Here is a 56887-nt window from a genome sequence, read left to right as displayed (position 1 = left end):
CCGCTCCTTGTTGACCAGCGACACGCAACACCAGACGGTGAAACCGCAGATGATGACACTGCCTGCTATGCTTGCCAGTACCGTCATCATGGCAAGTTTGGTTTTCTGTGCTAATGATTCTATAAGCATATTCTTTGGAGTTTAATGTTAACGCTATTTCTTCTTTCCGCCTGCTATGCCACCGACCGCAGAACCGGCTATGCTTCCGGCTGCCGCACCCGCTGCTGTCGTCATGCCCATAGCCGTTGCGCCAGCCACGGAACCTGCACCCGAACTGACACCGCCCGGTATCAGCCATGAGGCCACTTCGGGGACAAAGCGGATGATGTAAGCTCCCACGAGCATACCCATCGCGTACATGCAGTTGGAGCCGATGCCTTGTAATCCCAGTGCGCCAATCTGTTCCCACGAATTGACAGAGCCGTGAAGCAGGTGGTTGTAGGCCACCATGTCCTGTTGGAGATTATACAGCAGGATGAAGTCAACGTAGTACATGCACATATAGGTCACGAAACCCCATAACGAGAGGGAAAGGTATTTCGACATCCACTGGCTCCAAGCCGAGTTCCAAGGCGGTGCTAATGAAAGTGCGAACATGATGGGGCAGAATATCATCATGATGGCCATGAATATCCGCTGTGCCACAAGGATGCCGTAGTAGGACATCTGGAACACCAGTTCGCCGACAAAGCGGATGACATCGTTGATCCATTCGCTGATTTTGGTTTCCGTGGCCACCGCCGCCCGTTGCGCATAGTTGTTGATGGTGTTGCCCAAGTTCTCCACGTTGTAGATGAGCTTGTCCCACCAGTTGGCATCCTCGCCGATTTCTGCTATCTGCTTGGCCGTCGAGATGGAATCCTGAACGGCTCTCAATCGGTCGAGGTATTCGCTCTGCTTCTGCGCCACTTTCAACTCGAAAGCCGCGACTTCCTTGTTCTTGGCGTGTGCCATCGCTTTGGTGGCGGATTCCAGCCCTTTGCCGGGCACCTGCAGGGCGGAACAAATCCACGAGGACGAGGAGATGCACATGGAGATGCCGATGATGCGGAGCAGTTTCATCACGTCCATGCCCCGCCGTCCGAGCATCATCATCCAGCACTCGTATGAGCCGACACAAAGGGCAAGGCACAGTCCGATGACACGCGCCAGCCCGACCGCATCGCCCAGTACCGCCACATTCGGAAATGTTTCCATGGCGACCAGCAGCTTGTCCAGACTTTCGTCTATTACCGGCAGGCCGATGGTCAGGGGAACTAATAGTAAATTCATATTCTTCGTTTTTTATGTTCTTGCTTAATAATGGGTGGCCGCCACCGCACACAGATGGGCAGTCCGGTTTACCAGTTCGTTCATCTTCTCCTTGGCTTCCTCGTAAGCCTTCTGCCGTTTGGCGTTCTCCAGTCCATAGCCGACTCCGGTCTTGTGGATATAGGCTATATCCGCACAAAGGATCTCGTTCTGCCGGCTCAGCTCGTCCACTTGGTATTTGAGCCTGCCGCCGCTTTTCCGCATCGAGTATAACAGGCCGTCCGTGATACATCCCTGCATACGGTTGAACTCGTCCTTATAGGCACCGTACATCAAATCCACGGCTCTGTCCGCCTCCCGTAGCAGCTCTTCCTTGTAGAGTTCTTCCACGTACTTGCGTTCCTTTTCCACCTTTTCGACCTTCTGCCGTTGGGTCTCTTCGGAAGTCACCCGAACAGGCATGATGCGCCTGATGTTGGACTTGGGTTCTTTGAAGCGTACCCGGAAACCGGAGTTGAAGCCCGCCCACTTCCAGTACATTTCCGCTCCTGAATATCTTTTGTGCAGGAAAAAATAGTACCAGTCCGGGGCGAAGTCCCAAGGGCCGTTTTCCATTGACTGCCACTGTTTCTTCTTCTCGTTGTCACGGACTACTTTCTGTGCGTTCCCCGTTAAAGGAAAACTGAGGATGATTGCACAGAATATCTTGATAATCTTGTTTTTAAATCGCATATCCTTTGTTCCATTGGTTGATGATTCGGTCAGCTATCTCTTCCTTGACGGTGGAGTTCAGTATCTCCCAGATGTAATCGGGTTTCCATCCGCAGTCGGTGACCAGATAGCAGTAGAGGTTCGCATTGTCTATGATGCCGCGTGCCCGGTCGATGGTGGTTTTCAGTGTCAGCACCAGATTCAGTTTCTCGTCCATCGAGGCTTTCATCAGGTTGATGCCGGAAGCGGCCACCGTTGCATAGAGCTTGTAGCAATGCTTGATCTCACGGGCGATGGCTACGTTGGCATCGGCATAGTACCAGGCGACAAAAGGTTTGTCGGACACATACTTGAAGGTATGGGTTGTAAAGTTCTTGTAGTCCCTTACAAGTTGGTACAAGGAGTTGGCCGTCGATGAAATGGCGCCGGCTAATACGAGGTAGGAATTCGCATTGCTCAACCGGGTGTCCAAGGTGGTGCGCACGTCATTGAACTTGTCCGCTCCCTTGGTTATCAGCGATTGCTCCCCGAAGCTCATTGCCACCCGTTGCAACGCCTTGTCTTCATCTTTCTTGATGGCTTTGTGCAAGGCAATCAAGGCTTCTATGGTGGGAAGGTCTTTCGGGATGACATAAGCGAAGGACTTTGCCGGAAGCAAGAAAAGCAACGTCAGGCAAAGGATGTATAATCTTCTGTGTTTCATAGCCTGCCTCCTTCATCAGTTGTTTGTAGCCACTAATCTGTTCCAATCCATTACCAGACCGTCCACGCTGTTGCGCATCGTCATGATGTTGGCCCAGCCCTCCGGGTCTATCGCAAAGAACAGGTCGTTCATCGTGGCATAACGCGCCATCAGGAGCATACCTTCCACCTTGTAACGTATCTCCATCAGGTTGGTATAGATACCGTTGGCCAGCGACATCCGCTCATAGCGGTCAAGCAGGTTATAGCCGTCATTCTTCTTCTCTGCGATCGCTTCCCCTTTCAAGGGATTGGAAACCTTGCCGTTGTTGACGATGTTCACGAAGTTGCCCACCAACTGCTGCGTTTCCGAAACCAGATTGCCCAGCTCGTTCAGGCACAACAGCTTGTTGGAGAACTTCGCCTTGCTCACGGTCTTGACCAGTTCCGGCACGTTGCGGACTATATCGAAAGCGCACAGTCCGATTTCCTTGTAATAGCGGCTTTCCGCCCCGAAGCCCGACACGTTTTCCATAGAGAGTTTGTAGAGTTCCTTGATGGTGGCCATGCTCACCGAATACAGCTCCACCTTCTTCTTTTTGGAAGCGATGGAGTCCAGCCGTTGGTTATGCTTGTCTTCTATCAGCTTTTGGGAAGCGGTGTTGCTTGCCACTATTTTCAGGCAGTTCTTGTCAATCACCACTCTCCAGCCGGCAAAGGCTTGGATTGAAGCGGTAATTACAAATACCAAGATGAGTGTGTACCGTAACTTTACCATAATGACATCACTTTTTGTTTCTGGTTGACTTTCCTTGCGAACTCCAGATAAAGCGGCCCGCCGTCCCGTTGGCGGTCTGCCTCGATATGGGTTATCGCTTCCTGCAAATCCCCGTAATGGGCGAGGTATATCTTCAGGGCTTCCTTCTCGTTGCGCTCCGTGGTGTATGCCCAGTAACATTCCGGGGCTTCCTCGACACCATAGACATCCGACTGTTGCCCCCGGCATATCCACACTTCCTTGAAGTAGCTGCGCCCTTCCTTGTTGTTGAGCGCGTTGACGGTGAATATCTGCTGCTTCTGTATCGGGGTCAGGCCGAGGATGGCGGCGATGTCGTTGTACCTGTCCTTGAACTTCGACTGGTCAAGCAATACCTTCACATCGGAATTGTTGATGATAGCTTCCTTGACAATGGGAGAATCTATCACATCGTTCAATTCCTGCGTGACCACTCCGGCGATGCCGTGGAACTTGCGGACGGTCTTGTAAAGATACTTGATGTACTCCGCCATGGTCGGTGAGGCGATGGCCTTCCACGCTTCCTCGATTATCAGTGCCTTGCGTCCTTTCTTGATGCGCATCTTTTGTAAAAAAACGTCCATGATTATCAGCACCACGATAGGGAAAAGGACGGGGTCATCTTTTATTTTATCAATCTCAAAGACGATGAACCGCTCATCGAACAGGTTTACGTCCAAGTCGGAGTTCAGGGTCTTTTCCTGTTCGCCGCCCCGGTAGAACTGTTTCAGGATGGACGCGAAGTCGTTCACCTTGAAATCGATTTTGTCCTGCTTCATTATCTGCGGAATACGTTCCAGAGCGAACTCATAGTAGGAGTTGAACGAGAGTTCCTTCACTTTCAGCCTGCGCCTCTGTTCCTCCATGCGGGCTATCCGCTTGTCTATCTTGATAAGCATCGAGTTCTCGTACAGCTCTTTCTTGAACTTCTCCACGATGTGGAAAGCCCTTTCTCTTTCGGAGGGTGTCGCTCCGGGGTCGTTCTTCAGGGCGGTCAATGACTTGCACTGGCGGATGAGCTTGAAACGTCTGACTTCCGAGGGCAGCATCAGCGCGCGGCTTTCCGGCTTCACGATAACCTCCTCGCTCTCTATCAGCCGTTCGATGTCCTCCATGTCCTTGGTGTACTTTTCGATGTCATCCTCCATCCGGGCTTCCAGCAACAATTTCCGTCGCAGGTTCTTCCGTTCCTGTTCGTTGAAGTTTGTGAAAGGATGGAAATAGGTGTCGTAATACTCCACCAAGGTCTGGTTAATCAGCATGTCCTCGATCTTGTCGGGGAACTGGCTGCCCTTGAAGATGAGAAATATCAGTGATTTGAGGAAGTTCTTCTTCTCTCCGAAGTTCAGGTCGTATTCTTCCTGCGTTACCTTGAAGGGGTTCATCGAAATGGGCTTCTCCTTGGAGTAGGATATGTAGGTGCCGTTGAAATAACGACAGATGCCTTCGTAAGAGTCACCGGTATCTACCATCACCACGTCCGTATGCTGTTCAAGTAACTGACGGACAACACTGTTCATGTGGAATTGATTTTCAATGACTTTTGTCGTTGAAAATCAGCCATATAAGAAAATAACGGTACAACTATCAATTAAGGAAAAGTGAGAGCGAAAAAGTTGCTTTCAGGGAGCGAAAGGATTAGAAAAGGCTTGTGTTTTTGATGAAAGATTTAACTAAATCTTAACAGTTGATGAGATTTTTTACCTAATTAGACTCAAGTCACAAAGGTCTGTAGTTACAGCGTAGCCATCCTCTTGAAAATGGGCATTGAGATGGCTTTCGACCGAATTAAAGTAAAATGCTTCGCAATCTTGTAGGTTATGATACCATAAAATCGCGAAGCAACTATACAGTGATAAAAAATTATTTCTTGATTTGAGATTGAATTGATGTCATCGCATCATTATAATTGTTTTCGATAGCTCCAGATTTCAAGATGCCAGTCTCAAATAACCGCAAAAGAAAATCATTATATGATTCGTTGTGATTCCTACTGGTCAAATATGTATATATTATTGGAGCCAATACAAGACTGCCATCAACGTATTGAGAGAATTCATCATAAACATTTTGAGCGTCACGTATTCCTAACTGATTAGAGATATACACCTCTGCCGCTACAACAAAAGCTTCGTTTCGACCTTCCCCGTGTTTTTGAGCTATCGATTCTTTGCTGCGATAAAAAGTATCATTATCAAGCTCTCCCAATTTTGCCATTAGTTCGGGTGAAAGATAAAGATTATGCAGGTTCTCGTGAATATATATATTCATGAAATTTAATCTCAACTGCTTTTCAATTTCTGGGTCAAGAATTAGCGGAGTGCAACAAAAAGATTCATCAGAAAGATTGAAAGCATTATCAATATCCAAAATGTATATTTTGGATTGTGTATCAGGTAGAGCTTGTGGAAAGAAAAAATGCGTAAGACTGTCATTTATTGCTTTCAGCAAATCGTGATTCAAACTATAATTGTCAATATGGGACTTCAATGTGGGATAGATTGTTTTATCCCAATACTCCGAGTATCCGCTATCGACTAATTGCTGCATAACATAAGCCAGTTGAGGCTGAACAGACAGGATGCCTTTCGCCCACTCAATATCACAAGCTAAACTATCCAGATGCTGAATTGTGAAAAGGCATTTAGAAATATCATCTTTATCTCCGTCGATTTCAGAATAAAGATTACAAAGTTTAGATGCAGCGCAATTTGAATTAATCTCTGCAACATTTGCGATAAAGACAGAATCCACACATAGTTCAGCAAACCGCGAATCATCTTTGAGATGGTCGATATACTGAGGCGAACACAATAAGTCAAAACATTTAGAGGTGTTGAATACCTCGCCGAAAGAATTAACTCCCGGAAGTAAAACGAATAGTATAAGAAGTATATAAATTCTTATTGTAGTCATAGCAATATCTTTTATTCCATACGCAAAGTTACTAAAAAGCGGTAAGATTCGGGCTATTATCCCCAAAAAACAAGATAGTACGTTATAGATTGATACATTTCTCATTTTTGTTCGGGGTAGGCATCTTGAAGGTCTGGGTGCCGGAGATAGTTGTCAAGGAATTGCTTACCACTGTTGAAAATCAATGCTATATCCCATTCAAGAAACAAGCGAGGTACAAACTACGTTATTTAGCAGCCAAAACAGAAGGGAAAGGCAGGGGAATGGGGATGCAATAGCAGAATCGAGCAATAAAGGGATAAGATTTCATTATTTCCATTCAGTTCAAGCACTTTACGCATGGCAATATAATGGTGTAAGCGAAATTTATATTAACTTTGTAGCACGGACAAAAGGTAATCGAAGCATAGATGAAATCCGACAGCAAGATATACAGGTTTTTCTTTGGGAAACGGGGCGAGACACGCTTACCATTTGGTGTTATGCTCCTGATTCTTGTGCCTTTCCTCATTGTCGGCTTGTATTTACAGAATCGAAAATATAATACGCTGTCTGCAAATCCGGTTTTTACATCAACTGTGGTTTCTGATGTGTATAGTATTCGCAATAGTCCATATTTGAAGTATAAGATTTTTGTGGATGGTAAAGCTTATGACGGCGGAGCTCCACGCCGTGGTCTTTCCGTGGGCGATAGTATAGGTGTGGTGTATCAGAAGGACAATCCTGAAAACAACATGACGGTTTTTGAATATTATGATGGGCCGGAGTTTGGATCTGTCATAATATTTGTAATTGTTGCGATTGTTCTGGCTGTTTATCGTTGGCTTAGAATCAATCGAAAATATAACGACCGATGCCCGGAGTTGGATAGCTTGGGAAAGTGTATGATATATCGTACCGACAAGGAGTACATATTTGTCACGGTATATTATGTCAGCGCGAGTTATCCTATTAAATTCTTGACTCTTGACTGCTATAACGGGATGTTTGAGAATACTCTGACTGATATTTTCCATGCAAGTCAGTATGACAAATACACCGAAATAAAGGCATCCGAGCTAATCAAAGCCATGAAACAACGCTCATGGCGACAGCTTTATATGCACTCTACGAGTGTACTGGTGACCCACGATAGCCGTAAACTTAAAATATTGCCGACCCGAAAAGCCACCGACAAAGGACAAGATTGGGATTATGAGCGAGAATTGTCTTTTGAACTTGATAGTGCCTCTTGGAAAGATATTATAAACTCAATCAGAAAACTCCTTGAGCCCAATGAAACTGACCGATAAACGATTTTGGATATTTGATAAGACGATATGAAGAGTTTTAAAAGGGCAAAGAGACACAAAGATAGAATCGCCTCTAAATCTACAACGATTGAACAATCGTATTATAAATTATTTGTGCTTTATAGCATAATTTTACTTGTGGGGATTTTTCTCCCCCAGTATTTGAGAGTATATTATTTAGAGTATTCCTTTATGTATATAGTAGTAATCCCAATATGCTTTATTTGGGGATTATACTTTAAGTGCATAAAAAAATTAAAGAAAGGGCTTTTATATATATCACTTTGGGGTACATTTTGCATTACATTTTCATTGTATTCAATTGTAAATATTGGATATATGAACTCACAGGATAAACATTCGTTTATGTCCGAGATAGAGAATGTTGAATCCAGTGCCTACCGCTCGCCGCCCTTCATTTCTTTTAAATTAGATAATGAGGAAATTGCTCTAATAATTAATAATGAATATCCAATCAAAGAAAAGATTGAACGAGAAAAGACATTACTAATTTCAGGTCAGTATAAAAAAGGACTGTTTTCATCCGTTATGATTGTTGATTACACAGTTTATTAACAATAGTAGGTAATCATAGACTTATGCCTCTTTGTTCTTTCTCAATCCTCCAATCATACGCCCCCTCTGCGACATCGCCAACCTCGTTGAGTGTGTGGCGATGTTTTATTTCATCAAATGGCTGTCGGTGTTCCGCATAGTCACAGAGCCATGCGCCGACCGCTTTCTGCTGCTCGGTGGTCTCGCCGTAGCTCTGCATGACGCTCTTGATGTCGGCGGCTTCATCGTTGGAGAAGATTGACTTGTGCCGTTCCGTGGCGAAATGGATAATCGCTTCAATCGCCCGCCTGAACACCTCGCTTGCCTTGTAGAGAATATCGGCGATGATGTTCAGAATGTCCCGGCTCGATTTCAACGCACCCTGCAGCTGCCGGATTGTCCTGTCCTTCTCCTCCGTTGCCCGGCTCACCGCCATGCCGATGCGGTGCTGCTCCCCGGTCTTCTGTTCCCGGAGCTGCCGCAGTGCTGTGTCCCTCTCGGATTCAAATGTGTCAGCCATTGCCATGGCACTGTCCCGTTCCAGTTCGACCGTCCGCTTCGCCTCAGTCAGTGCCTTTGTCCGCTTCGCCACCTCTTTCCTGACTTCATCGGGGAACGATTCTTTGATGTGCTCGTTCTCGGCTTTCAGCCTTTCGTTCTCCTGCTCGATGGCTGCGTACTTGCCCTTGCCGAAAAGGTTGGCGATGCCTGACTTTATGCTGTCCGTGTTCTCACGGTCAACCTCCCTCGCGCGTTCTTCCTTTTCGGCGATCTCGCTGTCAAGTTCCGCGCTGCGCCGCTGTTTTTCCTCGTTTACGATCCGGAGTTTTTCTTGTTCGGATCTGGCATTGTCCGTTTCGCGGATGGCGGCATCCCTGTCGGCTTCGGCTGCTTCCTTTTCCGACTTTACCTGTTCGGCTTCCTGCTTCTGCTTGGTGATTATGAAGTCAGCGCGTTCAAGATGCTCCTTTCCCGTCACCTCCTTCGAGGTGCCCCTCTCCATTTCAAGACACTCAGCCAAAAGCGTCTGCATGTCGCTCATGGCTTTATCGTCCAGCTTGCAGGATTTCCCGGTGTCGTGGTTCATCCAGTCCCATACGATATGGGCGTGAAGGTTGGGCTTCCATGTGGCGGCATCTCCGGGAGTGGCGTAATGCCCCTCGTCACGATGGATGAAGATTTGCAATGCTGTGATTCCCCACCGCTGCTTGCACACCTCGCAGAAACGGCGCAACTGCTCCATCGCGGTATCATCCTTGATTACCACGACACCCTCTTTTAGCGGAGTGCTGCCGCGCACGACGGTCACCTTTCCCGTCTTCCTGTTCACGCGCAAGCGGTCTTTGGTCTGCATCGCCCGACCTGTCTTCTCCTTTACCATCGCGGCTATCTGATTGTAGCGGTCGGTCAGCGTCGAGTTTTCAAATTCAGGTGCTACCCATGCCTCGTTCCGGTGCATGAGTTCGGTGCGGATGTAGAGCTTCTCCCTTGCGACACGGGCGAGGTATTCCGCTTTCCGTCTGTTGTGTTCCTCGCTGCTTCCGATGTTGCAGGGCTTGATGTTGACTGATGTCTTCTGTGCCATAGGCATGATGATGTTTACAGATTTACAATAGGGAAAGGGTTATTAGGGCGGAGCCTTAATCGGAGGGTGCAGGGAGAGGGTCACTTCCTGCTCGGGGTTCTTAGGGGTGGAAGCCACTAAGCGGAGTTTCCAAAGAGAGGGTCACTCTTTGGTCAGGGGCGTCGGGGGCTGACAGCCTCCGACCGGGTCAAGGGCGGAGCCTTGCGGGTTCTTAGGGCAGAGCCATAAGTGGGACGGGGCAAAGCCCAGCCCCTCGGGAGAGCCCACAACTTCGGGAGCGCAGCGGAGAAGTTATAGTGGGCTATACAGGGCAAGCCCTTGTTCCCGCTTCCGACCGACTAAATCCCGGTTTAAGCCGTTTTTCCACGCTTTCGGTTCTCGCACCTATGCAGGATTACCCTCGCTGTCATTGGCGGCTTCCTGCGTCTCGCTGTGGCTTCCTACGCCGTTTTCGCCGGAGGCTTCGTTACCGCCGTCTATGATATGCCGATTTGCGGTTGTGTCCGCCATGAACATATCGGACGGAGGATTATGGCAGTCACCGTCATGCACATCGGCTGACGGATTGGAATTGTCTGACAAAAGGAGGGAAGAAGAAAGGGATGCCGCGCCTGTCGCAAGGCTGTCCGTTTCCTTCCCTCTTGTGTGGCAGTCAACCGCTGCGCCTCCCGGTTCATCCCCTGACGGCAGACTGTCGGAAACAGGTGTCCGCACATCGCCCGTCTGTCCTTTGGCGGCAGCCGAAGGTCTGACATAGTGGGGATTGGTGACAAGGACACCTCCGACATACCAGCCCGTGAGAAAATGCAGGGAATGGACGGATGTGCGGTTGTTTGTTCGGGTGGTCAGCATACCGAGGCGGTTGAAGCTGTCGATTAGTTTGCCGACCGTCTTACGGTTGCAGTCCAAAAACTCCGCTAATTCCACATCGGAAGCCGCCACCTGTCCCACCTCCAGCACAATATCAATGCCCTTGATTTTATAAGCGGTTCTTGTCCGCACGGCACCGCTCATCAGTCGCCAGAGGCACTTTTGCCTGAGAGGGGAAAACCTGCCTTCCAAAAGAAAATCCCACTGCCCGGCTGAGAGTATGGTGCAGTAGTGTATGGTCTGTAAGTCCTGTCTTTTCTTGCACATGATCTGATGATATTATGGTGCTACTGCGGACATCCGGCTGTTGCCGTCCGTCAACGCTCCCGGCTTGCGCTTCTTACTGTTGCGCAGTTCCTCAAGCCGTCTTTCAATCTCGCTCTCGCTGGCTACTCCCGATGTGCCTCCTTGTTTGATCCAAGCCATGACTTCATCCTCGAAGAAGTAAAGTTTGTTACCCCGCTTGTGGTACGGAATACGTTTGTCGGATGTCATGGCATAGATGGTTGACGCGGATTTTCCGAGTAGCTTTGCAACCTCGTTCAAAGAAAGCAAGGTGTGTGCCTCGCCATGCTGCGAGGGTGCGTCACACAGGAATTTCTCCACACGTTCAGTGAGCAGTCCCACCTTTTCAATCAGCATGGAAACCGCCTGCGGCAGTTGGTCGAATGTTATGTTGTTCATATTATATATGTGTCGGTTTTCATTTGAGTGTAATCTGTTCGGATGCCTTGCGCTTGAGGTCGTTCACCACATCGGCATAGACCTGTGTCGTGCCGACATTGCTGTGCGTGAGCATCTTTGAAATGGTATAAAGATCTGTTCCTGCGGCAAGCTGAAGGGTCGCGTAGGTGTGCCTGAACCCGTGGAACGTGATGTGCTTGGTGATTCCGGCAGACTTGATCCAGTCCTTGAGATAGAGGGGAAGGATTGTCTTCGTCAGCCCCTTGAACACCTGCCCCTCGTCGCGCTCGCCGCACAGCGCGAGTGCTTCATCCGACAGCGGCAGCACGGCTTCCGTCTTGGTTTTCTTGGTGACGATGTGCATGCACCAGCCGCCGTCAGCTCCTCTTATGATGTTCTCCCATTGCAGACGGATGATGTCGCTGATGCGAAGTCCCGTAAGGCATGAGAACAGTGCGGCACTCCGTATAACAGGTTTTTCGCAGGGAGTGGCGGCAAGCATCCTGACCTCTTCAAGTGTCAGAAACTCGCGTTTCGTGCTTGACTCCTTGGCGTGCTTGAGCCGTGGGGCGATGTTCTCCTTGATGCGTTTCTCCTCGTATGCGATGCGGAGGACGCATTTCAGCTTGTTGAGGTTGTTGTTGGCGGTGGAAGCCATCATCTTGCCCTTGGTTGGAGTTGTGAGCGACAGCAGATAGGTGAGAAATCCCTGGCAGAAGTCAAGCGTCAGATTGTCGAAGGTGCAGCTTCCGCCGCAATACTTCTCGAAGTGCTTGTAAGCGGTGTTCCAGTTACGGTAATTGTCATCGTCCGCCATCTTGGAACGGAAATACTCAAGAAAACTCTCCTTGCCGCGGTTGCGGTCGAGAAATCCGTATTCCTCGTTGATGATGGCTTCGGTTCTGCGGCATTTGACAAGCTCGGCATTGCGGAGCATGGTCTTGTTGAACTCAGCCTCGAATTTGTCTTTCGGGTCGGCATAGATGTATATTCCCAGATACTCCCGTCTTGTCGGCTTGCCTGTCTTGGGATGCCGTATAGCCGGGTAGAAGTCAAGGTAAAGCGACACCTGACCGTTCTTGATGGGTCGCTTCCTTACAGTTACTTTCGTGCAGATGTTTGTCATATCGGTTGTGATTTTTAATTGTTGTCTGATTCATTGTCCGGCTCTCGCTTGGCTTTCGTGCTTGCACTCTTGCGTTCCGACACCTTCCGTGCCTCGTCCCAGTCAGCCTTGAGATAGTACAAGCGGTTGCCGTGGATGCGCTTCGTCCTTACCCCGTGGGTGAGCGCGAACCTGCGGACTTGGGTCTTGCCCAGCCCGAACAGGCGCATGATGTCGAAACAGGAATACCAGTGCTCCGACAGGTTGCTTCCCAGCCGTTCCGCTTCCTGCGCCATAGCCTTGTCAACCTCGGCTTTAGGGAAGCACTTGGTGGCGTTGGCTTTGACACAGGGTATCGAGTAGCGCATACGGAGATTGTAAAATCGTCCGTAGGTATAATTGTATTTCCGGCATATCTCAGCCATCGTATAAAGGTCACCTCCGGCACTCTCTTTGTCCGTGAACGTGTCGCGCACGGACTGTTTGTAGTTAGCCGCCGGTATGAGCTGCCGTTTCGGGGTGCCCTTCGCTTTCTTCTTTCCCTCCTTTTGGGAAAGGTCTATTTCAGTGTTCGTTGTATCTTCGTTCATCTTCTTTTTTGTCTTTTTGCCCTGCTTTGCGAAGATTGACACGCTCCGCTTGCAGTAGGTTGTCTCCCGAATCATCAGAAAGAAATCCTCTCTGGTGATGATTGTGATGTGATATGTCAGTCTGCAAGCCCGGAGAGTGCCTTTGTAAATGAGGTTATACACAGTCCGGCTGCTCACTTGCAGGATGTCCGCCACTTCCCCGATGGTGAGGAAAGGCTTGTCGGTCATGCCTCGGTCGTAGTCGGGCTGACCTGTTAAATTGTGTTTAATTTGACGGTCCATTATCGAAGAAATTTGTTGCACGCTCTTGAAAGCTGTTGCACGTTGCTGAAAGGAAGTCGTGCCGTGTGACCCCTCTCGCGTGGTACAATCGCGGTACAAAAATACTCCGAAAAGGACGAATCGCCAACAGGCGAAAATCTCGTTTGTTAAAATCTATTAGCTGAAAATCAAGATATTATAACACCGATTTTTGCAGCCGTTTGTCGCCGTTTTGCCCTCCGAAACTCCATGTGGAAGCTCTTGCCGCTGCCGCTTGGCCCGATGCAGAAAAAGTTGGCGTTGTCGGTCATCTTGACCTTGCCTTCCTTGCCGGTGAAGTCGATACACACCGGAAGCCCCTGACGGTCGGTGTAATACGTGGTCAGCGGTGTCACCTCGGAGGCTTTCAGATGTTCCTTGAAGAAGAAGCAGAGTGCCGCATCGGAAAGGGTCAGGAACAGGTCGTAGTCAGGATTGAAGGTGTAGGCGTTGCCGGGGAAGCTGTCCGTAAACAGCTCCAGTTGGTTGTAGGCGGTACGGGAGGGCATGATGCCGCACTCGTACAGCTTGGTCTCCAGGAAGGAGGTCACGGGTGTCATCTTGTCTGCCGGGCAGCTTACCAGTATGTTGAAGTTGGAATAGACCAGCATCGTGCTGTCGATGGCCAACCGTTCCAGCACTTCCTCGATGTCCGCCTTGGCTATCTTGTTGCTTGGGTCGGGCATGGAACCGTGACGCTTCGCCTTGGCTTCCAGCTTGCGGAGCAGCTTCCGCTGTCCGGGTATCTGTATCACTTGGTTGAACACCACGCAATCGGAATATGGCACATTGGTAAGGAACGAAAACAGGTCGGTGGCGATGCCATAGCCGTTGACGTTCATCTGCGTGTATGGCTTGATGACGGACGGTAGGTTGATTTCGTCTATGTCCACCAGAGGGAAGGAACGGATGACCCGTTTCCCGGTTTTCAGGTATTCGTCCGATGCCTTGAAGTTGGTCATCGAGAAGGAGCCGTGCCGGAAGTTGAACGCCATGAAGCGGTGGCAGTACTCGTTGACTTCCTCTTTATCGAGCTTGCGGTGCTTGATGTGTTTCTCCGTGAGGATGTCATCCACCTTGGACACCTTGGCGTGGAAGTCCAGCCATTTCTTGGGGTCGTACTGCACGAACTGGTTGCGCTGTGCCTCCTGCGTGACAATCAGGTAAGTCCGTATTTCCGTAAACTCCCTTCCCTCAAAGTACTTGAAGTAGCACCGTGTCAGAAAAGGCGCGTCTTTCGGCACTTCGTGGTGGTAGGCCTGCTTGCAGAAGATGTCCTGTTTCTGCAAGGCGTAGCCCTCCCCAAGTGTCTGCACGACATTGGAAAACACGTCTTGGAAGAGTTGGTATTGTTCCGCATCGGTGCATAACTGCTGTACGGGGTTGGTCATTTCAAAAATGACGGACGCCTCGCCTTTGGCTGAAAAAAGGACGACATTGCCGCCCGTCTCTTCCAACTGCGCATATAGCCCGTCAAACGGTTTCTTCTTTGCTTGTGCCATATCCTTTTGAATTTGTTTTATGAATGATGCCTCAGGCCTTTGTAGACAAAGATGCCTTTGTGCCGTTTCTTGTTATGCAGCCCGCCACGCTGCTTGATGTAAATCGTCACCAGTCCGGCAACCGCCATGACCAGCATGGCGATGAAACCGGCGAGCTTGCCCAAGGCAATGGAGAATACGATAAAGCCGACGAATGACACGCCGACAGCCGCAGCCGCCAGCGTGAGGAACCGTCCGCGTATGCCCATGAATTCCAACGGTTTTTGCAAGCCCTTGAAGACGGGGTAGCCCTCCTGATTCATCGCCATGATGGTATGTCTTTTCAGTGTTGTAACTACTTAAAGAACAGCGGCAAAGCCTCTGACAATGCGATGAACGCGATACAGCCGCCGATGGTCAGCATGATGGTCTTTTTTACATCCTGATCACCGTTCTGTGGGCTCGAATCGGAACGCCTTGCGGCATTGCTGCCGCAGGTTTCTCCAAAACTGCCCCCAAACCGTACGTACATGTCTCCATGTATACGGCTTTCCGCTATTGACAGCACTCTACTTCTCACTTTCTTTTTCATTTTCTTTCTCCTTAATTTGGGCAAAACAGCTTTCACATACTGCAAGTGTCTTGCGATTTATTCCCAGCATCATCTTTCCCCATTCTGTTTTGTCACTGACAGATTTCAGGGAACGGACATGGTGCATAATGAGTTGTCCATGACTTCCGCACAACTCGCAAATTTCACTTCTCAATCTCTCCGCCAAGGAGCGTTTGGGAAAACTTACGTTTGGCAGCGTGTCGCAGTCAGCCATTTTGTTGGGCTGTTTTTGCTTGAATCCATCCTTGTAAAGAACCCGATATTTCTGATTGCCCTTTTTGTCAAGGTATTCAATCTTAAACTCCTTGTTCTTTCTGTACTTCCTTATAATCTTGGCCACTGTACTGTTTTGTTTCTGAGCCAAAGTCTTGTAAAGGCTGTACTCCATGATGTAACCAAATTTGGAGCAGGTCGCAGATACATTGTCAGCAATCGAATAGTAATTGTAGAATCCCCTTATCTCAAGATTATACTTGGCAAGTATGCGGTGGGCTTCCATTCCAATCAAGGACGACCTTGACTGGGGTCTCCATACCGTTTTGCCGTTTTCTTCGGCAAAATAGACAGCACCGTATGATAACAACTTGTCTTTTACCGTTTCCGATGAAAGTGACAGTTGTACCTTACCCTTGAATGCACGTGAAAGGATTCCTTTACAGTTCCTTTTCATGACATCAAGAGAGCGCACTGAGATTCGGTAGCCAAGAAACTTGGCTTCTTCACTTGCATGGGTGATTAGGGTCTTTTCCGCTGAAAGTTCAAGTCTGAGCCTATCACGCATATAGCCAGTAATATCTCTCTTGATTTTCTCACATTCGGCTTTTGAACCTATTACCCCGATAAGGAAATCATCAGCATACCTTACATATTTGAGGCGGCGATAATTCTCGTCCATCTCATCCCTTACGGGCATACTGCGCAACTCCTTTTGCAATTGCTTGATTTCTGCGTCAAGAGCGGCTGCTTCGACCGGGTCTTCCGTAGCCTTTCTCTTCTTTCTCCTGTTCACAGTACGCATATTCAGATTCATGTATTCGTTGCGTATCTTCCTGCTTTTCCCTTTGTCGAAATTGTCGGCATACTCTTTCATGAACTTGTCAAACTGGTCAAGGTAGATGTTTGCCAGTATAGGGCTGACAATACCTCCTTGCGGTGTGCCCGAATCAGTCCTGTTGAAATGCCACTCTTCCAAATAGCCTGCTTTTAGGAACTTCCAAATCAACCGAAGAAACTTCTCGTCCGCAATCCGCATCCGAAGGATGTCTACCAGTGTGGCATGGTGGATATTGTCGAAGAATCCTTTAATGTCTCCTTCTATAAACCACCGCATACCAGTAAACGTCTTTTTGATGCCAATGAGGGCTGTATGGCAACTTTTGAATGGCCTGAATCCATGTGAAGTACTTTCAAAGTGACCTTCGTAGATGACTTCAAGAATCATCCTTGTTACTTCCTGCACCAGTTTGTCATCAATGGTCGGTATTCCCAAAGGACGTTTCTTCCCGTTCTTCTTGGGGATGTACACCCTCTTGGCAGGCTTGGGGGAATAGCTCTCGTCTTTCAAGCTCCCGATGAGTTTTCCAATTCGGTCGATAGTCATCCCGTCAATGGTAAGGCCATCCGTGCCGGGAGTCATGTTGCCAGGTTTGGACTTAATCCGCTCGTAGGCAAGCATGAACATCTCCTCGTTAAAGAAAATGCGGTAAATACGCTCATACTTGTAGTCTGAGACCTTACTGTGTGAGCTTAGAGTGTTCAATATTATCTCGGGATTTCTCATACGTCTCTCACGTTATCCGTTAATACTATTGAAGTCAACAACTGTTCCCCTTTGCCATGTGGAAGGCTTTCCCTTCCTCAGACTACTACGGGAACTCCGTTGCCATACCGAATATTCAGAACCTGCGTTCATAGCCAATTGGCATTTCGGGTTAGGCAATCTCCGTTTAGTTTGCGTGATAACTGTTGGCACGACTGACTGTCGGATGCGACTTACACCCTTTTCTCCGCTTATTGCGGTCACGTTGCGGCAAGTTCCTGCTGTGCCAATAAATGCAGTTTGGCACAGTACCGCAATATGGCGTATGTAACTGCTTTCCGCCATAGTCATTTCACATACCGTTGGATTATCGTTCAACCAATCAGGCTTCATCCTCATGTCAGTCTTTCTCCCTTGCGGCTGCGTCTCGGCTTTGCAGTTCACCGACTTGCCACTTTTCAAGCGTGCTGTGTTCCCCTTATGGATTTCTCCGCAGGGTAAAGCTGATGGGAGTAGGATGTTGTAAAACATACAGTTAATCTTTGTTTTCTACTTGTCAGTAGAGGTTAAACATTTAAATTTGGACTGTCCATTTACATGGAACACTATCCTAACTTCTTGCCAAGGAAGTATTTATCACGCAACCGTTACGGACGCACGCATCTTGAAATAGACATTGAACGCTCCGACCAGGACGATGACCGCTGCAATGGCTTTCATCAGGTTGGAGACGGGTGTCTGGTACGAGCTGACTTCCTGTGTTGCCTTGGTAAAACCGGCCGCTCCTTTACTCGAAGCCATCGCTTCACCGACTGATACGGTGAGTGCGCAGAGTGCCACGACACTGTTCCGGGCGAACTTGGAGCCCAAGAAACGCTTCCATGTGCATTGTACTTTTTTCTTTACTTGTTTCATCTTACAAAATGATTAATGGATTCTATCGCCAAAGGAACAGGTGTCGCTAAAGGAACGGTTATTATCGTGCGTTTTCGCAGTTGAAGATGACGGCACCCAAATCGCAGGTGCCGGTTTCCACCAACCGCTCGATTTCATCTATGAGGTTTTCTACTAAAATGCCGTCTGTCATGATGGCTTCCCGATAGCCGGAATGTTGTGAAGGCTTCTCTTCACCATCATCCTCTTTGGGCTTATCGTTTTCTGAGCCATCGTTCTGTTTTCCCGGTTCGTCACGGCTGACCTTGACGGGCTTGAAGGTCTGCGCTTCATCCGATATGTCTATGTCTTCCTCGGTGTGGTTTTCCTGTTCTGCCGTTTGCGCTGCCTTTGCCCGTAGGATGTCCAGCACAATCAGGGCGGCGTAGTAGAACAGCAGTGCCACGAAGAGAAGAAATACTATTTGTCCGTATTGCATGGTTCTCTGTTTTATATGGCTGTCAATATGAATGGTTCTTCCTCGGAAAAAGGCAGGAAACGAAGCCCTTGCCGGATGCCACGGGTTTCCAGATTGCTTTTCCGTTCAATCTTATCGGTGTAGTACAGCGTGTTGGAGTCCCGGCTTACGATATAGCCGATGGATTTCAACTGCGCCCGGATCTGAATACGCGCCCTGTTCGACACCACCTTGATTTTGGTGACCGGGGCCAGACCGAAAAGCACGTGCCGCCTTTCCCTGCGGATGATTTCACTGCGGACACGGGAGGTCACTTGGAAGTTCTGTTCCTTGGTGCGTCTGAGTCCCAGCTTTTCGATGATACGGATGACGGATGTCCTGCTGATACCCAGTTTGCCTGCCATTTCGGATAACGAGCAATGGTAGAAGTGGCTGCGCACATAGTCCGCACGTTTCGCCCATTCCGACTTGGTCTCTTTTTTAAGGCCCAGTTCCTTGGCTTTGCCTTTTACCGCCGTGACGCTCATTTGCAGGACGGTTGCTGTGTGCTTCGTTGATTCTACGGGGAAGATTCTGGCAAGGGCGGCCAGTTTCTCCTCCGTCCATTTGTGATGTCTCATGGTATCAATTCTGTTTGAGGTTCATAAACAGTGATTTCTTCTCTCTCTTGTATTGTGCCAGTTGGGGCAGGAATGTCTCAAAGAAGGCCCTGACGATGGCGTTCACCAAATCGGAACGGCAGCGGTTGTGGATGTCGCAGTCATCGAGGGAGTCCGCAAGGTCGCGGTCTAACTTGCATACCAACCGCTCTGCCTTGTCGTCCCGTGTGCCGGAGGATTCCAGATAGTTCAGGAAGCTCTCCCAACAGCCGTCAAAGGGCAAAGAGGATTGGGTGCCTGCCTGTGATTGCGGTTCTTCTGTCTCTTGCGTGCCCGCCAGAATCATGTCGGGGTCATTGATGCCTTTGGTGAGGTCGTCTATTTCAGGAATGATATTTGCCATTGCGTTCTGATTATGGGTGATTACTGATTATTCTTGTCTTCTTTCTTCTGCGGTTTGGGATTCAGGTTCTCCGTCAGTTGGATGCCGGTAAGTCCAACTTCCCGGATGGGCTTTGCCGTATCGAAAATGGCGGTATAGATTTTCTCAAAGACCGGGGTGACGATGCTTGCCTGCATGTCCAACGCCGCCATTGTGCTGAATCGTTCCATGTCCGCCCGTTTGGGTATCTTCGCCGTCACGTACCCGTAGTTGGAGAAGGTGTCTCTGGCGTTCTCCCACAGCACCAGTTCCGCCCGTTTGCCGACCCTCCCGTCATTCAGGTTGGGGATGATGAAGAGCCGTGCCTTCATCCGGTCGCCCACGGCTTTCTTCAGGCGGTCAACGAACAGCAGGAAGCTGGCGGTGGAGGGGACGGTCATCAGGTCGTAATGGAACGGGACGACGATGATGTCCGAGTTGACGAACATCGGTACCAGTCCTTCGGCTTTCAGGCTGCCGGGCGAATCCATCAGCACGATGTCTATTTCCGGGTCGTTGTGCAGCTTCTCCATCAGGGAAACCATCATGTCCTTGTCAGTGGCTTCGCAGTCCCATACTTCGTAGGGCATCGGCTGTTCTCCGTATTTCTTGATGTCCGCCTTGCGGCACTTCATGATGGAGTGCTGGAAATCGCAGTCGATGACCACCACACGGACACCCTTCGTCACCAGATAGTTGGCGAAGGTCACGCAGAGGGTGGTCTTGCCGACTCCTCCTTTTTGGTTGGCGAATGTCACGATTACCGGTGTCTGTATCATTTCGTATGCGGGTCTAATTACACAACAAAATTAGATTCTCTGTAACCCGGAAAACGAAATTCGCAACATTTATGCGCTTTCGGTTGGGACTTCCGAATGATTGCAATGGTGGGAAACTCAGGTTTTCGGGGTGGAAGTGGCCAAAATAGTAACGTGAGAAAGTCCATTCCCGGATCTTCCCACGTTGTTTTGGACTATCGTTTCAATGCGCGCCCGTCATCAATCTCATCGTAATTGCCGTTATGCCCGACTTCCCATTCCCGTTTCTCGCTCTGGCTGCCGCCTCCGGCATCACGTAGTCCGGCATTGCGCAAAAGTTTCTTGGATTTTGGAGTCGCTTGTTGAGATTTAGTCTGTTTGTTTATCTTTGGCTTTCGTTGCAGCAATTCCACGTTGAATCCTTCCGCGTTCAGGTCTATCAGGATATGGCGTTTGAAGTCAATAGCATAGACCGTATCTTCCTCTTGACGGATAATGAACCCTTCTTCACGGAGGCGGCTTCTGGTCGAAGTGGCCGCTTCCTTGTCGGCAAAGATTTCATGCAGCCGGTTGACGGCATCCGTATGGGATTGCGGTCTGTCCGGCGAGAGGGAAACAAGGTCGGGGCGGTTCACCTTGAAGATTTTGCAGAGCATATCCCGTTCCGCCTCGGTCGTGGGCTTGAACTGTTCCACTCGCTCGATGCGGTTGTTCCGGTCGATGGCTTCCGCCATAAACGCTTTCAGGGGGCGGGACTTGCCATCGTATGAATAGATGACACCTTTCTTTATATAGGCCCGCTGTTTGCGGAGCTTCTTGTATATCTCGCCCTGCGTAATCTTGGGGTTGAGTGTCAGGAGCCGGTCAATGAAGTCCTCGATGCGGTCGAAGCGTTGCTCCGGGGTGGCGAAGTCCAGCAGTTCGTCCATTGCCAGCACCCTTGCCCCGTTGATGACGGTCTTGTTCGCATGGTCAACAATCATGTAGCCGTATGCCGCATCTTTCTTGCCGAAGAATACAAGGTCGATGCCGAACTTGCTTTTCAGTTCCTTTTGCAGTTCTTCCTTGTTGCTGCTTACATCCCGGTACTTTTTGAGGATGCTTCTGAGTTGGCGGCAGCGTGCCCTGTCCCGGTAGCCGTTCTTGTATAATGCCTCAATCTCAGAAAGAGAGAGTTCTTTCTGTACCTTGCCACCATGTTTGACACATACCTTGCCGTTCTTTTGATAGACTTCATAGCCCATCGAGGTGAGGACTGCCTTGAACTGGGCGAAGGAAGAGAAGGTGTATTGCTTGGCGGCATCCACATCCTTGCCGGTTTTCTGCTTCCGGTCGTTTCCGAGTATGCGGTCAATGGCTTCTTGGGAACGCCTCCGCTCGTGGTCGTGGACTATCTTCCTGCCATCGGGCGCGATTCGGGAAGTGACGATGTGCAGGTGGGTGTTGTCGGTGTCGTAGTGGGAATAGATGAGTAGCGGTTGCCCGGCTTCCGCATATCCCATTTCCGAGAGATAACGGTGCGCGAACTCCAGCAACTCCGATTCCGACAGTTCATGACCTTTGCACGATATGGCAACATGGAATTGTGCTTTCTGGATTCGGTTGTTCCGGGAGGTATATTCCTGAAGATACTTGACCAGTTCATCGGGGGTAGGTTTACCGAATGTTCCGAGTGTGCCGAAATTCCGCATCTCAATCAGTCGGGCTACACCTTTCGAGACTTTCCGCTCATTGTAACCGACCGCATGGAAGTTCGGGCTTCCGGGTAATATGGTTGCTATCATCTTGGGTTCTGTTTATCGGGGTTTATAGGTTTTATGTAATGAGGTATGGAGATATTCAGAGCTTGGTGGCCTCTTTCGTAACCTTATCCAGTTCACGTTTTATCTCGTAAAGTGTTTCTTGGGTTGCCCGGATGGTAGGTAACAAGACCTCTTGGATATAGCCGGGTGCAAGCAATCCGGCTACCGCCAGTTCATTGGCCCGTTTGACTGACTGGTTCAGGTTTCCACCTGCCCAAGACAGTTCGTTCTGGAACTTTCGGTAAAATGAACCGAGTTCGTTGATGAGTTCAAGCCTTTGTTTGGCATTGGTGTTGGAATACTCTGCCAGTGCGGAGCGGATATAATGGCTTACAGAGGTGTAAGAGGCTGATTTTTCTTTGAGCCTTGCGTACTCATCCGGTGTAAGCCGTAATTGAAAATACTTGGTTCGATAATTCTTCATTGTATGATACTTTTTAGTTGTTTAGTATTCCTGACACTTCTTTCGCAGGGCGAAACAGCGATGAAATCGCCCCGCTGCAAAGCAGTCGGCAAGTCACCCTTATCAGGACGAAACTCTGTTTTGTAATGACAAGGGTACAACTTGCTTGACAAATCCTGCAACGCAGTTCGATGCCTTCCGGGGTCATTCCTGAACCAAAATTACCGCAACCATGCGCCATGCAATGAAATTGGCAACAGAATACTTTGAATGGGCTTGTCATTGCAGCCAGAGTTTCAAGAAGCGGATGTCCGAGAACGCTTGCACCTTGGTTCCCGATGTATCGGGATAGCCGATGCTGGTTTTCGGAAGCACGAAGCGGTTTGTTTACCGGATTACTTAGATAAAAGAACCGGGTGGACATTGCTTCATATTCCCAAGTGGTTTAGTTCTATGTTACCTCAAAATCATGATTACGGACAACCGAGAAACTTGAGTGTCGCAAGATGTGGGAGTGGATAATATATCGCTCCCGATATAACGATACCCTGCTATTTTGAACACAAGTTATTCTGACTACGGGGGAAATGAGTATCGGTATATCCGATGTCATCCACATCAAAAATACAGAGAAGCCAATAAACCGAATACGTATCAATGGTGGGATGTTAGTGCCGGATGTTTGGAGGTTTTATCATCGAAAAATCAGGAATAACAGAAGCCGGAAAACAAGATAAAAATGTCAAATTTCTCCGAAAATTATAGTCGATATATTTCCGTATATCGCTGATTTTTACTACATTTATATATTGAAATCCTGTAAGAATAGAAGTTAGTACACACTAAAATTAAGTATCATGTTATTTGAATTGTTATTGATAATATACCTGTTACCGGTCATTTTGATTGCCGCGTATCTGTGTAGGTTTGCGATATGGCTTGTCAAGAAGCTGTTTGCGCTGGCTTGGTGGTTGGTCAAGTCTTTCTTTGCCCTTTTGTGGAAGGGATTGGTGCTGGCTTTCACCCTTGCCATTGCGAATGTGGCACCACCCAACCATAGGGAAGAGGGACGATAAAAGCCGTACCCATCAAGAAATGACGAATACGGCTTGGTGGAAGATGTGCTAAATTTTCCCTCTCCGTTAATGAGGTGTTTCTCTATTCAGTAGGCTAAAACCCTTTGCCTTTACTTCTTTCATAGACCGCTTCTTTCTGTGTGTCGCAGTTTACCAAACGGAACTGGACGTTACAACCGGCAGGGATATCCTTGGGCAGTTGTTTGGCAAGTCTTGCGATGACTTGATCCACATTGCTGAAGCCGATGTCGGTCAGTTCTGCTACAACATCGCCTTTGAAGTAGGCGCGACCGTAAATCATTCTTTTCGGGCTGATACGGAACATGACATCTTTTGGACTTTCAAAGTCGCGGGCTTTGCCTTGTTTACTCCGCTTACTACTGAAAAAGATGAAATCTATTACTTTGGCATTGAGTTCCCATGCCGGAGTGAAATCCAATTTCACATAGCCACGAGTAACATTCAGCCCATGACTGTGGTTCATGCCAAAAGCTACCTCATACAAGTTGGCATCACAGTCGTTTTGGGCAATGGTAGCCCATGTATGCCTGAACGTATAGTAACAATAGTGGTCTTCTTTCTTCATACCCATATCCTGACATATCTTCCGAATACCGATATTTACATTGGCATTGAAGCTGTCTGAATTACTGTATCTGCTATGAAAATTGAACAGGTATTCTTCATTCGCATCTGTAGAAAGATACTTGTCAAAGGTGGATTGGATGAAAGGTTCAACTCTCATTTCTATATAGGCTTCATCTCGGCGACTGTTTCGGGTTTTAGCCCTCTTATAGCCAATGATGCCATCTTGGTAATCCTCTTTTTTGAGATTATAGATGTCAACCGTGTTTATTCCACCGAGGCAAAGAGATAGGAGAGCTACGTCTCTACCCAATTCGGGAAGAGAAGAAATCATTTTACTTACAGGTAAGGGACGATTGAAGAACTCGCGGCAGGCTTCTGCGCTGATGGCTCGTTGCACTGTTGTATCTGACTTTGGAATACTCACTTTAAGCCAAGGATTGTACTTGATACGTACAACCCCACGTTCTTCGTCATTCAAATCTACGAGTGCCTTTTTGAAGATTTGACGAACACAAGTTGGGTACATTTCTTTGGCTCGATTCGTTAACGACAGGCTTTCAATCCATTTTTTAAGCACAGAAGGGCTTAAAAAAGTAAACATGATTCTGTTTGTTCCTAAGTAGCGTTCAAGGTGACTCACGGCAAGACGATAATTCTTTGCATTTCGTTCATGACCTTCTTTCTCCATTCGTGCAATGAATCGAAGCGCATACTCGCTGAAGCAGACATCTGTTTCCGAATTAAGAAGGAACTTTATCAACTCAGAGATTGAATACTGTGATACATCTGTACGATTAATCATATCAGTGTAGTGCAGTATCTCACGTGAACAATACTCATTTACTACCGGATCTTTAATTTCACCGGTCTTTGAGAGTTGCTTGTCTGTAACGAACTTATCAGTTTTGATATAGCCCGCTTTGGTACGATGAACGACACGGATGTACACTTGATAGAAGCCGTCTGCGCGCTTGTACCGGATGATTGCTTTAAATGTTGCCATATATAATTGATTTTAAGATGTTTTGCTTTTGTAAGTCCTTTGTAAGTGTACTCTCTCAGATTAGTAAACTATTTGTAAATAATATCGTTCATTTGGCTCGATTTCTGCGGTCAAATGCACGAACCGCTTAAAAACAGTTTAGGCTGTAATGCCTGTTGTACAGAGCATTACAGCCTAAATCAATGATTAGATTATATTACCGCTTATTCCTCGATAGCTGCCTGCGCCGCTGCTAATCTGGCAATAGGTACGCGGAACGGAGAACATGATACATAATTCAAACCAACTTTGTGGCAGAATTTAACAGATGAAGGTTCACCTCCATGTTCACCACAGATACCGCATTTCAAGTCGGGACGAACAGAACGGCCTTTATCCACAGCCATTTCAATCAGTTGGCCTACACCGTTTTGGTCAAGTACCTGGAATGGGTCTACTTTCAGAATCTTCTTTTCAAGATATACCGGCAAGAATGAAGCGATGTCATCACGAGAGTAACCGAAAGTCATTTGAGTAAGGTCATTTGTACCGAATGAGAAGTATTCTGCACGGCTGGCAATGCGGTTTGCAGTCAGCGCAGCACGTGGAATCTCAATCATGGTACCTACCTTGAACGGAATTTCCATTCCTTCTCTTTCAAACAACTCGGCAGCAGCATCACGAATCACTTTTTCCTGAGCTTCAAATTCATACAAAATACCGGTCAGAGGAACCATGATTTCGGGATGTGGGTCATAACCTTCTTTCTTCAGTTCAATGGCAGCACCTAAGATAGCCTGAGTCTGCATCTCTGTGATACATGGATATGTGTTACCCAAACGGCAACCACGATGACCCAACATCGGATTATGCTCGCATAAGCTTTCTACACGCTTCTGGATTTCCTGTACGGTTACACCCATAGCCTGAGCCATTTCTTCCTGTCCCTTCAAATCGTGGGGAACAAATTCGTGCAAAGGAGGATCGAGTAAACGAACATTCACCGGACATCCGTCCATAGCCTTGAAAATACCCTTAAAGTCAGCCTTCTGGTAGGGGAGCAGTTTTGCCAATGCTTTTCTGCGTCCAGCTTCGTCGGGAGCCAGAATCATTTCACGCATGGCAACAATCTTTTCTGCATCAAAGAACATGTGTTCTGTACGACAAAGACCGATACCGCATGCACCGAAACTGCGAGCTACTTCTGCATCGTGCGGAGTGTCGGCATTGGTGCGGACAACCAATTGAGTATATTTGTTGCAAAGATCCATCAGTGCGGCAAAGTCACCGGATACTTCCGCTGCTTTGGTTTCTACCTTACCTTTATATACCTCACCGGTAGTACCGTTCAAAGAGATGAAATCACCTTCTTTCAGAGTGACACCTTCTATTTCTACAGTACGGTTCTTGTAGTCTACATTGATAGCACCTGCACCGGATACACAGCATTTTCCCATACCGCGAGCTACAACGGCTGCGTGAGATGTCATACCGCCGCGTGCGGTTAAAATGCCTTGTGCCACGGCCATACCTGCCAAGTCCTCAGGAGATGTTTCAATACGCACCATTACCACTTTTTTACCATCTGCAGCCCATTTAGCAGCATCTTCGGCAAAGAATACAACCTGACCAGTAGCTGCACCCGGAGAAGCGGGCAAACCGCGAGTCAATACTTTGGCTTCTTTCAATGCCTGTTTGTCGAATACAGGATGGAGCAGTTCGTCCAGTTTATTGGGCTCACAACGTTTCAACGCTGTCTTTTCATCAATCATTCCCTGGCGCAACAAGTCCATGGCTATTTTTACCATAGCAGCACCGGTACGTTTACCGTTACGAGTCTGCAAGAACCACAGTTTTCCTTCTTGTACGGTAAATTCCATATCTTGCATATCGCGGTAGTGGTCTTCCAATTTAGTCTGAAGTGCATCCAGTTCTTTGTAGATTTCCGGCATAGCTTCTTCCATAGAAGGATATTTGGCAACGCGTTCTTCTTCAGAGATACCCGCACGTTCGGCCCAGCGCTGAGAACCAATCTTGGTAATCTGTTGCGGAGTACGGATACCGGCAACAACGTCTTCACCTTGAGCGTTAATCAAATATTCGCCATTGAACAGGTCTTCACCGTTACCGGCATCGCGAGAGAAGCAAACACCTGTTGCAGAAGTATCTCCCATATTACCGAATACCATTGCCTGAACGGTTACAGCAGTACCCCATTCTGCAGGAATGCCTTCCATTTTGCGGTAAAGAATAGCGCGTTCGTTCATCCAACTGCGGAATACGGCACAAACAGCACCCCAAAGTTGTTCGTAAGCGTTGGTCGGGAAGTCTTGACCGGTTTGTTCTTTAACGGCAGCTTTAAAGCGTTTTACCAATTCTTTAAGGTCTTCTACTTCCAATTCGTTATCCAGTTTCACACCTTTGGCTTCTTTTACCTCTTCGATAATAGCTTCAAATGGATCGATGTCGTCTTTGTTTACAGGTTTCATTCCTAAAACAACGTCACCATACATCTGAACAAAACGGCGGTAAGAATCCCATGCAAAGCGAGGACGACCGGTCTTGCGAGTCAAGCCTTCTACTACTTCATCATTCAAACCTAAGTTAAGGATGGTATCCATCATACCCGGCATAGAAGCACGAGCACCGGAACGTACAGAAACCAATAGGGGATTCTCTACATCACCAAATTTAGAATTCATCAGGCTTTCGATGTTGGCGATTGCTTTTTCAACATCTTCTTTGAGCAGTTCTACAACTTTATCTTTTCCTAAATCGTAATATTCTGTACACACTTCGGTAGTGATTGTGAAACCCGGAGGAACGGGTACACCAATCAGATTCATTTCAGCCAAGTTAGCACCTTTTCCACCAAGCAGCTCTCTCATGTCTGCTTTACCTTCAGCTTTTCCGTTTCCGAAGGTATAAACTCTTTTTTTCTCCATAAATAATGTATTTAAAGTTAACTCATTCAAAAATTGTAATCGCAAAACTATACATATTTTATTTATCTCCAAACGAATTAATGAAAAATTTTAGTGGAAATTGCAATTTCTACTTTGCAATTTCAATATATTCTGTTTTATAGGGAGAAATTCGAGGAAAATGCTTAAATTTGCCCCAAATTAACTTATTTAGAAAGTGGCAAGAAAGAAGAAAGAGCTCCCTCTATTAGAGAAGGTAACCATAACAGATGTAGCTGCCGAAGGTAAAGCTTTGGCGAAAGTAAATGATTTAGTAGTATTTGTGCCGTATGTTGTGCCCGGTGATGTGGTGGACTTGCAGGTGAAACGCAAGAAAAACCATTATGCGGAAGCGGTGGCAGTGAACTTCCATGAATATTCTCCTAAAAGAGCAGTACCATTTTGTCAGCATTATGGTGTGTGCGGTGGTTGTAAATGGCAGTGCTTGCCTTATGATGAACAAATAAAGTATAAACAAAAGCAGGTAACGGATAATTTGGTTCGCATCGGAAAGGTGGAATTACCGGAGATTTCTCCTATTCTGGGCTCTGCTAAAACGGAGTTTTACCGTAATAAATTGGAATTTACATTTTCAGACAAGCGTTGGCTGACCGAAGAGGAGGTTAAAGCAGATGTGAAGTATGATCAGATGAATGCGGTGGGTTTCCATATTCCGGGCGCATTCGACAAAGTGCTTGCCATTGAGAAATGTTGGTTGCAGGATGATATAACCAACCAAATTCGTAATGCTATCCGTGACTATGCTTATGAACACAATTATTCTTTCTTTAATCTCCGTTCACAAGAGGGAATGCTCCGCAATCTGATGGTTCGTACATCGAGCACCGGAGAGTTAATGGTATTGCTTCAATGCAAAATAGTGGAAGAAAGCGAAATGGAACTGATGAAGCAATTATTGGCTTTTGTGGCCGATAAGTTTCCACAGATTACTTCCTTATTATATGTGGTCAACAATAAATGTAACGATACGATTAATGATTTGGATGTGGTGGTATTTAAAGGAAATGACCATATATTTGAAGAGATGGAAGGTTTGCGTTTCAAGGTCGGCCCGAAGTCTTTTTACCAAACCAATTCTGAACAAGCATATAATCTATATAAGGTAGCACGCAATTTTGCGGGGCTGACCGGGAACGAACTTGTTTATGACCTTTATACCGGAACCGGAACTATTGCAAATTTTGTGTCCCGACAGGCAAAGAAGGTGATTGGTATAGAGTATGTGCCGGAAGCGATTGAAGATGCTAAAGTAAATTCGGAAATAAACCATATTACCAATACATTGTTCTATGCGGGGGATATGAAAGATATTCTTACTCAGGATTTTATCAATGAGCATGGTCGTCCCGATGTCATCATTACCGACCCGCCACGTGCAGGTATGCACAATGATGTAATTGATACGATTCTTTTTGCCGAGCCCGAACGTATTGTTTATGTCAGTTGCAATCCGGCAACGCAGGCACGCGATTTGTCTTTACTGGATATTAAATACAGAGTGGCAGCCGTTCAACCGGTAGATATGTTCCCTCATACACACCATGTAGAGAATGTGGTTTTACTTGAAAAAAGATAATTATGTCAAGAGGTAGAAATAATAAGTCAGGCAGACCTGTTGCACGGGCAGCTGCCAAGTATACAATATATAATGTAAGTGAACCCGCTGAGCTGATGGATTTCTTGATGCAGAAAATGGCAGGAATTAGCCGTAGCAAAGTAAAAACAATGCTAACCAACCGGGTAATATTGGTAGACAATACGATTACCACACAATATAATTTTGCACTGACACCCGGTATGAAGGTTCAGGTGAGCAAAGCTAAAAACAACCGAGAGTTCAAAAATCCGATGTTAAAACTGGTATATGAGGATGCTTATATTATTGTAGTGGAAAAAAAGGAAGGACTGCTTTCGGTCAGCACTGAGCATCAAAAGGAGCGTACTGCGCAACATATCCTGAATGAATACGTAAAACGCTCGCATCGTAATAACCGCGTATTTGTTGTTCATCGGTTAGATCGTGAAACATCGGGGCTGATGATGTATGCCAAGGATGAAAAGACACAGAACACATTGCGCGATAACTGGCAGGATATTGTTACTGACCGTCGTTATGTGGCTATTGTTTCGGGAGAGATGGAGAAAGATGGAGGGACTGTTGAATCGTGGCTGACCGATCATAAACTATACGTCAGCTCTAGTCCTTATGACGATGGAGAGGGAAAATATGCCGTTACACATTATAGAACCATAAAGCGTGCGAATGGTTATTCTCTGGTGGAGTTGGAACTGGAAACAGGACGTAAAAATCAGATTCGCGTTCACATGTCAGAGCTAGGCCATCCGGTAATCGGAGATGAACGGTATGGCAGTGAGTGCAATCCGTTAGGTCGATTGGCACTACATGCTTTCAAACTCTGTTTTTATCATCCTGTAACAGGTGAAGTGATGCAGTTTGAAACTCCATATCCGACTAATTTTAAGACTTTAATGCTAAAAAAATAACCTACAAATAAGTCTCTGGAAGCCTTAATAAATCTAGAGAATGAATTTTTTTACAACAGCCGCCACACCGTCTTCTTCATTGGAGGCGGTGATGAAGTCGGCATTTTGCCTTACTATATCTTGGGCATTTGCCATTGCCACTCCCAATCCGGCATATTTTATCATTGAGATATCATTAAATCCGTCACCTATCGCTATAAGTTCTTCTTGCTTCTTGCCTAATTCTTTTAATAGAACAGAAAGAGCTTGTGCCTTATCAATTCCTTTGGGAACCAATTCCAAGAAATAAGCTTCTGAACGATAAATCCCCAATAGCTCTTTTAAGTCATTATACATTTCATTTTCCATGGCAGCAAGTTTAACCGGCTCACCTACAATCATGCATTTTCCAACAGGAAACTTGATGGCCGATAGGAAGTTGTCGACTTTTTTGATTGTCATAACATTTAGCAATGCAAGCTTTTGTACGTATTCATCATCAGGATTTTCGGTAATGACAAACTCATTATGATAAGTGATGATGGTAAAACCGTATTTCTTTGCATAGTTGTATAAAAATGGAATAACGGAGTGCTCAAGCAGGTTTTCGTACATCACTTCTCCTGTTTGCCAATTGATGATTCTTCCTCCGTTATAAGAAAGAATGTATCCACCGTATTCTCTCAGACAAAGATGCTCGGCAATGGGAGCAACCCCATAGGTAGGACGTCCTGTTGCCAATATTATTTTCACTCCTTTTTGTTGGGCTTCAATAATGGCTTGTCGTGTGTAAGGAGTAATCTCTTTTTTGGTATTAGTCAGTGTTCCGTCTAAATCTAATGCCAGTAATTTATACTTCATAAAAGTGCTTAAGGTGAATTTTGAGACAAATATAAGAAATATCGTTTATTATTTGCTACATTTGCTATAAATAACAAGAATTATGGAACTGATTTTAATAATAATTGTCCTCATATTGCTGATTGCCAATTTGGTAGTTACACTTACTAAAAATAACCGTTTGCAAACGGAACGTTTAGAATCATTGCTTCACGAAGAAATGAAAGCAAATAGAGAAGAGCTGGGGCGTAGCATCCGTGAACTTCGTTCGGAACTGAACCAGACTTTAAATTTTTCTGTTGGACAAATGCAAGATACCTTGCATAAAAATTTGCTCACAAGCAATGAAATGCAACGGGAAAAGTTTGAAGCAATGGGAAAACAGCAAGACGCGCTCATAAAGAGTACGGAAAAACGATTGGATGATATGCGTATAATGGTGGAAGAAAAACTGCAGAAGACATTGAATGAACGAATCGGCCAGTCATTCGAAATTGTTCGTACTCAGCTGGAAAATGTACAGAAAGGGCTAGGAGAGATGAAAAGTCTGGCGCAAGATGTGGGCGGATTAAAGAAAGTATTAAGTAATGTAAAAACACGTGGCACCTTCGGAGAGGTGCAATTAGGGGCTTTACTTGACCAAATGCTGAGTCCTGAACAGTATGAAGCCAATGTAAAAACTAAAAAGAACGCTACAGAATTTGTTGAATTCGCCATTAAATTACCCGGGAAAGAGGATAGTAATGAAGTTGTCTATTTACCGGTTGATGCCAAATTTCCAAAGGATATCTATGAACAGTACCAAGATGCTTACGAAGCCGGTGATACTGCATTAATAGATACTTCTTCACGACAATTGGAAATAACGATAAAGAAAATGGCAAAAGATATTCATGACAAATATGTAGATCCGCCATTTACAACAGATTTTGCCATCATGTTTTTGCCATTTGAAAACATTTATGCGGAAGTGATTCGCCGGACAGCATTGGTAGAGACATTGCAAAAGGAGTTTAAGATTGTAGTAACGGGACCAACTACATTAGGAGCTATTCTTAACAGTCTGCAAATGGGATTCCGTACATTGGCTATTCAGAAACGTACAAGTGAAGTATGGAATGTGCTTGGAGCCGTTAAAACGGAGTTCGGCAAGTTTGGTGGCCTGTTGGAGAAGGTTCAGAAAAATTTGCAGAGTGCCGGCGACCAACTGGAAGAGGTGATGGGCAAACGTACCCGAGCTATTGAACGCAAGCTAAGACAAGTGGAAGCACTTCCGGCAGAGGATAGCCAGAAGATGCTGCATTTGCCCGAACTAATGGAAGATGAATGATATATAAAAAGCGGAGGATAAAAATATGAGTATGACATGGGATTTTATTTTAAGGCTGTTTGTAGCAGGAGCACTTGGCGCTGTTATCGGATTGGATAGGGAATATCGTGCCAAAGAAGCTGGTTATCGCACTCATTTTCTTGTGTCACTGGGAAGTGCACTAATAATGATTGTTTCGCAATATGGATTTATGGAAGTTATAAAGATAGAGGGGATAGATTTAGATCCAAGCCGTGTGGCTGCACAAGTGGTGAGCGGTATCGGTTTTATTGGTGCCGGAACTATCATTTTTCAGAAACAGATTGTGCGTGGATTGACAACGGCTGCCGGTATATGGGCTACGTCAGGTATCGGATTGGCAGTAGGAGCCGGAATGTATTGGCTGGGAATCTCGGCCACTATTCTTACTCTAATAGGTTTGGAGGCATTGAGCTATCTTTTTAAGAGTATCGGTATGAAGAGTTCCATGGTTGAGTTTTCAACAGACAACAAGGAAACATTGAATAAAATGGCAAAAAAGTTCAATTCAAAAGATTATAATATAGTGTCTTATCAGCTGGAAGAAAAAACTGTGGGTGAACTGACCACTTACTATGTCACGATGGTAATAAAGTCTAAAAAATACAATGATGAAGGTATGTTACTGACTTTATTGCAGGATTTTCATGACATAACAGTACATAGAATTGAGTAATTATCAATAGCAGTAATATAAAAGGTAGTTGGTAAATATGCTAGTATGGAGGATGTCTTTTTCTTTTTTAGAGGACAATCCTCCATATTATATTAGAAGATATCATATCAAGCTTTTAGCCGCATGATAAATTTACTGCCTTTACCTAATTCACTCTGTACGGTCAATGTTCCATTATGTGCTTCCACAAAGTCACGGGAAATGGAAAGTCCCAAACCGCTTCCTTGTACTTTTGTTCCGGGGACGCGGAAATAATGATCAAAGATACTTTTATGATAACGCGGATCTATTCCTTTCCCGAAATCCTGCACATACATTTCAATGTAATTGTCATCGGTTTGATGGGCGCCGATTACTACATGTCCATTTTCCGGTGAGTAGCGGATAGCATTGGAAAGCAAATTAGTCAGAACCCATGCAATCTTTTCACTGTCGATAAATAATTTGCCTACTTTATCTTCCGGATATTCTACTTCTATCTGGATATTGAATTTCTCTGCTTGTACGCGATTGGCTTTAATGGCATATTCTATTAATTCAATAGGTTTGGTTATTTTCGGTTTAAGTTGTAATTTCCCTGATTCTACCTGGGTCATATTCAGTAGTTCTCCGGTGATACTCAGCAGACGTTCACTATTTTCTTTTATGCTACTTGCCAAATCTTCCTGTTCGTTGTTCAGTGTACCTACGCGTTTATCTTCCAATAACTGGAGACTCATCATGATGGCTGATATAGGCGTTTTGAGTTCATGCGAAATGGTAGAGATAAAAGTAGTCTTTGCGGAATCGAGTTCTTTGAATTCCGTTATATTTTTTAGCATAATGACGTATCCTCTTTTTTCTAGTATCATATCGTCTTTACTGGGTTGAGTGATACTTATATATTTTACTTGAAAGAAACTTTCTTTATCGTCAGCATATATTTTCAATGGTTCTTTTTTACTTTTGTCATCTACTGTTTGCTGTGACGGGATATCTATTAGTTCGCGAACCAATCTGCGGAGTAAGTCATTACGCATCGAGATTTCTTGAGCTGAACGTCTTATCACATCCTCTCTTTTCAAGTTGAGTACATTTAAGGCTTCATCATTGATGAAAAGAATTTCCATTTCGTTATTCAAGCCAATGATGGGTTCATTGATACTGTTAATAATAGTTTCCATGTATTTTTTAGCGGCCATCATCTCAGAAAGAGTACTGGCATGATATTCCTCCAGCCGTTTAGCCATTCGGTTGAAGTTCTTTGATACTTCAGCAAATTCTTGGTTGTCATTTAAGTCAAGGCGCTTTCCGTAATTATGATTTGCTATTTCCTGAATACCGTTTGTTATTTCTTTAATAGGTTTATTGATGGATGCGGGAAGGCGCAACCATATACCGATACCTACGCAAATACATGCTGCCCCTACAATGGAAATCCATAATAATGCTCTTTGCAATCCCGGGCCGGCAGCAGGACTATCAGGGTCTGTTGCTGTCAATATTTGTAGATTCACTACTGACAGGACAACCAATAATACAATCATAGCTACCAGTATGCCGATAATAAGGGTAAGTTTTGTTTTTATATTCATAGACTTTATTTTTTATGCAAGTATAATCAAATCTATATCCATCTGTGCCAAAGATGCTAGAAATTTTTTGTATTTCGAAATACAGAATAGGGTAGAAGGCATTTTAAATGCCGGTTGCCCCATGCATATTGTTGTAATCTGCTTCTCTTGGCAAGCTTTTATAATTTCATCTAAAATATTCGCAGACGCCACTTGTAGTACTTCACCTCCCAGTTCTGTAACCAATTTAAAATGATTTAATAAATGTCGCTGACTGGCAAGGTCAATGCGTTCTGTGCTTTCCACCGGCGTTTGCACATAAAGGGCAAAGAATACAGTACTATAGCGAGAAGCCAACCGTGCTGCTTTACGGATAATATGTCGTGGTGTTTTCTCATTGCTACTGATACAGGCAAGAAACTTTTCATGACGCACTCCTTTGTCAATAGAAACGATTTCATTTTCCACTTTTTTCTCAACTCTGAAAGCGACTTCCTTAAGGGCTAATTCGCGTAACTGAAGGATATTCTCAGTCTTGAAAAAGTTATTCAATGCCAGTTCTATTTTTTCAGGACGGTATATTTTTCCGGCTTTCAGACGGTTGATTAATTCTTCGGCAGTAAGGTCAATATTTACCACTTCATCAGCTTCTTGCAATACTTTGTCAGGAATACGCTCTTTAACTTCTATTCCGGCAATTCCTTTCACTTCTTCATTCAGGCTTTCGATGTGTTGGATATTGACAGCAGAAATGATATTAATTCCTGCGTCCAACAGTTCCATAACATCCTGCCAACGTTTTTCATTGCGACTGCCTTCTATATTGGTATGTGCTAATTCATCTACAATGACCAATTCGGGATGTAACCGGAGGATAGAGTCCAAATCCATTTCTTCAATCTCTTTTCCTTTATAAAATACTTTTTTGCGAGGAATAATTGCCAACTCTTCCAATAAAGCTTCCGTTCCGGCTCTTCCATGTGTTTCTATATAACCGATTTGGACGTCAACACCATTTTCCTGCATTTCATGTGCTTCTTGCAGCATTCGGTAACTCTTTCCTACACCGGCTATCATCCCAATGTAGATTTTGAACTTTCCACGTCTTGAACGCTTGATTAAATCCAAAAAGTGTTTTACGTTTTCTTCTTTTTCCATTTTATCTTTATTGCATATTATCTCTTATCTGAGAGAAAGACAAATTGTGTGCCAGAATAGGAACCACCTATGAATCAATTGTTTATTTTATTTCTGCTATTGTCCCCTTTTCATTTTGAAAAGGATATTGCCAAAATGGAAGGGTAGTAAAACAAGTACAGACCCAATTGCCGGAAGGAATTTTTGCTGATATGGTTTTCCATAATTTATGTGTTATGATGACAGTATTATTATCGAAAGCAAAGGTAAGATTTATAAGTTGGAAATAGGTGAATAAAAACTCCTATTTTATAGTTGTTCTAACTTTCAAAGATAGTATCTTTGTTCCTCGTCCAAACAAAAAACAATCCTTATGGAAAAAGATGATAGAAAGTGGAAGGTTATAGAAAGTGAATACCTCATTAAGCGCCCTTGGCTAACTGCACGCCGGGACCGGGTGAAACTTCCTACGGGAGTAGAAATCCCTGAGTATTATATTTTGGAATACCCTGATTGGGTAAATGTCATTGCCATTACTTGCGAAGGGCAATTTGTGATGGTTCGCCAATATCGTCATGGGATTCGGGAAACCCGATATGAAATATGTGCCGGAGTATGTGAGGCAGGAGAGGAGCCGCTTGTTTCCGCCCAACGTGAACTATATGAAGAAACCGGTTATGGCAATGGAAGCTGGAGCAAACTAATGACAATTTCCGGTAATGCCAGCACCATGACTAATATGACTCATTGTTATCTGGCTACAGATGTGGAACCCATATCGACTCAGCATTTGGAAGATACGGAAGATTTAAGTATGCATTTACTCAGCCGGGAAGAAGTAAAAACATTATTAGTGAATGATGAAGTGAAACAGGCATTGATGGCTGCTCCGCTTTGGAAATATTTTGCATTGTATGATGGAGAATAATAATATGAAACAAGAAGTCTTATTTATCTTATTGAATGATTACGCTGATTGGGAAGCTGCTTTCCTTTCCAGTGCGCTAAACGCCGGTTTAATGCCGGGTAGTGAAATAAAATATGTCACAAAAACTGTAGCCCCTACTTTAGAAGAAGTGCATTCACTGGGTAGTTTTCGTGTTACCCCTGATTATAGTTTTAAAACAATGCCTATTGATTATGCCGCATTAATCTTGATAGGCGGTATGCAGTGGAATTCACCGGAAGCGGAACAAGTGGCTCCCTTAGTACAAGATGCTTTGAAGCAGCGAAAAATCGTAGGTGCTATCTGTAATGCATCTTGTTTTATGGGTGCACATGGTTTTCTTAATGAGGTGAAACATACCAGTAATACTCTTCCATATCTTAAACAGTGGGCAGGAGAGAGTTATACAAATGATGCCGGATACATAGAAAAACAAGCCGTAAGTGATAAGAATATTGTCACAGCCAATGGGACAGGATATTTGGAATTCACTCGTGAGTTATTATTGCTTTTAAAAGTCGATACACCGGAGAAGATTGAGGAGTTTTATGATTTTCATAAAAATGGACTTATAAGATAATTCGATTCTACTTTGTTTGCGATATATCAGAATCCTATTTAGAGTCTGTTAAAAATTTGATTGGGGAAACCATTTGCCTGTGTCTTTCTGAGCACCGCAAAGAAACGGTAAACAGCTTTCAGAATTTTCATTTTGTTTCCTTAGTATGACAATACTGATGGAAATTTAAACAGGTTCTATATTTCTCCGAAAACTTTCGTTTCGAACGACTGATAATTGATTCAATTTAACGGAAGTTTTCGGAGAATTTATGTCTATTTTATTAGAGGTAATTGATTGAGCATATTTCTGATTTTAATAGCAACACGAGGCATAGGTTCAGCTACGGTGAGTCCTATTAAATCATATTCTGAGGCAATATCATTAATCACCCGGACTGCTTCATTTATTTTCATTCCATCGGGTTCAACTCCTACTCCTGCAATGATTTCAGCCGGATCCAACACATCCAGGTCAAAATGTATAACCACTTTTGAGACTCCCGTACTTTTTAACCATTCCAAGATAGCAGAACTATCTTCGGCAACCTCTTCCGGTGACAACCCTTTTATTCCTAATTCTTTCTGACGCTCTTTCATCCCGTCGTCCCATGAACGGACACCGACAATCAATGCTCTCGAGGCATCATAGCGTCCGGGTAAAGTACGAATAATTTCTTCATCACCCATTCCCAGGCACGCTGTTAATGCCATCGCATGATAACCTTTATAATTATCGTATGGCAAATTCACATCAGGGTGAGCGTCAATCCAGACAATAGCAACATCATCAGGATATTTTCCAGCCAGAAAGGTAAATGGAACTACACTTACCGAGCATTCTCCACCTAAAGTTACAATCTTCTCAGGATTGGTTTCACGGAGCTTTTCCAATGCTGCTTTAGTTTGTTTCAGGATAACCCTTCGCGCACTGACCCCTTTGTCTGTTTGCCGGTCGTTTATGTCTAGTGAAACCGGTATTTCTATTGTTTCCTGAGAACTTTCCGGAGCAAGGAAATTGAGCAATTGAGCACCCAGATAATATCCTCTTGATGCATCTTCCGCCGGAATGTCCGGCATCCAATGGTCTACCATTCCACCTTGCCATTGAGGGTAGATTAAGCGAATAGTTGATACTTTATTTTCCATCGTTTTATTTTTAGTTGTTGATCTGTTTTTTTGCTCATAATTAGAAACACATGCCAAACATAATATTGCTAATAATAGGTATTTCTTCATATTATTTCGTTTTATTTCCGGCAAAGTTAGCCGGTCGTAAGCAATTGCACAAGTAGGGAGAAATTATTCATATACTGAGTAAATTTATCCCTATAAATGAAATAGTATTCTGCTGAAATTTCTATTTTATGCCAATATTGCTACATTTGCAAAAAAACGATGTTCTATGTACGAAAAGAAAATACCTTTTGATATTGATTGTGGAGTGAAAATTGCTATGGAAGTGATTGGCGGAAAATGGAAAAGTTGCATTATACAGGAATTGAACAACGGTCCCAAACGTCCAAGCGAATTACATCGCCACTTTGATGATGCCAGTCCTCGCGTTATCAATCAGCAATTGAAAGAACTGGAAATGCATGGGATGATAGAAAAGAAGATATTTTCCGAGCTTCCGCCTCATACAGAATATTCCATTACGGAAATGGGAAAAACGTTGATTCCCATCATCGGACAGCTTGAAAGTTGGGGAGATAATTTTCGACCAATGATAAAAAAGATTTTAGGTATGGAAGATTAAGCATACTAAGATTTTCTTCAATTCCCCTATGGATAATAATACATTTAATTCTAACTATTTCGGCTGAAGGCATATCAAAAACTAAAGGATGCTATTATTTTAGATTTTCATCGGGTTGATACAACCGTCTGAGAAATAAACTTTTAGCGGAGCATTCGAGAAACAGGGTAACGATTTAGCAAACGTGCGAATTTCAGCAATTCGGTATTACATTCAAAAAAGTGGCTTGCATTAGGCAAAACCTCTGGAAAAGAACATTGTGTTTTATGATACGCTTGAGGAAGCCTTACAAGCCGGATACAGGCCATGTAAAATATGTATGAAAGAATATTATAACAATAAACAGAACAATATGGAAACTATAAAGATTACACGGTATCAATCGCCCGTGGGCGAGATGCTTGTCGGTTCTTACGGCAACAAGCTGTGTATTTGCGACTGGGCGGTGGAGAAACGGCGAAGTACGATAGACCGCCGCATACAGCGACATCTGAATGCGAGGTACGAAGAAGGAACTTCCGACATCATCGAACGGGCAATCGGGGAACTCGAAGAATATTTTGCCGGACATCGTAAGATATTCGACATTCCCGTTGTCTTTACCGGCTCGGAATTTCAACGCACCGTATGGGAAGAGCTGATGAAAATACCTTATGGAACGACCATCTCTTATGGCGAGCTTGCCCGCCGCATCCATAACCCGAAGGCTGTGCGTGCAGTCGCATCGGCCAATGCCACCAATCCTATCTCTATCTTTGTTCCCTGCCACCGGGTAATCGGCAGCAATCATAAACTCACGGGGTACGGAGGAGGTCTCGATGCAAAAAAAGGATTATTGGAGTTGGAATGTTCTAAAACAACGGAAACCGGGTTGTGGTAGATTTAATTTAATATACAAAATCACTAAAAGTGCCGTTCATGTGGAATGATGAACGGCACTTTTTATTGTTTTTCAGTGAAATAAATGGCTATATGTCTGTATTTGGACTTGCAGGGCTTCAACGTCTTTACCTTTCTGCTTCTGAGAAAAGAACCGACACTATCGGGTAAACGTCCCCGATACCGAGATAGGCGTCTTTCAACTTGGCGGCGGTAATTCAGTTTTAACACATTCCCATGAAAGCTTTGCTTGATATTACAAAATAGTTAACACCTCTTTTATATCGGATAGTTGAAACAAACGGGGATGCGTAAACTTTTCGTCATAACGTTCCTCTACCCATGTTATGTGATAAGGAATATGAACGGCATACCCCCCAAGTTCTATAACAGGTAAAATATCTGATTTAAGAGAATTGCCTACCATCAGGAAGTTTTCCGGAGAGCAATCTAATTTTTCACACAATTGTTTATACTCATCTTTATTTTTATAACTCATGATTTCTATATGTGAAAAGAGATGCTGCAAACCTGATTTTTCAACTTTCCTCTGTTGGTCCAGCAAATCTCCTTTCGTAGCCAATGCCAACTTGTAATTTCCACTTAACTGTTGCAAGACTTCCTCAACCCCTGCCAGCAGTTCAACCGGTTGTTTCATCAAGGTTTGCCCAAACTCGATTATCTTTTTTATGCAGTGGGGATTGACAACATTATTGTTCGCGTTGCACAACGTTTCAACCATACTCAGCATGACACTCTTCAGCCCATAACCATAAAAAGGGATATTTCTCTTCTCTGTTTCCTGCAACATCCGCATGGCCTGTTCCTCGGAATAATATTGCTTCAAAATGCAGCAATAGGTATGTTCAAAAAGCTCATAATTATCAAGTTCCCTCCACAATGTATCATCCGCATCGAATGCTATTACATTTATTTTATCGTTTATATCAAGGTCCATTTTCGGTTACTTTTATTATCTTTGGCGACAAAGATATCTAGAAAATCAACTCTATAAAAGGACAAATGTCCTAACCGTATAAAAAAATTATGCTACGCACCAATACGCTACTTTTATCTTTCATCGAAAGCCTGTATGAAAAACAGACGGAAAGTAATATCGTATGTAGAAAATTCGCAAAAGGCGAACTTCTATATAAACAAGGTGAAACGTATTATAAAGTTTTCATTATAAAAGCGGGAATCGCCAAATGCTACCATGATGAAGAAAATGGAAAAAGCTACACCTTTGAGTTTTTTGGCGAGGGCGAAATAGTCGGGGAAGCAGAGGCACTCCGAAAATCGCCTTGTTTCAATACGGTAGAAGCTATGTCCGACGTACAGGTTTACTGTTTCCCGGCTTCTTTCTTTAATCACCTTTGCGATACAAACTTTCAATTTTGCCGGATATTGTTGTCCGAAATGGCAGAAAGAATGATTAATACAAGCAGCCGGGCTGTGTATCAACAGTTATATCCCATAAAATATGCGTTGACGAAATTGCTTACGATAGAAAAAAGGCAAGGATTGAAGCTGTCAAAAGCAGATATGGCTTCCTATTTGGGAATTGATATCAGAAGCCTGAACCGGTTATTGAAAGAGATTTCTGATGTATATCAATAAGCAGGGTCAAAACTAAAATGTTCTATTATTTTGTCTAAGGGAACGAAGTGAAGAATCTGTGTACATCCACTTTATATTTATAGATCCTTCACTTCGTTCAGGAAGACAGAGCAAAAAGAAATTAAAAAAAACTTTTTCCATGCGCTCCTTTTTTAATGAGGTCTTTTTACCGCCTCCATGCGCTGTTCTTTGGATAAAGTTTTCTATCTTTAGCCACAAACCCTATCAAAAAAGAAATGCTATGAAATTCATACTGATATTTATTACCCTTCCTTTAATGGGTATCGGTTTCTTGGTGAAGCGTTATCCTAATATGATTGCGGGATACAATACAATGTCACGCAAAGAAAAAGAGAATGTGGATATAAAAGGCTTATCCCTTTTCATGTCCCGATGTCTTATAGTTATGGGCATAATGGTTGCAGTGTGCTATTATCTTTTCCTGCGGATGGGTTGGCCGACGGCAGCCTCGTTCGTACCCTTGTTTGTCCCGCTCATTTCTGTCTCTTATATGTTGATAAAACAACGGAAGTACGACCACAATTCTACTTCGGCTAAAAGAAATAAGAAGAGTATGCTTATTGCGAGTGTGATTGTGGCAATTGGTTTACTGCCTATTTTCTACGGAATGTTTCCGGCAGATGTAAAGATAGCGCAAAACCGGATGGTGATAACCGGCATGTATGGCACTACGCTAAACTTGGAAGAATTGAAAAGTATTACTCTTTCCGATACCCTTCCGGCCATCACTTATCGAATGAACGGACTGGCTGCCGGCAATGTCCGCAAAGGCTGGTTCAAACTGCGGGATGGTGGGAAGTGTCTTCTTTTCCTATCTTCGGACGAAGCACCTTACATTAAGATAACGGACAAGTCCGGTCTGCAAATTTATCTGAATGCGCGTACTCCTGAACAGACTCGGAAGATTTACCGCAAGTTTTAGCGGAATAATGTCACTTTTTTCTGTCCTTTTGTGTGCTTCTTGTTTGATAATCGTTACTTTTGCTGAAATTTATGTATTAAAAAGCAAGGGGCTGTCCAAAAAGGCCGATAGCTCTATCCTTTTGTCTAAGGGAACGTTAGTGAAGGATCTGTTTTCAATCACTTTGTGTGTACAGATTCTTCGCTTTTGCTCAGAATGACAAAATAATTGATAGCACTATCGGAGTTTTGAAGCATCCCCTGGAAAATGACCTATCCCACCTGCAATGGATTATTTTATTCTTTCACCTTAAAATCTTCCGATTTAAAATTACTGTAATACCTGCCCGAAACAGCCGTGAAACGTAAAACACAATAATCGGGGTCTGTCACTCCACTGGGATAGTACATCGTGTCACCTTCTTGCCAAATCAACTCACGCGAAGCCCTATCTGTCAACACTTCCATCGTGCCGATAAGCATCACTCCGCGAAAGAAACGTTTGTCATAAAAATAGATACAAGCATGATGGTTGTTCCGATACTGGGCCACACGCATGGAAGACGTATTTGTAGTGAAATAGAACGTCCTGATACCTTCCCGTCTTCGGGGCTGCAACATGGCCTTCATATTGGGAAAACCGTTTGCGTCTATGGAACCAACAAAGGAAACACTCTGCTTGTCAACAATATTGCCTACTGTTTTTTCTGCATCTCTCATCTTTTTTGTTTTATTTATGGGTTAATAACTGCCTGCAAAGATAGAGAAACAGGCGAGATGCACAGGCATAAAAACCAAGGATGAAATGTCACTTTTCATGGTTGATGTCCCATGCGATAGAGCAGGGGAGTCGTGCCCGTATGCTGACGAAAACTGCGGACAAAATAAGAAACTGTAGAGAAGTGGAGCGTTTCTGCTATCTCGGATATCGGTTGCCGGGTATAAACGAGCAGATTCTTGGCTCGTTCCATTATTTTATTTCTTATATATTGTTTGACGCTGATATTCAATGTCGTACTGACCAGCTCATTCAGATAATTAGGAGTGATGCAAAGCTGTTCCGCATAAAACTGTACGGAATGTTCGCATTCTGCATATTCATCGACCAGCCGGATGAAACGCCCTATGTAGGGATTCCCGGTTTCGTTTTGTTTGTCATCTGCCGGAAGAGATTGATAAGCGCGGTTGAGCAACATGAGTGCTTCGTAGAGCAACGCCCTAAGCACATGCACGTCATTGGACTGATACGCGTCTATTTCTTTTTTGATATTTTGGAGAAGTGAAAGAAAACGGACATAAAGCGCTTCGGACAAGTGAAGTTTGGCAGAGGTGGTACCGGGCTTGAAAAAGGCGAGATGCTGCACGAACAGCGAATCTTTGAAAAAAGAAGAGAGAAATTCATCTTCAAAAATCAAGGCAAAGCCATTGTCTATATGATGAATATCCCAGTTCCGGATTTCTCCCGGTTTGGAGAAAAAAACGTCCTTGGGAACGGCATGATGCGTTTGGTTGCCAATGCTGAAGGCCCCTTCTCCTTCGGTTATGAAAGTAATGTCATAATAAGACAAGGTATGAGCCTGCTTTCCGGCTATAAATTTCTTTATATCTTTCAACTCCACGATATCTATCAATAGTTCGCTTCCGTATTTATTCTTATAGAATGTATAAAGCGGTATGGCACGTTTCATTAGGTTTTTCATGTATCATCCAACTGTATTTTCATTTGAAGTTATTAAACGAATAATCATTTTTTTTCTTCATTTTATTCTTAAATTTATTTGTCAATGTTTACTAATACATTACTCAGCATCTTTTCAAATTGTTTATCCGTGCATACACTGAGATCTGTCGTGATAAATTTCCCATTGTAAAATAAAGAAAATATTGTAGCAGGTGTAGGCGATGACTGTGCTTCTTCCATTGTTCCAATTTTTATAATTTTCAACGGAATCTTATGTTCCTGTGCCAATGTACATAGAGAGCCGTTTACATAATAATCCGTATACGGACAACGATGGGTATAATAAGCTACCAGTCCGTTTTTCTCCAGGCATTCTCCACTCTTCACACATTCTTTAAATGAAGGAGTGGGACAGGCATCATCAAATTTCAGCACAAGCAGCGCAAAACCATTTGATAATTTTTCCACAATTTCAAAGCCTTGTTTCAGCAACCATTTTGTATCACTCATAAAGTGGAGCTTTTTTATACCCGCTACCGTTGCCAGGCCGTATTTACCTTGAGATTTGGCATCATCAATGGCTGATTGCAACAAAGCCTTCCCGTGCCCTTTTTCCTTATATTGTCCTGATACCCAGAAACAGTTCAGCATTAAGTAATTGGGAGCATCTACAGGAATCCAAGCCTTCTCTGCCGGAACATATTCCAGAAAAACTTTAGCCCTCGCATCCAGTCGTCTGAAAACATATCCATTGTCAAACTCTCTTTTCAACCACTCTTTTTTCAAGGCGTAACCCTCTTGGCATTTCTTATCAGAAAATGCGCAACAGATATGTTCATTATCAATGTTGCTTTTATCTAATGTTATATATTTTTCTTCCATGATTCTTGTTTTAGGGTGTATTTCAAATAGCCATTCCATACCACAAAAAAGTATTTACTGTCTATTTGTGGAAGCAAAAGTACGCAATTCGTGGTGATAAAGCATTGTTCAATCTTGCTAATTTTACATAAATGAGAAAAAAGAGAGGTTGTATCATTACTAAACTATTCCATTATATTGTCATTTTGTTAGTGAAGAATCTGTTTTTTCCATTTACGGATTCTTTATATTACTCAGAATGACAAACTATAGAATAGTGGTATCGGATTTTTGATACAACCTCTACCTAAACGCTTTACGCTTCGTTTATTAACTTTTACGTTTTTCGTATTCCAAAGCCGAAAAAGTCATGTTTTCCGCTTGAACCAATCATTACTTTATCTTTTTTGCAATGAAAAAAGCATAACCGTAATACTCTTTATACTTGCTGTACAGTTCGGCTTCATGATGATTGGATGCCACCAGTTCTTCGGCAGTTTTGTTTCCCACATGCTTTTTAAGGAAAATTTCTTCTGCTTTAGCTTGTGGAGCAAAATAATGTTTTGTCCAGCAATTTTCCGGAAGAATAAACGTAGCAACGGGAACATAGCCTGCTTTTTGTATCTGGGCTACTTTGTTTGGAATCGTATCTATTTCCGTATAAACGCTCATCCAGAAATCATGAATCTCCGCCAGACGCTCTTCGGTAAACCAAACACTTTCGGTAACAGCAATATATCCGCCTGTTTTCAAATATTTACGCCACTCGTTCACTCCCCGTTCAAAACCGATATTATAAATAGCTCCTTCAGACCAAATTAAGTCCAAAGATTCTTCCTTAAAAGAAAGGTCGTCCATAGAACCGACAATCCCTTTTACTCTATCTTGAAGATGCAGTTTTTCGGCATTGCTGTTGAAGCGGTCAATGAATCCTGGAAAAAAGTCGATGCCTGTAATGCTTCCCGGCGCATGTTGTGCCAATACCATTGTTTGGCCACCCGTTCCGCAACCGAGGTCGGCAATAAGGGATTTATCCGTAAGGTTATCTATAAAACTCAGCGCTTTAAGGGTTACTTCGGGACTTCCGGGGCCTTGTCGTTCTGTACTTAGAAAATATTCACAAATTAAATTAACGTCGAATCCTAGAATTGTATTGTTATCGTTATTCATTATCGTAATGTATTTAGCATATACGTGTGGGTATAGCAATATCCTCATCACTTATATGCGGATTAAAATTTTAAATTATAGTAATAAAGGAATCACTCTCGAAAAGATTTATCCGAGAGCAAACTAAAGGACAATCTGTTGTATCAGAACAGATTGTTTACAACACCAAATCCGATAGTTGAGTTTTTAACATGCCGCAAAGGTACATTATTTTTTTGAATAAGAAAATATATTCAGTTCTTCTTCACCAAGAATATTAGGGATTTGACACACATATATATGTGTAGGCTTATGCGGACGTACGTGTGGGCTTATGCGTATATACGTGTAGGCCTACGCGGACGTACGTATCGGCTCATGCGTACGTATGTGTGAAGTGTACACCCAAAAGACAAGGACATTTAAAAAAAAGAGCAAGAGCTTTTTTAAAAAGATAAGGAGCTTTTTTGAAAAGATAACGAGGTTTTTTGAAAACGTCTTGTTCTTTACTGCCGCCAAGATTTCGTCAGCTGTTATATTCCATGCTTTATGCGCACTTTTTATAATGAAAACGTCTGAAAACACCCTACTCTATATCAAGCCGGAACAGCCTGTAAAAAAGGCTATATAGCTGATGGAAAGCGTATTATGCAGGAATATGCTTCAAAATGTAGTGAGAGCATGAGAGTACAAGTGAGAGCTAACATTTTTTACCATCATCACATAAGTCATTTATAATTAGCTTGTTATATATAGGGTGAGAGCATGAGAGCACAATGATGTACAACTTATCATTGTTAATGTTATCTGTTTGTTGTCGACCGAATGTATATTCCATACCCATAATAGAAATAAAAATCCGAAAAACCCATAAAGGGAGAATTCCTCTCGCCGCCTTTCCTTCTTTGTTACTCCCTAACATCCTTTACTTTGCATTCACAAACTATTCCATCCGTGCCCGTGTTCAAGCAGGATGAACTCGGTCATCATATTTTCCACAGAGAAAATATGATTGTAAAGGATTTCTTTCATTTATCCCTGTATGATAGCCTGTGTGAAAGCCATGCAGATAGGATTTACTTTAAAAGAGAGGTAGGACTGTCTCCCAAACAGTATCGGGAGAATAGGTAAAAAAGCCGATGGGGTAGCTTTATATCTTGCGTTTTAAGTAAATCATATCCTTTAGTAAAACTCCATTGTCAATGATAGGATGGTCGTAATTTTGAGTGAAAAAGCCCACTATGCGATGCGAATATTCAAATCCGCAATTCTCATAAAACGCAATGGCACTCGGTACTTCTCCGGTTCCCACTATCATTTGTGTGTACTGGCCGGAATAATGATTTATCAAATAATTTATCAGTTTTCTGCCATATCCCTGCCGTTGTGCAGTGGGAGTGACAGCTATGTTTTTCAGTTCGCAGACTTCCCGGCTCTCGCCTGTAACCACACAGACGGCCTTGACTCCATCATCTTCGAGGACAAACATTTCGCCACGCTCCAAATAGCGGTCTATCATGCTTTCCTGTTCATCTCCAAGTAGCAGTAAATCCAAATAACGTTTCTTGTTATCTGCTATTTTTGTAATTGAAGCCCCCATCTTTCTTAATTATCTTTAGAAACGTATTTCTTACTTATTTATATCGTCCTGATTTTCTGTTGTTATCAATTTCTATTTTCTTAATCTCATTCTTTGCGATAATTTTCTGCATATTCAGGATGCGCGAAGTCGTTCCGGTAACTGCCGTATCACCCCAAATGACAGAATCGAAGTAATAAGTGGCATGTTTGCCGTCATTGGTGGTGAACCTGACAACCGTTCCAGGAGTCACTTCTATCTCTTTCGCATTACCCTTTTTATCATAACATTTCAGTGTGTGCAAACCGTTTGTATATAAACTGTCGGCAGCCCACCACGAAACAAGACCGCCACTACCAACTTCTATTTTTCGCTTTTCGATGTGGCTGTTCTCAATTTGTTGGGCAAATTCGTTAACAGGCACTTGATAGACAGTGCATGATGCTAAAGATAGCGCGAATAGTGCCAAAAGATAATTTTTAGTTTTCATTGTTACCTGTTTTATTAGTTAGTGATAGTTTTTTTTCAGAAGAAGGAGCAGGAAGTTTTTGGCAAACAAACTGATAGACGGCTGCCGATATATCAGCAATTATTTTGGCATTCGCGTCCATCTCTTCCTGAGAATTTTTGACGAATACGGCAATAGTGTACCGCGTACCATCGGGTAAAGTAACGAAGCCTATATCATTTGTACCGATATATTCACCGCGAGAGTTTTTGTCGGAAGTTCCCGTTTTGTGGCCGATGATAATACCGTTTTCGGACAATGGGGCAACCAACCGGTCTTTTCCGGTTTGACATTCTATCATGGTGCGCTTCACAAAATCAGTATATTCATTTCGCAAAGAATCATTAGTTGTAAATATTTCCAAAAGAGAAGCTGCGGCCAGGGGAGTACTCCAATTCTCGTAACAATCTTCCATGTCTTGATGCATTTCATCTTCGGTGGTGGTGATAGATACCTCTTTTATGCCTAAAGAATGAATATATTCGTCCACCACATTTACTCCGCCAATGTAATCGAACAAGATGTCACAAGCTATATTATCGCTCAGTTGCAGGGTGTAAGTCAGCAACTCACCAAGCGAGAGGTCCAAGTCCCCCTGCGGATATTTATCGCGCAAAGGGCTGTAAGTATCGGGCTTAAAAAACTTCTTGTCCAAATGGAGCAGGGTAGTGAGTGGAATATTTTTCTTCTCCAAATAATCGCAGACAGCCAACGCCTGATGAAATTTGTAGACACTCATCATCGGATATTTTTCGGTATTGTTAATGGTCAGCGTGTCTTTTCCATTCAGTATGACAGCCACACCTACAGTCGCTTTTTTATCCTTAATGATGGTTTCTATATGGCTCTTTAAAACATTCAGATTAGCCGGGGTTTCCTGATTGGTTGACACGGAAAAGGATTCCTTCCGGGATTTTTGTGAAGAACATCCGCCTATGAACAGACCGAAGACAGCGAGGTAAAGAATATGAATTGTTTTCATTTTTCAATTATCGTAAATGACAGAATAGGTTGATAATTAAGTTGCGGCAGGTGTATCGAGCACCTTGATATTGAGTTTGCATTCATTATCTCCCCCCAATACCGTTCCGCAAAGCGTCACCTCAAATTTCTTATCTTTCCACAACTTATGCATGGTGTAAAGCACACTTTGGCGAGAACATTCACATAGCAACGGAGTATTGACATAACCCGATTGATGCAACGGGCAGACGCAGGCGGTAAAACACAAGTTGTAACTTTTTCCATGTTCCACAATTTCGCCTCGTACTTGGTCAAACTCGTTGGCTTTAGTGAAAAAAGCATCCAAGTCACCTTTGACATCCTCATACAGTTGCTCGTAAATGGGCAAAACTCCATTCTGCACACAATTTTTTCCACATTCGCAAAAGAAGTTTTCTCTTTCTGCCGGAGAAAGTCGGGTCACACCTTTCTCAAATCCTTCGAACCATGTCTTGATTACATCCATTCTCTTTTTATTTTTTCGTTTTTGGTGGCGCGAAAATACAAGATAAGCAGCTCTTTTCCTAATTTTAAGCTATAATCTTTTAGAATGAGATAATTAATGCATATTCCGATATTCTTCCTGTTTCTTTTTGGGCAATTTCTTGATGACTTCATCTACCGAATGATTGATTAATTCCTTGATTAGTTCATCCGGAACATCACTTTCCAGCAGAATAGTAATCCAATATTTTTTATCAGAATGAGGGCCGAAACAGATACCCTCATAGCGCTCCATCAGTTCGGCGGATTTATCCGGATCGCATTTCACGTTTGCCCAAAAACGGCCTTCTTTCGGGTTGAGAGGAGCGTAGGATATCATCTTGTTCATCACCTTATATACTAAGGTAAATTCATCAAAAGGCATACACTCGGTCGCACCTTTCATGGAGAGGCAATATGCTCTGTAATCTTCTATATTCATGGTTGTTAGAGTTGTTTCCGTTTCTTCATTGGGATGCTAGTCAAACCGTGATAACATTGAGCATCACCGATTGGCTGAAATCCCAGACTTTCATAAAAAGGAACAGCATAAGTGGAAGCGTTGACTGTAATTTCTGTAGTGCTGAGTCCGTTCAGAGTATAAGCATAATCAAAAAGTTTTCGCCCGATACCCCTGCGGTGGTATATCGGTTTGATAAAGAAAAGCGAAATGTGTTTTCCTTCATTTTTGCTACCCATAATGCCAACGAGTTCATTATTACAGAACGCGCCATAAATGGTAAGTTCATCCATTAATTGTTCATTTCCGATGAAACTTTTAAACGTTTCAAGCCCTTCCTCGTCCTAATCTGCTTTGCCACATTCAGTAAATACAGCAAGAGATAATTCGATAGCTTGGGGATACTCTGTTTTTGCTAATTTTCTTATCATAAAGTTGAATTGATATTCATTTTGTTTCGCACTTTATTCTCTGTCTTATTGATTTTTTCCAGTTATCATGGCAAAGATATGAAAACGCAGAAGAAACTTCGTTCTGCATTTTCTTTTTTTAATCATCGTATCGCCTTCTTAGTACATATCCACGCCCCGGCACAACAAACGATAAATATCATCCCTGTGGTACAAAGCGTATTGCCCATTCCCGTTAGAGGAGAAAGCACCCTGCCGAACAAAAACATCAGGAATCTCAACAGTGCCGAAGCATTTCCTGAATTTTCACATTCCAAATCGAGGGCTAGCGTAGTGGAACTGGGAAGTATCGTTAGCATTAGTAGGGAGTATTTCTCCGGTAGAGATGGCTCATCGGCATTTCTGTATCTTAGTTGTGCAAATGTTGTTTGCAGGGCAACTGTAGAAAGGAAGAGGAGAAAGAAGATACTTCGACAAATATTATTTATAGCATTATATGGACGCATAGAAGGTGTGCGTGTTTAATATTAGGTACAAAAGTATGAAAATATAGTGATATTCCTATCGATGAATAGGGAAAACCTGTGTGAAGTGAGGATTTATCATTTTACTTTTGTGGTATAGATTTACACTAAATTTCTATTATGGATAAGATATTAGTCTTTTTATTCCTTCTATCCGGCATTGACGGCTGCCCGAACCATAGATACAATAATAAATATCAGCATGATACCTGCCAAAGCTGCTTCGGCCCACAAATACCACAAGGCCATGCGGCGTATGGTGCGGTGGTATTTGGATATCCCGGTATTATTCCGTTGCTGCCGGACTATCGCGCCACAAAGGACAGGGGCGGCGAATATCAAGAATAGAAGTCCCAGACTTGACATTCCGGACGCAACCCAAAACAGTCCGGTCAGTATCTCCATCAGCACACCGCCATAGATGATGAACAACAGAAGCAATGCACCTCTCGGAATGTGCGGCACACCTTCCCGCCGCATCTTTCGTATCAGTCGGATGTAAACTATTATCCCTGCAAGCGGAAGAATCAGATGAATGAATATCATCATAAAGATGCCTATAAATGCTTTGATCGTTTCCATCATATAGTAATTATCCTGCAATCCATAGCCACACTTTTTTGATTATAACAAAGAGAAACATGAGTGCAAGCACCGACAGGAATATACGATAGAACCAATCCTGAATACGTTCCCAAAGGGTAAATTCACGTTTATACTCCAATATTCCGTCAGGCTCTTCAAGGGAATTGCTCTGTCCGTCACAAATATTGTCACATTTTTTCCGCCTTGTCAGGAACTCCTGCGGATGTTGCTTGATGTAAGTGCCTATCATTCCGTATAGCTGTTTGTCATTTTTCATCAAGGCATAATATTCCTCATCAAGCGTATCGAAAAGCTTCTCCTTATAACTGTTGCAAAGACTTTCCTTTGTTCTGTCTTCCCATTGAGTTTCCAGATTGTCCTCGTGGGCGGTGTAGCACTCGTTGGCACGCTTCACCACATCGGCTATCCGGTCGGCGCCCAATAAGGCAAAGGTGCTTCGGGCACGTTCGGAACGGTCACCGCCCGAATTGTAATAATACTGGTTGAAACCGCCATTAAAGACTTCGGCATGCAATTCCACAGCACACATTATGCTATCAAACATTTCACACTCGGTATCGCTTTCCAATTCTCCGTCTATGAATTTTCGGCATAGTTTGACAGGCGGAAGCTGCTCTATTTGCTCCATCGTTATTTGTTCGGGACGGGCAAGACCGAAGATTTTCTTTATCCATTTCATCATATCTAAACTGTTTTATATTAGAATGCTACACAAAACTACGCGGTTTGCATACAATATACAAGCATATTCACGAAAAAGGTTATACAAAGTAAATTTGGAAACTTCTGAATGTTTGGGAAGGTGCATAAAAAATACTATTTTTCATTTAACTGTTTGGGTTTAATGAGGAACTGCATTCTACTATTTGATTGACCTTGTTAATATTCTTTTTGTTACCCATGCTCTTTCTCCCTGCTTAGTTTTGCCACCCGAATATCAGGTAGCATACCGTCAGGTAAATAATCAAAAATATAAGCATTTTTATCCGTATTTTCTTTTCCTGTGGGGTGGGATGCAGCCATCTGGCGATGCGGGCACGTAACGTCAGGGGACGGGGCATCATCACTTCGGCAAGTTCTTCAAAGGTCTTGCAGGCGAAAATCGTTTGCCGGAAGTCGTTTACGCTGTCCCAACATTCTTCTTTGAACCAGCGTGTTTTAGGGTATCTTTCCGCTATCCTTTCTTGCAGTTGGCGTAAGGAGAAAGGTTCGGGGCAATCCTCGTACTCGTATTCAATGGAAATCACACGTCCCTGCATCCCGGTGAAATATCCGGCTATGCCTTTCCATTTCACCATGTGCGCCCCTATTTCCACGTATTTAGTCCCGGTGGAATCGACTACGATATAGTTCTTCTTTTTTTTCAGCAGGTCGATATTGGTCGTTTGATGCAGTTCCTCTTCCCAAAACACATAAATCATATTGCCTTTGGGGGTAAAGCTGAATATCGGGTATTTTAATTTTGCTTTCATGGCTATTTCATCCTATTGTTGTTACCAATTATTTATAAATTATCTCCTTAAGGCTTTGCACTGTTATTGTTTCCTCCGGCTTATTTTATCATCGTTAGATATATCACTAATAGTAATATGTCAAATAAAAGAGGAATCATCCACAATAGCCACATAGGGATTGCATCCTTCCATATACTTTGACGATAGTGGTGCTTTATAGCCGCCACCCTGTCTTTATTGTATCTCAACAAGCACCATAGACCGGACGGAAGTGATATTGCGGCGAGCATTGGAAGAAAAAGAACCAACATCCCCATTATCGGATGAAGATTATCCGTTAAATTCATTTTTTCCAATATATTCCCCAGAATATCGGTATAGTGAGGCATCCAAAAAGGCAGAAGCGGCCAGAAAACAAACCCCATCCAATACTGTGTTATTAACCAATTGCCTGAACTGCTGAGATATTTCTTACTGTATCGCTCTCCCTGATAATAGAGGTAGTCGATAAAGTTGTACCTGTAATTTCGTGCTAGCCGGATTCTCCGGTTACGCTCAAAATAATTATCCGTTTTTTTTATTCCTTTTTTCATTTATGTACCCATTTAGCCAACAAAACAATCCACACCACCACCGCTACCACCGAGACAGCTACCGAAATCATATTCTTCCGGTCCGTGCAGCACTTCCGGTATGTATCTTCCCAGCGGTAGGACAGTTTGGTGTTCAAGCAGAACAGGACAATGTGCGATGCGGCGACCACCAATCCCAGCACCCAATAATATTCATTATATATACGTGTGCCCAAGAGTCTGTCTATCCCGATAAACAGGATGGAGTAGAGGGCGAACGCAGGGGTGAGAAGTATCGCGAAGTAGAGGGAGACGCCTTGTGCCCTTTTGGTAAGGAAGCCAAATAGGTGCTTGACGAAATAGCTGCTCGCTATAAACCAATATATATACCAATTCATTATCACAAACTTATTTTTCTAATCTACTATAAAGGTGTAATAAAACCAATAGGTAACCACCCAAGCTATATCTCCTGCAAGCAAACATGCGATGCGCTGTTTGAATTTCAGGTCATACTTTTCTTCTTTCAATTGTCTCAGTTTAGGAAAGCATTCACTGGGTGAATAATGCCGCTTAAATAAATAGAACGGTGCAAATATAAACATTATCAGCATTTCCCATAATTGATAACTGACATTTCTGTTCTTTTCATTATTCCTGTCAATTCTCGCTTGTTCCGCACGTGCGGCAGCATCTAGCCTTTTCATAAAGGCTTCTTCTTTTTCTTCCATGATGTCGGCTATCACCTTGTCGGTTACGCCACGGTTGTACAGCTCTAGTTTTGCTTGCCTGACTTTCTTGTCCGGATATTCTCTAGTTACATTATTGGCAATCATCAACAGTTCGTTTGTGGAATATTCTTTTATTCTCATGGTTTATAATGGCTGGTAGGGAACAATCTATTTTTGATTTTTATCGGTTTGACTTAACTGATTGAAGAATAAACTTTTAGCTAATTATTTGAGAAATAGAGGTAACGATTTAGCAAGCGTGCGAATTTCAGTGTTGCTATGCTAGCAAATAACTCTCTTGTTTGCAAATATAATATGTTTTTCTCAAAGTGCCAATGTGTTATAATATATTTATTTCATACCCGATAAAATCATCTCGTTGCCTTTTATTCACGACTCGTAGGGGGAGTTCACTCTGCCTATCAATTCTAAAAGATCACTTTAGTCATAATTTCGTATTCATGTTCTACTTAGATATTCAATTACGGACATCGTACTCCAACCCAAAGCAAGATAGAGTGTGGGGTATATCAGGAAACAGATTTCCTTTATTTAGAAAGACAGCCATATTCCAGAAAAAAAACATCACCGCTGAAATCAACTCCACATCTGTTTGATGCTTTTTTTACAAAAAGTCCCCAATACGATAACACCGGATTGAGGACTAAGAACAATATTATGCACAATGTCATGCCGTTACATTCTGATGCGAGGCGAGCTACCACACAAGGTAAAACGAACATTGCTATCACGATGACACACAACCAATAAACGTATTTCTTATTATGATGTTCCATATAAATATGGTTCACGTCCTTATATTGGTTTTATTGCTTTAAATTGTACATGAGGCACACCATCAATCGTCATAGACTTATCTTCGTGGAATCCTACTTTCTCTAAAACACGCCTTGATTTCAAGTTGTCGGTTTCAATGAGGGCATAGACACACGGAATCTTCAGTTTATTGAAAGCATAATCCATCAAAGCAATAGAAGCTTCTGTAGCATATCCTTTGCCCCAATATTTCCGTGCAAATCTATAACCCAAATCATAATAGCAAGGAAGAGCATTCATCGGTTCATTTACATATTTAAGTCCTGCCCATCCAATAAATTTATTGTTCTCCTTCAAAACAACAGCCCATCGCCCAATACCAAACGCATTATATTGTCCTCTTATGAAATCTATTATTTCAAGAATCCTCTTCTTGTTTTTCACGGGGGCGTTGCCGAGATATCTGTGTACCTCAGGGTCGGAGTCGAGTTCAAACATGGCATCTGCATCCGAAGGCAGTATTTCTCTTAAAATCAGGCGTTCTGTTTCAATCATATTAAAAACGATTTTATTACACGATTATTTGATAAGACATTTGTGATTGTAAAAATGTAAAACGACAGGCAAAGATACATAAAGTGCCGTTCATGTGAAATGGTGAACAGCACTTTTTTTATTGTTTTCCAGCGAGATAAAACGGTTATAACTTCATCTCCCTGCCTTTCCTTTGCGGCTGCATGGGTCGGTGTATGTTCTGCTGAAGTTTCTCAAATTGCTCTTTGAACCACTTGGCAATGGGCTTTCGGTCGATGGCAAGAACTAATTTTATCCCGTCCGTCGGGTCTTTCAGTACTTGAACCCCAGCCTTTTCGGTCTTGAATTTCCGTCCGTGTTCTTCCGAATAGCGTTCCCCTGCATACTCCAACAGCTTTCCCTTGACGAGCGTTGCCGTCTGCCCGTCGCTGAACCCGACAAGGCGGCTGAGGTTTTCGATACGGAGCATTTCATGGAAATAGGGAAACCATGCCGCCACCCTTGCGATTACCGTTTTCAGAAACGATATTTCCTCCTTGCGCCTCGCTTCCTTGTCCGCTATCTCCCTGCGGTGCTTCCGCTCTACTTCTGCCATTTGTCGGCTGTGGTCGGTCTGCATGGTCTGCAATGCAAGGTGACATTCCGCGCTTACTCGCTGCTACTTTCCGTTTCCAACGTACTC

The 56887-nt window shown here is 43.8% G+C and carries 58 protein-coding genes and 6 pseudogenes (1 of these 64 cut by a window edge); 15 read left to right on the top strand and 49 right to left on the bottom strand.

All coding sequences use genetic code 11. The features are described from left to right. From traK to QYT14_RS08775, 7 genes and pseudogenes are all read right to left on the bottom strand, one after another. On the bottom strand, window positions 1–129 hold the start of the coding sequence (traK, locus tag QYT14_RS08805; RefSeq protein WP_288324461.1) for a conjugative transposon protein TraK. It extends 468 nt beyond the left edge of the window; the window shows 129 of its 597 coding nt (coding positions 1–129); the start codon lies at window positions 127–129; the stop codon falls past the left edge of the window. 24 nt (window positions 130–153) lie between these two features. Next, on the bottom strand, window positions 154–1272 hold the full coding sequence (locus tag QYT14_RS08800; RefSeq protein ID WP_077154067.1) for a hypothetical protein: 1119 nt from the start codon (window positions 1270–1272) through the stop codon (window positions 154–156). Window positions 1273–1296: 24 nt separating this feature from the next. After that, complete coding sequence (locus QYT14_RS08795) at window positions 1297–1983, bottom strand: DUF5045 domain-containing protein (protein WP_288324462.1); 687 nt, start codon at window positions 1981–1983, stop codon at window positions 1297–1299. Continuing rightward, window positions 1973–2665, bottom strand: coding sequence for a hypothetical protein (locus QYT14_RS08790; RefSeq protein ID WP_288324463.1), 693 nt, complete (start codon window positions 2663–2665; stop codon window positions 1973–1975). The genes QYT14_RS08795 and QYT14_RS08790 overlap by 11 nt, the downstream gene beginning before the upstream one ends. Before the next feature lie 15 nt (window positions 2666–2680). Then, a complete protein-coding gene (locus QYT14_RS08785; protein ID WP_288324464.1) occupies window positions 2681–3421 on the bottom strand; it encodes a hypothetical protein in 741 nt (246 codons plus the stop codon). Then, window positions 3415–4965, bottom strand: a pseudogene (locus QYT14_RS08780) (TraG family conjugative transposon ATPase); the annotation flags it as partial. The gene QYT14_RS08785 and the pseudogene QYT14_RS08780, both read right to left, overlap by 7 nt. A gap of 337 nt (window positions 4966–5302) precedes the next feature. Further along, entirely contained in the window at window positions 5303–6355 is a 1053-nt protein-coding gene (locus QYT14_RS08775) for a hypothetical protein (RefSeq protein ID WP_288324465.1), read from the bottom strand. A 482-nt stretch (window positions 6356–6837) separates the two neighbouring features. Between QYT14_RS08775 and QYT14_RS08770 the strand changes: the two genes are divergently transcribed. Together QYT14_RS08770 and QYT14_RS08765 are read left to right on the top strand one after the other, a co-directional pair. Continuing rightward, on the top strand, window positions 6838–7647 hold the full coding sequence (locus QYT14_RS08770; RefSeq protein WP_289307178.1) for a hypothetical protein: 810 nt from the start codon (window positions 6838–6840) through the stop codon (window positions 7645–7647). Window positions 7648–8013: 366 nt separating this feature from the next. Next, complete coding sequence (locus tag QYT14_RS08765) at window positions 8014–8223, top strand: hypothetical protein (protein WP_288324467.1); 210 nt, start codon at window positions 8014–8016, stop codon at window positions 8221–8223. A 13-nt stretch (window positions 8224–8236) separates the two neighbouring features. Here the strand turns inward: QYT14_RS08765 and QYT14_RS08760 are convergent, their stop codons facing one another. The 17 genes and pseudogenes from QYT14_RS08760 to QYT14_RS08680 form a co-directional block, all read right to left on the bottom strand. Next, window positions 8237–9787 carry a mobilization protein gene (locus QYT14_RS08760; RefSeq protein ID WP_288324468.1) on the bottom strand — a complete coding sequence of 517 codons (1551 nt, stop codon included), beginning with the start codon at window positions 9785–9787 and terminating at the stop codon, window positions 8237–8239. A 384-nt stretch (window positions 9788–10171) separates the two neighbouring features. Next, the gene (locus tag QYT14_RS08755; protein ID WP_288324469.1) at window positions 10172–10924 is read right to left on the bottom strand and encodes a hypothetical protein; all 753 of its coding nucleotides are present in this window, start codon (window positions 10922–10924) and stop codon (window positions 10172–10174) included. Window positions 10925–10936: 12 nt separating this feature from the next. Further along, entirely contained in the window at window positions 10937–11341 is a 405-nt protein-coding gene (locus tag QYT14_RS08750; RefSeq protein WP_288324470.1) for a helix-turn-helix domain-containing protein, read from the bottom strand. A gap of 19 nt (window positions 11342–11360) precedes the next feature. Then, the gene (locus QYT14_RS08745) at window positions 11361–12467 is read right to left on the bottom strand and encodes a site-specific integrase (RefSeq protein ID WP_172181376.1); all 1107 of its coding nucleotides are present in this window, start codon (window positions 12465–12467) and stop codon (window positions 11361–11363) included. A gap of 14 nt (window positions 12468–12481) precedes the next feature. Further along, window positions 12482–13318, bottom strand: a complete 837-nt coding sequence (locus QYT14_RS08740) for a helix-turn-helix domain-containing protein (RefSeq protein WP_288324471.1) — start codon at window positions 13316–13318, stop codon at window positions 12482–12484. 227 nt (window positions 13319–13545) lie between these two features. After that, window positions 13546–14838: pseudogene (locus QYT14_RS08735) on the bottom strand (TraG family conjugative transposon ATPase); the annotation flags it as partial. A gap of 17 nt (window positions 14839–14855) precedes the next feature. Next, on the bottom strand, window positions 14856–15146 hold the full coding sequence (locus tag QYT14_RS08730) for a DUF4133 domain-containing protein (RefSeq protein ID WP_288324472.1): 291 nt from the start codon (window positions 15144–15146) through the stop codon (window positions 14856–14858). 26 nt (window positions 15147–15172) lie between these two features. After that, window positions 15173–15274: pseudogene (locus QYT14_RS08725) on the bottom strand (DUF4134 family protein); the annotation flags it as partial. Between the two features lie 112 nt (window positions 15275–15386). Continuing rightward, window positions 15387–17210 carry a reverse transcriptase/maturase family protein gene (locus QYT14_RS08720; RefSeq protein ID WP_288324473.1) on the bottom strand — a complete coding sequence of 608 codons (1824 nt, stop codon included), beginning with the start codon at window positions 17208–17210 and terminating at the stop codon, window positions 15387–15389. 12 nt (window positions 17211–17222) lie between these two features. Further along, entirely contained in the window at window positions 17223–17720 is a 498-nt protein-coding gene (locus tag QYT14_RS08715) for a hypothetical protein (protein WP_288324474.1), read from the bottom strand. Between the two features lie 105 nt (window positions 17721–17825). Then, complete coding sequence (locus tag QYT14_RS08710; protein ID WP_288324475.1) at window positions 17826–18104, bottom strand: DUF4134 family protein; 279 nt, start codon at window positions 18102–18104, stop codon at window positions 17826–17828. 61 nt (window positions 18105–18165) lie between these two features. After that, window positions 18166–18561, bottom strand: a complete 396-nt coding sequence (locus QYT14_RS08705) for a hypothetical protein (RefSeq protein WP_288324476.1) — start codon at window positions 18559–18561, stop codon at window positions 18166–18168. A gap of 11 nt (window positions 18562–18572) precedes the next feature. After that, window positions 18573–19160 (bottom strand): MarR family transcriptional regulator, encoded by a 588-nt coding sequence (locus QYT14_RS08700; protein WP_288324477.1) that lies wholly within the window; start codon window positions 19158–19160, stop codon window positions 18573–18575. A gap of 4 nt (window positions 19161–19164) precedes the next feature. After that, window positions 19165–19542, bottom strand: a complete 378-nt coding sequence (locus tag QYT14_RS08695) for a hypothetical protein (RefSeq protein WP_288324478.1) — start codon at window positions 19540–19542, stop codon at window positions 19165–19167. Window positions 19543–19562: 20 nt separating this feature from the next. Beyond that, window positions 19563–20339: a ParA family protein gene (locus QYT14_RS08690; protein WP_288324479.1), complete on the bottom strand. Its 777-nt coding sequence runs from the start codon at window positions 20337–20339 to the stop codon at window positions 19563–19565. A gap of 194 nt (window positions 20340–20533) precedes the next feature. Further along, the gene (locus QYT14_RS08685; protein WP_288324480.1) at window positions 20534–22102 is read right to left on the bottom strand and encodes a relaxase/mobilization nuclease domain-containing protein; all 1569 of its coding nucleotides are present in this window, start codon (window positions 22100–22102) and stop codon (window positions 20534–20536) included. 55 nt (window positions 22103–22157) lie between these two features. After that, window positions 22158–22544, bottom strand: a complete 387-nt coding sequence (locus tag QYT14_RS08680) for a hypothetical protein (protein WP_288324481.1) — start codon at window positions 22542–22544, stop codon at window positions 22158–22160. A gap of 836 nt (window positions 22545–23380) precedes the next feature. Between QYT14_RS08680 and QYT14_RS08675 the strand changes: the two genes are divergently transcribed. Continuing rightward, window positions 23381–23599 (top strand): hypothetical protein, encoded by a 219-nt coding sequence (locus tag QYT14_RS08675; RefSeq protein WP_288324482.1) that lies wholly within the window; start codon window positions 23381–23383, stop codon window positions 23597–23599. Between the two features lie 94 nt (window positions 23600–23693). Here QYT14_RS08675 and QYT14_RS08670 read toward each other — a convergent pair whose 3' ends face one another. Together QYT14_RS08670 and ppdK are read right to left on the bottom strand one after the other, a co-directional pair. After that, window positions 23694–25190, bottom strand: coding sequence for a phage integrase SAM-like domain-containing protein (locus QYT14_RS08670; protein WP_288324483.1), 1497 nt, complete (start codon window positions 25188–25190; stop codon window positions 23694–23696). Window positions 25191–25393: 203 nt separating this feature from the next. Further along, entirely contained in the window at window positions 25394–28114 is a 2721-nt protein-coding gene (ppdK, locus tag QYT14_RS08665) for a pyruvate, phosphate dikinase (protein WP_288324484.1), read from the bottom strand. Window positions 28115–28310: 196 nt separating this feature from the next. Between ppdK and rlmD the strand changes: the two genes are divergently transcribed. Both rlmD and QYT14_RS08655 read left to right on the top strand, forming a co-directional pair. Then, on the top strand, window positions 28311–29729 hold the full coding sequence (rlmD, locus tag QYT14_RS08660) for a 23S rRNA (uracil(1939)-C(5))-methyltransferase RlmD (RefSeq protein WP_288324485.1): 1419 nt from the start codon (window positions 28311–28313) through the stop codon (window positions 29727–29729). 2 nt (window positions 29730–29731) lie between these two features. Beyond that, window positions 29732–30658 (top strand): RluA family pseudouridine synthase, encoded by a 927-nt coding sequence (locus QYT14_RS08655; RefSeq protein WP_237037759.1) that lies wholly within the window; start codon window positions 29732–29734, stop codon window positions 30656–30658. A 33-nt stretch (window positions 30659–30691) separates the two neighbouring features. On the opposite strand, the gene QYT14_RS08650 is transcribed toward QYT14_RS08655, so the two are convergent. After that, window positions 30692–31498, bottom strand: coding sequence for a Cof-type HAD-IIB family hydrolase (locus QYT14_RS08650; protein ID WP_288324486.1), 807 nt, complete (start codon window positions 31496–31498; stop codon window positions 30692–30694). A gap of 82 nt (window positions 31499–31580) precedes the next feature. Here QYT14_RS08650 and rmuC point away from each other — a divergent pair, with 82 nt between their 5' ends. After that, complete coding sequence (rmuC, locus tag QYT14_RS08645; protein ID WP_288324487.1) at window positions 31581–32807, top strand: DNA recombination protein RmuC; 1227 nt, start codon at window positions 31581–31583, stop codon at window positions 32805–32807. Between the two features lie 25 nt (window positions 32808–32832). Next, on the top strand, window positions 32833–33501 hold the full coding sequence (locus QYT14_RS08640) for an MgtC/SapB family protein (protein ID WP_237037756.1): 669 nt from the start codon (window positions 32833–32835) through the stop codon (window positions 33499–33501). Window positions 33502–33608: 107 nt separating this feature from the next. Here QYT14_RS08640 and QYT14_RS08635 read toward each other — a convergent pair whose 3' ends face one another. Both QYT14_RS08635 and QYT14_RS08630 read right to left on the bottom strand, forming a co-directional pair. Continuing rightward, window positions 33609–35075, bottom strand: coding sequence for an ATP-binding protein (locus tag QYT14_RS08635; protein WP_288324488.1), 1467 nt, complete (start codon window positions 35073–35075; stop codon window positions 33609–33611). Between the two features lie 12 nt (window positions 35076–35087). Continuing rightward, the gene (locus QYT14_RS08630; RefSeq protein WP_288324489.1) at window positions 35088–36212 is read right to left on the bottom strand and encodes a sensor protein KdpD; all 1125 of its coding nucleotides are present in this window, start codon (window positions 36210–36212) and stop codon (window positions 35088–35090) included. Between the two features lie 352 nt (window positions 36213–36564). On the opposite strand from QYT14_RS08630, the gene QYT14_RS08625 reads away from it, so the two are divergent. Beyond that, window positions 36565–37119: an NUDIX hydrolase gene (locus tag QYT14_RS08625; RefSeq protein ID WP_288324490.1), complete on the top strand. Its 555-nt coding sequence runs from the start codon at window positions 36565–36567 to the stop codon at window positions 37117–37119. 4 nt (window positions 37120–37123) lie between these two features. Beyond that, the gene (locus tag QYT14_RS08620) at window positions 37124–37717 is read left to right on the top strand and encodes a type 1 glutamine amidotransferase family protein (RefSeq protein ID WP_288324491.1); all 594 of its coding nucleotides are present in this window, start codon (window positions 37124–37126) and stop codon (window positions 37715–37717) included. Between the two features lie 254 nt (window positions 37718–37971). On the opposite strand, the gene QYT14_RS08615 is transcribed toward QYT14_RS08620, so the two are convergent. Further along, entirely contained in the window at window positions 37972–38844 is an 873-nt protein-coding gene (locus tag QYT14_RS08615; protein WP_288324492.1) for an arginase family protein, read from the bottom strand. A gap of 256 nt (window positions 38845–39100) precedes the next feature. Here QYT14_RS08615 and QYT14_RS08610 point away from each other — a divergent pair, with 256 nt between their 5' ends. The 3 genes and pseudogenes from QYT14_RS08610 to QYT14_RS08600 all read left to right on the top strand — a co-directional run bounded on the left by QYT14_RS08610 (window position 39101) and on the right by QYT14_RS08600 (window position 40334). Then, on the top strand, window positions 39101–39454 hold the full coding sequence (locus QYT14_RS08610; RefSeq protein ID WP_288324493.1) for a helix-turn-helix domain-containing protein: 354 nt from the start codon (window positions 39101–39103) through the stop codon (window positions 39452–39454). 244 nt (window positions 39455–39698) lie between these two features. Beyond that, window positions 39699–39764: pseudogene (locus QYT14_RS08605) on the top strand (Ada metal-binding domain-containing protein); the annotation flags it as partial. 42 nt (window positions 39765–39806) lie between these two features. Beyond that, window positions 39807–40334: a methylated-DNA--[protein]-cysteine S-methyltransferase gene (locus QYT14_RS08600; RefSeq protein WP_288324494.1), complete on the top strand. Its 528-nt coding sequence runs from the start codon at window positions 39807–39809 to the stop codon at window positions 40332–40334. 255 nt (window positions 40335–40589) lie between these two features. On the opposite strand, the gene QYT14_RS08595 is transcribed toward QYT14_RS08600, so the two are convergent. Beyond that, a complete protein-coding gene (locus QYT14_RS08595) occupies window positions 40590–41291 on the bottom strand; it encodes an HAD hydrolase-like protein (protein WP_347280224.1) in 702 nt (233 codons plus the stop codon). A gap of 89 nt (window positions 41292–41380) precedes the next feature. Between QYT14_RS08595 and QYT14_RS08590 the strand changes: the two genes are divergently transcribed. Both QYT14_RS08590 and QYT14_RS08585 read left to right on the top strand, forming a co-directional pair. Beyond that, complete coding sequence (locus QYT14_RS08590; RefSeq protein WP_288324496.1) at window positions 41381–41953, top strand: Crp/Fnr family transcriptional regulator; 573 nt, start codon at window positions 41381–41383, stop codon at window positions 41951–41953. 241 nt (window positions 41954–42194) lie between these two features. Next, on the top strand, window positions 42195–42896 hold the full coding sequence (locus QYT14_RS08585) for a DUF3784 domain-containing protein (RefSeq protein ID WP_288324497.1): 702 nt from the start codon (window positions 42195–42197) through the stop codon (window positions 42894–42896). A 275-nt stretch (window positions 42897–43171) separates the two neighbouring features. Here QYT14_RS08585 and QYT14_RS08580 read toward each other — a convergent pair whose 3' ends face one another. The 10 genes and pseudogenes from QYT14_RS08580 to QYT14_RS08535 form a co-directional block, all read right to left on the bottom strand. Continuing rightward, complete coding sequence (locus tag QYT14_RS08580) at window positions 43172–43594, bottom strand: pyridoxamine 5'-phosphate oxidase family protein (protein WP_288324499.1); 423 nt, start codon at window positions 43592–43594, stop codon at window positions 43172–43174. A 95-nt stretch (window positions 43595–43689) separates the two neighbouring features. Continuing rightward, window positions 43690–44562 (bottom strand): AraC family transcriptional regulator, encoded by an 873-nt coding sequence (locus QYT14_RS08575; protein WP_288324520.1) that lies wholly within the window; start codon window positions 44560–44562, stop codon window positions 43690–43692. An 86-nt stretch (window positions 44563–44648) separates the two neighbouring features. Next, entirely contained in the window at window positions 44649–45437 is a 789-nt protein-coding gene (locus QYT14_RS08570) for an N-acetyltransferase (RefSeq protein ID WP_288324500.1), read from the bottom strand. Between the two features lie 372 nt (window positions 45438–45809). Continuing rightward, window positions 45810–46586: a class I SAM-dependent methyltransferase gene (locus tag QYT14_RS08565; protein WP_288324501.1), complete on the bottom strand. Its 777-nt coding sequence runs from the start codon at window positions 46584–46586 to the stop codon at window positions 45810–45812. A 1129-nt stretch (window positions 46587–47715) separates the two neighbouring features. Further along, window positions 47716–48165: a GNAT family N-acetyltransferase gene (locus tag QYT14_RS08560; protein ID WP_288324502.1), complete on the bottom strand. Its 450-nt coding sequence runs from the start codon at window positions 48163–48165 to the stop codon at window positions 47716–47718. 34 nt (window positions 48166–48199) lie between these two features. Further along, window positions 48200–48634 carry a hypothetical protein gene (locus QYT14_RS08555; protein ID WP_288324503.1) on the bottom strand — a complete coding sequence of 145 codons (435 nt, stop codon included), beginning with the start codon at window positions 48632–48634 and terminating at the stop codon, window positions 48200–48202. Beyond that, on the bottom strand, window positions 48624–49634 hold the full coding sequence (gene bla / locus QYT14_RS08550) for a class A beta-lactamase, subclass A2 (RefSeq protein WP_288324504.1): 1011 nt from the start codon (window positions 49632–49634) through the stop codon (window positions 48624–48626). Before bla ends, QYT14_RS08555 begins: the two co-directional genes overlap by 11 nt. Before the next feature lie 36 nt (window positions 49635–49670). After that, complete coding sequence (locus tag QYT14_RS08545; protein ID WP_237037738.1) at window positions 49671–50120, bottom strand: hypothetical protein; 450 nt, start codon at window positions 50118–50120, stop codon at window positions 49671–49673. Window positions 50121–50213: 93 nt separating this feature from the next. Continuing rightward, window positions 50214–50579, bottom strand: a complete 366-nt coding sequence (locus QYT14_RS08540; RefSeq protein ID WP_288324505.1) for an MmcQ/YjbR family DNA-binding protein — start codon at window positions 50577–50579, stop codon at window positions 50214–50216. Between the two features lie 5 nt (window positions 50580–50584). Beyond that, window positions 50585–50926: pseudogene (locus QYT14_RS08535) on the bottom strand (GNAT family N-acetyltransferase); the annotation flags it as partial. 180 nt (window positions 50927–51106) lie between these two features. Here QYT14_RS08535 and QYT14_RS08530 point away from each other — a divergent pair. Further along, window positions 51107–51532, top strand: a complete 426-nt coding sequence (locus tag QYT14_RS08530; RefSeq protein ID WP_288324506.1) for a hypothetical protein — start codon at window positions 51107–51109, stop codon at window positions 51530–51532. Window positions 51533–51681: 149 nt separating this feature from the next. Here QYT14_RS08530 and QYT14_RS08525 read toward each other — a convergent pair whose 3' ends face one another. From QYT14_RS08525 to QYT14_RS08490, 8 genes and pseudogenes are all read right to left on the bottom strand, one after another. Beyond that, window positions 51682–52116 (bottom strand): hypothetical protein, encoded by a 435-nt coding sequence (locus QYT14_RS08525; RefSeq protein WP_288324507.1) that lies wholly within the window; start codon window positions 52114–52116, stop codon window positions 51682–51684. Between the two features lie 7 nt (window positions 52117–52123). Further along, entirely contained in the window at window positions 52124–52819 is a 696-nt protein-coding gene (locus QYT14_RS08520; RefSeq protein WP_288324508.1) for a DUF4375 domain-containing protein, read from the bottom strand. A 235-nt stretch (window positions 52820–53054) separates the two neighbouring features. After that, window positions 53055–53609, bottom strand: coding sequence for a hypothetical protein (locus tag QYT14_RS08515; RefSeq protein ID WP_288324509.1), 555 nt, complete (start codon window positions 53607–53609; stop codon window positions 53055–53057). Window positions 53610–53689: 80 nt separating this feature from the next. Next, complete coding sequence (locus QYT14_RS08510; RefSeq protein ID WP_288324510.1) at window positions 53690–54184, bottom strand: hypothetical protein; 495 nt, start codon at window positions 54182–54184, stop codon at window positions 53690–53692. Further along, window positions 54181–54561, bottom strand: a complete 381-nt coding sequence (locus QYT14_RS08505; protein ID WP_288324511.1) for a hypothetical protein — start codon at window positions 54559–54561, stop codon at window positions 54181–54183. Before QYT14_RS08505 ends, QYT14_RS08510 begins: the two co-directional genes overlap by 4 nt. A gap of 18 nt (window positions 54562–54579) precedes the next feature. Further along, window positions 54580–55035 (bottom strand): transcription initiation factor IID, encoded by a 456-nt coding sequence (locus QYT14_RS08500; protein WP_288324512.1) that lies wholly within the window; start codon window positions 55033–55035, stop codon window positions 54580–54582. A gap of 675 nt (window positions 55036–55710) precedes the next feature. Further along, on the bottom strand, window positions 55711–56226 hold the full coding sequence (locus QYT14_RS08495; protein WP_237037727.1) for a GNAT family N-acetyltransferase: 516 nt from the start codon (window positions 56224–56226) through the stop codon (window positions 55711–55713). A 145-nt stretch (window positions 56227–56371) separates the two neighbouring features. Continuing rightward, window positions 56372–56833, bottom strand: a pseudogene (locus QYT14_RS08490) (mobilization protein); the annotation flags it as partial. Window positions 56834–56887 lie beyond the last annotated feature (54 nt).

This window comes from uncultured Phocaeicola sp. (genome assembly GCF_948499155.1).
Classification (GTDB): domain Bacteria; phylum Bacteroidota; class Bacteroidia; order Bacteroidales; family Bacteroidaceae; genus Phocaeicola; species Phocaeicola faecalis.
The sequence above is the reverse complement of the archived record's forward strand: the minus strand, read 5'-3'. Positions and strand labels throughout refer to the sequence as shown.

Excerpts from the sequence above, each read along its gene's own strand:
- QYT14_RS08720 (WP_288324473.1), bottom strand. The coding sequence starts at position 17,210 with ATGAGAAATCCCGAGATAATATTGAACACTCTAAGCTCACACAGTAAG.
- QYT14_RS08760 (WP_288324468.1), bottom strand. The coding sequence starts at position 9,787 with ATGGCACAGAAGACATCAGTCAACATCAAGCCCTGCAACATCGGAAGC.
- QYT14_RS08700 (WP_288324477.1), bottom strand. The coding sequence starts at position 19,160 with ATGAGACATCACAAATGGACGGAGGAGAAACTGGCCGCCCTTGCCAGA.
- bla (WP_288324504.1), bottom strand. The coding sequence starts at position 49,634 with ATGAAAACAATTCATATTCTTTACCTCGCTGTCTTCGGTCTGTTCATA.
- QYT14_RS08685 (WP_288324480.1), bottom strand. The coding sequence starts at position 22,102 with ATGATAGCAACCATATTACCCGGAAGCCCGAACTTCCATGCGGTCGGT.
- QYT14_RS08565 (WP_288324501.1), bottom strand. The coding sequence starts at position 46,586 with ATGAATAACGATAACAATACAATTCTAGGATTCGACGTTAATTTAATT.
- QYT14_RS08675 (WP_288324482.1), top strand. The coding sequence starts at position 23,381 with ATGTTATTTGAATTGTTATTGATAATATACCTGTTACCGGTCATTTTG.
- QYT14_RS08515 (WP_288324509.1), bottom strand. The coding sequence starts at position 53,609 with ATGAAAGCAAAATTAAAATACCCGATATTCAGCTTTACCCCCAAAGGC.
- QYT14_RS08715 (WP_288324474.1), bottom strand. The coding sequence starts at position 17,720 with ATGTTTTACAACATCCTACTCCCATCAGCTTTACCCTGCGGAGAAATC.
- QYT14_RS08800 (WP_077154067.1), bottom strand. The coding sequence starts at position 1,272 with ATGAATTTACTATTAGTTCCCCTGACCATCGGCCTGCCGGTAATAGAC.
- QYT14_RS08595 (WP_347280224.1), bottom strand. The coding sequence starts at position 41,291 with ATGGACCTTGATATAAACGATAAAATAAATGTAATAGCATTCGATGCG.
- QYT14_RS08530 (WP_288324506.1), top strand. The coding sequence starts at position 51,107 with ATGAAAACGCAGAAGAAACTTCGTTCTGCATTTTCTTTTTTTAATCAT.
- QYT14_RS08520 (WP_288324508.1), bottom strand. The coding sequence starts at position 52,819 with ATGATGAAATGGATAAAGAAAATCTTCGGTCTTGCCCGTCCCGAACAA.
- QYT14_RS08560 (WP_288324502.1), bottom strand. The coding sequence starts at position 48,165 with ATGGGGGCTTCAATTACAAAAATAGCAGATAACAAGAAACGTTATTTG.
- QYT14_RS08525 (WP_288324507.1), bottom strand. The coding sequence starts at position 52,116 with ATGATGGAAACGATCAAAGCATTTATAGGCATCTTTATGATGATATTC.
- QYT14_RS08630 (WP_288324489.1), bottom strand. The coding sequence starts at position 36,212 with ATGGAAAAAGAAGAAAACGTAAAACACTTTTTGGATTTAATCAAGCGT.
- QYT14_RS08570 (WP_288324500.1), bottom strand. The coding sequence starts at position 45,437 with ATGGAAGAAAAATATATAACATTAGATAAAAGCAACATTGATAATGAA.
- QYT14_RS08785 (WP_288324464.1), bottom strand. The coding sequence starts at position 3,421 with ATGGTAAAGTTACGGTACACACTCATCTTGGTATTTGTAATTACCGCT.
- QYT14_RS08750 (WP_288324470.1), bottom strand. The coding sequence starts at position 11,341 with ATGAACAACATAACATTCGACCAACTGCCGCAGGCGGTTTCCATGCTG.
- QYT14_RS08640 (WP_237037756.1), top strand. The coding sequence starts at position 32,833 with ATGAGTATGACATGGGATTTTATTTTAAGGCTGTTTGTAGCAGGAGCA.
- QYT14_RS08775 (WP_288324465.1), bottom strand. The coding sequence starts at position 6,355 with ATGACTACAATAAGAATTTATATACTTCTTATACTATTCGTTTTACTT.
- QYT14_RS08610 (WP_288324493.1), top strand. The coding sequence starts at position 39,101 with ATGTACGAAAAGAAAATACCTTTTGATATTGATTGTGGAGTGAAAATT.
- QYT14_RS08615 (WP_288324492.1), bottom strand. The coding sequence starts at position 38,844 with ATGGAAAATAAAGTATCAACTATTCGCTTAATCTACCCTCAATGGCAA.
- QYT14_RS08580 (WP_288324499.1), bottom strand. The coding sequence starts at position 43,594 with ATGAGAGATGCAGAAAAAACAGTAGGCAATATTGTTGACAAGCAGAGT.
- QYT14_RS08745 (WP_172181376.1), bottom strand. The coding sequence starts at position 12,467 with ATGACAAACATCTGCACGAAAGTAACTGTAAGGAAGCGACCCATCAAG.
- QYT14_RS08635 (WP_288324488.1), bottom strand. The coding sequence starts at position 35,075 with ATGAATATAAAAACAAAACTTACCCTTATTATCGGCATACTGGTAGCT.
- QYT14_RS08740 (WP_288324471.1), bottom strand. The coding sequence starts at position 13,318 with ATGGACCGTCAAATTAAACACAATTTAACAGGTCAGCCCGACTACGAC.
- QYT14_RS08575 (WP_288324520.1), bottom strand. The coding sequence starts at position 44,562 with ATGAAACGTGCCATACCGCTTTATACATTCTATAAGAATAAATACGGA.
- QYT14_RS08650 (WP_288324486.1), bottom strand. The coding sequence starts at position 31,498 with ATGAAGTATAAATTACTGGCATTAGATTTAGACGGAACACTGACTAAT.
- QYT14_RS08625 (WP_288324490.1), top strand. The coding sequence starts at position 36,565 with ATGGAAAAAGATGATAGAAAGTGGAAGGTTATAGAAAGTGAATACCTC.
- QYT14_RS08770 (WP_289307178.1), top strand. The coding sequence starts at position 6,838 with ATGCTCCTGATTCTTGTGCCTTTCCTCATTGTCGGCTTGTATTTACAG.
- QYT14_RS08670 (WP_288324483.1), bottom strand. The coding sequence starts at position 25,190 with ATGGCAACATTTAAAGCAATCATCCGGTACAAGCGCGCAGACGGCTTC.
- QYT14_RS08680 (WP_288324481.1), bottom strand. The coding sequence starts at position 22,544 with ATGAAGAATTATCGAACCAAGTATTTTCAATTACGGCTTACACCGGAT.
- QYT14_RS08510 (WP_288324510.1), bottom strand. The coding sequence starts at position 54,184 with ATGAAAAAAGGAATAAAAAAAACGGATAATTATTTTGAGCGTAACCGG.
- QYT14_RS08765 (WP_288324467.1), top strand. The coding sequence starts at position 8,014 with ATGTCCGAGATAGAGAATGTTGAATCCAGTGCCTACCGCTCGCCGCCC.
- QYT14_RS08590 (WP_288324496.1), top strand. The coding sequence starts at position 41,381 with ATGCTACGCACCAATACGCTACTTTTATCTTTCATCGAAAGCCTGTAT.
- QYT14_RS08545 (WP_237037738.1), bottom strand. The coding sequence starts at position 50,120 with ATGGATGTAATCAAGACATGGTTCGAAGGATTTGAGAAAGGTGTGACC.
- rmuC (WP_288324487.1), top strand. The coding sequence starts at position 31,581 with ATGGAACTGATTTTAATAATAATTGTCCTCATATTGCTGATTGCCAAT.
- QYT14_RS08585 (WP_288324497.1), top strand. The coding sequence starts at position 42,195 with ATGAAATTCATACTGATATTTATTACCCTTCCTTTAATGGGTATCGGT.
- QYT14_RS08710 (WP_288324475.1), bottom strand. The coding sequence starts at position 18,104 with ATGAAACAAGTAAAGAAAAAAGTACAATGCACATGGAAGCGTTTCTTG.
- QYT14_RS08500 (WP_288324512.1), bottom strand. The coding sequence starts at position 55,035 with ATGAGAATAAAAGAATATTCCACAAACGAACTGTTGATGATTGCCAAT.
- QYT14_RS08600 (WP_288324494.1), top strand. The coding sequence starts at position 39,807 with ATGGAAACTATAAAGATTACACGGTATCAATCGCCCGTGGGCGAGATG.
- QYT14_RS08495 (WP_237037727.1), bottom strand. The coding sequence starts at position 56,226 with ATGATTGAAACAGAACGCCTGATTTTAAGAGAAATACTGCCTTCGGAT.
- QYT14_RS08755 (WP_288324469.1), bottom strand. The coding sequence starts at position 10,924 with ATGTGCAAGAAAAGACAGGACTTACAGACCATACACTACTGCACCATA.
- QYT14_RS08540 (WP_288324505.1), bottom strand. The coding sequence starts at position 50,579 with ATGAATATAGAAGATTACAGAGCATATTGCCTCTCCATGAAAGGTGCG.
- QYT14_RS08555 (WP_288324503.1), bottom strand. The coding sequence starts at position 48,634 with ATGAAAACTAAAAATTATCTTTTGGCACTATTCGCGCTATCTTTAGCA.
- QYT14_RS08690 (WP_288324479.1), bottom strand. The coding sequence starts at position 20,339 with ATGATACAGACACCGGTAATCGTGACATTCGCCAACCAAAAAGGAGGA.
- QYT14_RS08790 (WP_288324463.1), bottom strand. The coding sequence starts at position 2,665 with ATGAAACACAGAAGATTATACATCCTTTGCCTGACGTTGCTTTTCTTG.
- QYT14_RS08655 (WP_237037759.1), top strand. The coding sequence starts at position 29,732 with ATGTCAAGAGGTAGAAATAATAAGTCAGGCAGACCTGTTGCACGGGCA.
- ppdK (WP_288324484.1), bottom strand. The coding sequence starts at position 28,114 with ATGGAGAAAAAAAGAGTTTATACCTTCGGAAACGGAAAAGCTGAAGGT.
- QYT14_RS08795 (WP_288324462.1), bottom strand. The coding sequence starts at position 1,983 with ATGCGATTTAAAAACAAGATTATCAAGATATTCTGTGCAATCATCCTC.
- QYT14_RS08505 (WP_288324511.1), bottom strand. The coding sequence starts at position 54,561 with ATGAATTGGTATATATATTGGTTTATAGCGAGCAGCTATTTCGTCAAG.
- QYT14_RS08730 (WP_288324472.1), bottom strand. The coding sequence starts at position 15,146 with ATGGCGATGAATCAGGAGGGCTACCCCGTCTTCAAGGGCTTGCAAAAA.
- QYT14_RS08705 (WP_288324476.1), bottom strand. The coding sequence starts at position 18,561 with ATGCAATACGGACAAATAGTATTTCTTCTCTTCGTGGCACTGCTGTTC.
- QYT14_RS08620 (WP_288324491.1), top strand. The coding sequence starts at position 37,124 with ATGAAACAAGAAGTCTTATTTATCTTATTGAATGATTACGCTGATTGG.
- QYT14_RS08695 (WP_288324478.1), bottom strand. The coding sequence starts at position 19,542 with ATGGCAAATATCATTCCTGAAATAGACGACCTCACCAAAGGCATCAAT.